The organism is Klebsiella sp. 1SOBk10mer (assembly GCF_046602535.1).
GTDB lineage: Bacteria > Pseudomonadota > Gammaproteobacteria > Enterobacterales > Enterobacteriaceae > Klebsiella > Klebsiella quasipneumoniae.
The window spans coordinates 111,836-169,506 of the sequence record NZ_JBKIUP010000004.1 but is presented as its reverse complement, the minus strand read 5'-3'; the positions used below and the strand labels follow the sequence as shown (position 1 = coordinate 169,506).

At 59.7% G+C, this 57,671-nt stretch carries 49 protein-coding genes (2 of these 49 running past the window's edge); 11 read left to right on the top strand and 38 right to left on the bottom strand.

The genetic code is table 11. From position 1 onward, the window contains the following. The 12 genes from nlpD to cysG all read right to left on the bottom strand — a co-directional run. A protein-coding gene (gene nlpD / locus ACLH1I_RS13170; RefSeq protein ID WP_151629055.1) for a murein hydrolase activator NlpD crosses the window boundary here: on the bottom strand, positions 1–273 show its 5' end (the start). It extends 858 nt beyond the left edge of the window; 273 of the gene's 1,131 nt are visible here — the first part of the coding sequence; its start codon is at positions 271–273; its stop codon lies off the left edge, out of view. A 125-nt stretch (positions 274–398) separates the two neighbouring features. After that, positions 399–1,025, bottom strand: coding sequence for a protein-L-isoaspartate(D-aspartate) O-methyltransferase (locus ACLH1I_RS13165; protein WP_004205602.1), 627 nt, complete (start codon positions 1,023–1,025; stop codon positions 399–401). Then, positions 1,019–1,780 carry a 5'/3'-nucleotidase SurE gene (gene surE, locus ACLH1I_RS13160; RefSeq protein WP_004205600.1) on the bottom strand — a complete coding sequence of 254 codons (762 nt, stop codon included), beginning with the start codon at positions 1,778–1,780 and terminating at the stop codon, positions 1,019–1,021. The genes ACLH1I_RS13165 and surE overlap by 7 nt, the downstream gene beginning before the upstream one ends. Beyond that, positions 1,761–2,810 carry a tRNA pseudouridine(13) synthase TruD gene (gene truD / locus ACLH1I_RS13155; protein WP_004205599.1) on the bottom strand — a complete coding sequence of 350 codons (1,050 nt, stop codon included), beginning with the start codon at positions 2,808–2,810 and terminating at the stop codon, positions 1,761–1,763. Before truD ends, surE begins: the two co-directional genes overlap by 20 nt. Next, entirely contained in the window at positions 2,807–3,286 is a 480-nt protein-coding gene (gene ispF, locus ACLH1I_RS13150) for a 2-C-methyl-D-erythritol 2,4-cyclodiphosphate synthase (RefSeq protein WP_004181093.1), read from the bottom strand. The genes truD and ispF overlap by 4 nt, the downstream gene beginning before the upstream one ends. Then, positions 3,286–3,996, bottom strand: coding sequence for a 2-C-methyl-D-erythritol 4-phosphate cytidylyltransferase (ispD, locus tag ACLH1I_RS13145; protein WP_017899180.1), 711 nt, complete (start codon positions 3,994–3,996; stop codon positions 3,286–3,288). The genes ispF and ispD overlap by 1 nt, the downstream gene beginning before the upstream one ends. Positions 3,997–4,015: 19 nt before the next feature. Further along, positions 4,016–4,333 (bottom strand): cell division protein FtsB, encoded by a 318-nt coding sequence (gene ftsB / locus ACLH1I_RS13140; RefSeq protein WP_002915156.1) that lies wholly within the window; start codon positions 4,331–4,333, stop codon positions 4,016–4,018. A 140-nt stretch (positions 4,334–4,473) separates the two neighbouring features. After that, positions 4,474–4,800, bottom strand: a complete 327-nt coding sequence (locus ACLH1I_RS13135; RefSeq protein ID WP_004205590.1) for a DUF3561 family protein — start codon at positions 4,798–4,800, stop codon at positions 4,474–4,476. A 50-nt stretch (positions 4,801–4,850) separates the two neighbouring features. Then, a complete protein-coding gene (gene cysC / locus ACLH1I_RS13130) occupies positions 4,851–5,456 on the bottom strand; it encodes an adenylyl-sulfate kinase (protein ID WP_002915158.1) in 606 nt (201 codons plus the stop codon). Further along, complete coding sequence (gene cysN, locus ACLH1I_RS13125) at positions 5,456–6,883, bottom strand: sulfate adenylyltransferase subunit CysN (protein WP_004205589.1); 1,428 nt, start codon at positions 6,881–6,883, stop codon at positions 5,456–5,458. The genes cysC and cysN overlap by 1 nt, the downstream gene beginning before the upstream one ends. Before the next feature lie 9 nt (positions 6,884–6,892). Next, positions 6,893–7,801 carry a sulfate adenylyltransferase subunit CysD gene (cysD, locus tag ACLH1I_RS13120; protein ID WP_002915160.1) on the bottom strand — a complete coding sequence of 303 codons (909 nt, stop codon included), beginning with the start codon at positions 7,799–7,801 and terminating at the stop codon, positions 6,893–6,895. 9 nt (positions 7,802–7,810) lie between these two features. Further along, positions 7,811–9,217, bottom strand: a complete 1,407-nt coding sequence (gene cysG / locus ACLH1I_RS13115; protein ID WP_072096587.1) for a siroheme synthase CysG — start codon at positions 9,215–9,217, stop codon at positions 7,811–7,813. 246 nt (positions 9,218–9,463) lie between these two features. On the opposite strand from cysG, the gene ACLH1I_RS13110 reads away from it, so the two are divergent. Further along, positions 9,464–10,510, top strand: a complete 1,047-nt coding sequence (locus ACLH1I_RS13110) for an aminopeptidase (protein WP_017899183.1) — start codon at positions 9,464–9,466, stop codon at positions 10,508–10,510. 67 nt (positions 10,511–10,577) lie between these two features. Here ACLH1I_RS13110 and cysH read toward each other — a convergent pair whose 3' ends face one another. The 3 genes from cysH to cysJ all read right to left on the bottom strand — a co-directional run bounded on the left by cysH (position 10,578) and on the right by cysJ (position 14,922). Continuing rightward, entirely contained in the window at positions 10,578–11,312 is a 735-nt protein-coding gene (cysH, locus tag ACLH1I_RS13105) for a phosphoadenosine phosphosulfate reductase (protein WP_004205586.1), read from the bottom strand. A 98-nt stretch (positions 11,313–11,410) separates the two neighbouring features. After that, a complete protein-coding gene (gene cysI, locus ACLH1I_RS13100) occupies positions 11,411–13,123 on the bottom strand; it encodes an assimilatory sulfite reductase (NADPH) hemoprotein subunit (protein WP_004205585.1) in 1,713 nt (570 codons plus the stop codon). Continuing rightward, positions 13,123–14,922 (bottom strand): NADPH-dependent assimilatory sulfite reductase flavoprotein subunit, encoded by a 1,800-nt coding sequence (gene cysJ, locus ACLH1I_RS13095; protein WP_151629053.1) that lies wholly within the window; start codon positions 14,920–14,922, stop codon positions 13,123–13,125. The genes cysI and cysJ overlap by 1 nt, the downstream gene beginning before the upstream one ends. Positions 14,923–15,238: 316 nt before the next feature. Here cysJ and queD point away from each other — a divergent pair, with 316 nt between their 5' ends. After that, the gene (queD, locus tag ACLH1I_RS13090; RefSeq protein ID WP_004174641.1) at positions 15,239–15,604 is read left to right on the top strand and encodes a 6-carboxytetrahydropterin synthase QueD; all 366 of its coding nucleotides are present in this window, start codon (positions 15,239–15,241) and stop codon (positions 15,602–15,604) included. 40 nt (positions 15,605–15,644) lie between these two features. Here the strand turns inward: queD and queE are convergent, their stop codons facing one another. Next, positions 15,645–16,316, bottom strand: a complete 672-nt coding sequence (gene queE, locus ACLH1I_RS13085) for a 7-carboxy-7-deazaguanine synthase QueE (protein ID WP_049004707.1) — start codon at positions 16,314–16,316, stop codon at positions 15,645–15,647. Between the two features lie 477 nt (positions 16,317–16,793). Between queE and ACLH1I_RS13080 the strand changes: the two genes are divergently transcribed. Continuing rightward, positions 16,794–17,903, top strand: coding sequence for an SDR family oxidoreductase (locus ACLH1I_RS13080; protein ID WP_004205581.1), 1,110 nt, complete (start codon positions 16,794–16,796; stop codon positions 17,901–17,903). A 63-nt stretch (positions 17,904–17,966) separates the two neighbouring features. Here the strand turns inward: ACLH1I_RS13080 and eno are convergent, their stop codons facing one another. The 5 genes from eno to rlmD all read right to left on the bottom strand — a co-directional run bounded on the left by eno (position 17,967) and on the right by rlmD (position 25,831). After that, entirely contained in the window at positions 17,967–19,265 is a 1,299-nt protein-coding gene (eno, locus tag ACLH1I_RS13075) for a phosphopyruvate hydratase (protein ID WP_002915213.1), read from the bottom strand. An 81-nt stretch (positions 19,266–19,346) separates the two neighbouring features. Continuing rightward, entirely contained in the window at positions 19,347–20,984 is a 1,638-nt protein-coding gene (gene pyrG / locus ACLH1I_RS13070; RefSeq protein WP_004205579.1) for a glutamine hydrolyzing CTP synthase, read from the bottom strand. A 280-nt stretch (positions 20,985–21,264) separates the two neighbouring features. After that, entirely contained in the window at positions 21,265–22,056 is a 792-nt protein-coding gene (mazG, locus tag ACLH1I_RS13065; RefSeq protein ID WP_004205577.1) for a nucleoside triphosphate pyrophosphohydrolase, read from the bottom strand. Positions 22,057–22,167: 111 nt separating this feature from the next. Continuing rightward, positions 22,168–24,405 (bottom strand): GTP diphosphokinase, encoded by a 2,238-nt coding sequence (gene relA / locus ACLH1I_RS13060; RefSeq protein ID WP_004205575.1) that lies wholly within the window; start codon positions 24,403–24,405, stop codon positions 22,168–22,170. Between the two features lie 121 nt (positions 24,406–24,526). Beyond that, entirely contained in the window at positions 24,527–25,831 is a 1,305-nt protein-coding gene (gene rlmD, locus ACLH1I_RS13055; RefSeq protein WP_004205574.1) for a 23S rRNA (uracil(1939)-C(5))-methyltransferase RlmD, read from the bottom strand. A gap of 112 nt (positions 25,832–25,943) precedes the next feature. On the opposite strand from rlmD, the gene barA reads away from it, so the two are divergent. Further along, positions 25,944–28,694: a two-component sensor histidine kinase BarA gene (gene barA / locus ACLH1I_RS13050; RefSeq protein ID WP_198079861.1), complete on the top strand. Its 2,751-nt coding sequence runs from the start codon at positions 25,944–25,946 to the stop codon at positions 28,692–28,694. 166 nt (positions 28,695–28,860) lie between these two features. Here barA and ACLH1I_RS13045 read toward each other — a convergent pair whose 3' ends face one another. From ACLH1I_RS13045 to syd, 8 genes are all read right to left on the bottom strand, one after another. Next, a complete protein-coding gene (locus ACLH1I_RS13045; RefSeq protein WP_004205570.1) occupies positions 28,861–30,000 on the bottom strand; it encodes a glycerate kinase in 1,140 nt (379 codons plus the stop codon). 72 nt (positions 30,001–30,072) lie between these two features. Beyond that, positions 30,073–31,413, bottom strand: a complete 1,341-nt coding sequence (gene gudD / locus ACLH1I_RS13040) for a glucarate dehydratase (RefSeq protein ID WP_004205567.1) — start codon at positions 31,411–31,413, stop codon at positions 30,073–30,075. 18 nt (positions 31,414–31,431) lie between these two features. After that, positions 31,432–32,772, bottom strand: coding sequence for an enolase C-terminal domain-like protein (locus tag ACLH1I_RS13035; protein ID WP_023319020.1), 1,341 nt, complete (start codon positions 32,770–32,772; stop codon positions 31,432–31,434). A 2-nt stretch (positions 32,773–32,774) separates the two neighbouring features. Then, positions 32,775–34,127 (bottom strand): MFS transporter, encoded by a 1,353-nt coding sequence (locus tag ACLH1I_RS13030; RefSeq protein WP_004205562.1) that lies wholly within the window; start codon positions 34,125–34,127, stop codon positions 32,775–32,777. Positions 34,128–34,597: 470 nt separating this feature from the next. Next, the gene (locus tag ACLH1I_RS13025; protein WP_004205560.1) at positions 34,598–35,041 is read right to left on the bottom strand and encodes a flavodoxin; all 444 of its coding nucleotides are present in this window, start codon (positions 35,039–35,041) and stop codon (positions 34,598–34,600) included. Positions 35,042–35,045: 4 nt separating this feature from the next. After that, positions 35,046–35,840, bottom strand: a complete 795-nt coding sequence (gene truC / locus ACLH1I_RS13020; protein ID WP_004205557.1) for a tRNA pseudouridine(65) synthase TruC — start codon at positions 35,838–35,840, stop codon at positions 35,046–35,048. Then, positions 35,840–36,169, bottom strand: a complete 330-nt coding sequence (locus ACLH1I_RS13015; RefSeq protein WP_002915249.1) for a YqcC family protein — start codon at positions 36,167–36,169, stop codon at positions 35,840–35,842. The genes truC and ACLH1I_RS13015 overlap by 1 nt, the downstream gene beginning before the upstream one ends. A 632-nt stretch (positions 36,170–36,801) precedes the next feature. After that, entirely contained in the window at positions 36,802–37,347 is a 546-nt protein-coding gene (gene syd, locus ACLH1I_RS13010) for a SecY-interacting protein (RefSeq protein WP_004205553.1), read from the bottom strand. 68 nt (positions 37,348–37,415) lie between these two features. On the opposite strand from syd, the gene queF reads away from it, so the two are divergent. The 5 genes from queF (at position 37,416) to ACLH1I_RS12985 (ending at position 44,037) form a co-directional block, all read left to right on the top strand. Continuing rightward, positions 37,416–38,261, top strand: coding sequence for an NADPH-dependent 7-cyano-7-deazaguanine reductase QueF (queF, locus tag ACLH1I_RS13005; protein ID WP_151629051.1), 846 nt, complete (start codon positions 37,416–37,418; stop codon positions 38,259–38,261). 111 nt (positions 38,262–38,372) lie between these two features. Continuing rightward, positions 38,373–39,740 carry a nucleotide 5'-monophosphate nucleosidase PpnN gene (ppnN, locus tag ACLH1I_RS13000; protein WP_004205551.1) on the top strand — a complete coding sequence of 456 codons (1,368 nt, stop codon included), beginning with the start codon at positions 38,373–38,375 and terminating at the stop codon, positions 39,738–39,740. A 500-nt stretch (positions 39,741–40,240) separates the two neighbouring features. Beyond that, on the top strand, positions 40,241–41,530 hold the full coding sequence (locus ACLH1I_RS12995; protein WP_004205549.1) for an HAAAP family serine/threonine permease: 1,290 nt from the start codon (positions 40,241–40,243) through the stop codon (positions 41,528–41,530). Positions 41,531–41,596: 66 nt separating this feature from the next. Further along, positions 41,597–42,964: an L-serine ammonia-lyase gene (locus tag ACLH1I_RS12990; RefSeq protein ID WP_017899189.1), complete on the top strand. Its 1,368-nt coding sequence runs from the start codon at positions 41,597–41,599 to the stop codon at positions 42,962–42,964. 131 nt (positions 42,965–43,095) lie between these two features. Further along, complete coding sequence (locus tag ACLH1I_RS12985; RefSeq protein WP_032456530.1) at positions 43,096–44,037, top strand: sulfonate ABC transporter substrate-binding protein; 942 nt, start codon at positions 43,096–43,098, stop codon at positions 44,035–44,037. Between the two features lie 45 nt (positions 44,038–44,082). On the opposite strand, the gene ACLH1I_RS12980 is transcribed toward ACLH1I_RS12985, so the two are convergent. The 8 genes from ACLH1I_RS12980 to ssuD all read right to left on the bottom strand — a co-directional run bounded on the left by ACLH1I_RS12980 (position 44,083) and on the right by ssuD (position 53,617). Further along, positions 44,083–45,306, bottom strand: coding sequence for an acyl-CoA dehydrogenase family protein (locus ACLH1I_RS12980; RefSeq protein WP_064178247.1), 1,224 nt, complete (start codon positions 45,304–45,306; stop codon positions 44,083–44,085). 10 nt (positions 45,307–45,316) lie between these two features. After that, a complete protein-coding gene (locus tag ACLH1I_RS12975) occupies positions 45,317–46,738 on the bottom strand; it encodes an MFS transporter (protein ID WP_017899191.1) in 1,422 nt (473 codons plus the stop codon). Between the two features lie 193 nt (positions 46,739–46,931). Continuing rightward, a complete protein-coding gene (locus ACLH1I_RS12970; RefSeq protein ID WP_004205538.1) occupies positions 46,932–47,810 on the bottom strand; it encodes a MetQ/NlpA family ABC transporter substrate-binding protein in 879 nt (292 codons plus the stop codon). Next, positions 47,807–48,505 carry a methionine ABC transporter permease gene (locus tag ACLH1I_RS12965; RefSeq protein ID WP_017899192.1) on the bottom strand — a complete coding sequence of 233 codons (699 nt, stop codon included), beginning with the start codon at positions 48,503–48,505 and terminating at the stop codon, positions 47,807–47,809. Before ACLH1I_RS12965 ends, ACLH1I_RS12970 begins: the two co-directional genes overlap by 4 nt. Then, positions 48,502–49,524, bottom strand: coding sequence for a methionine ABC transporter ATP-binding protein (locus ACLH1I_RS12960; protein ID WP_023319026.1), 1,023 nt, complete (start codon positions 49,522–49,524; stop codon positions 48,502–48,504). Before ACLH1I_RS12960 ends, ACLH1I_RS12965 begins: the two co-directional genes overlap by 4 nt. Next, entirely contained in the window at positions 49,521–50,927 is a 1,407-nt protein-coding gene (locus tag ACLH1I_RS12955; RefSeq protein WP_198079863.1) for an LLM class flavin-dependent oxidoreductase, read from the bottom strand. The genes ACLH1I_RS12960 and ACLH1I_RS12955 overlap by 4 nt, the downstream gene beginning before the upstream one ends. Before the next feature lie 73 nt (positions 50,928–51,000). Continuing rightward, positions 51,001–52,398: an FAD/NAD(P)-binding protein gene (locus ACLH1I_RS12950; protein ID WP_151629049.1), complete on the bottom strand. Its 1,398-nt coding sequence runs from the start codon at positions 52,396–52,398 to the stop codon at positions 51,001–51,003. 46 nt (positions 52,399–52,444) lie between these two features. Then, positions 52,445–53,617 (bottom strand): FMNH2-dependent alkanesulfonate monooxygenase, encoded by a 1,173-nt coding sequence (ssuD, locus tag ACLH1I_RS12945; RefSeq protein ID WP_004205532.1) that lies wholly within the window; start codon positions 53,615–53,617, stop codon positions 52,445–52,447. Positions 53,618–53,889: 272 nt separating this feature from the next. Here ssuD and ACLH1I_RS12940 point away from each other — a divergent pair, with 272 nt between their 5' ends. Continuing rightward, the gene (locus tag ACLH1I_RS12940) at positions 53,890–55,833 is read left to right on the top strand and encodes a sigma-54-dependent Fis family transcriptional regulator (RefSeq protein WP_023319030.1); all 1,944 of its coding nucleotides are present in this window, start codon (positions 53,890–53,892) and stop codon (positions 55,831–55,833) included. Between the two features lie 96 nt (positions 55,834–55,929). Then, positions 55,930–56,685, top strand: coding sequence for a flap endonuclease Xni (gene xni, locus ACLH1I_RS12935; RefSeq protein ID WP_023319031.1), 756 nt, complete (start codon positions 55,930–55,932; stop codon positions 56,683–56,685). A 58-nt stretch (positions 56,686–56,743) separates the two neighbouring features. Here the strand turns inward: xni and fucO are convergent, their stop codons facing one another. Beyond that, a protein-coding gene (gene fucO, locus ACLH1I_RS12930; protein ID WP_004205528.1) for a lactaldehyde reductase crosses the window boundary here: on the bottom strand, positions 56,744–57,671 show its 3' portion. Its footprint extends 221 nt past the window's final position; only the last 928 of its 1,149 coding nucleotides appear in the window; the start codon falls outside the window, past its right edge — the gene reads right to left on this strand; its stop codon occupies positions 56,744–56,746.

Sequence of the window (57,671 nt, the reverse complement as noted above, 5' to 3'; positions counted from 1 at the left end):
ATTCACCGTCTGCACCGGCTCCTGCGCCATTGGCTGCGGCTGAATGGTCTGGGTCTGTACCGGCTGGATCGGCTGCGCCTGAGGAGCAGACTTGACGCCGGAGGATGGCGGCGTAATCAACATGCCGGAGTTGGTGCTGGAAGAGGCGGCACCGCCGGCAGAGCTGACCGGCGCAGGCGGATTATTGGTGTTGGTACATCCGGCCAGCCAGAGTGAAACCAGTGAAAGAGCCGCAATACGGCTGACGGTAAATTTGGTGCTTCCCGCGCTCATTTATCCCCCAGGAATATGTTAACTGCCAATATCTTGCTTACCGGGCGACGCCCGGCCAGGACACTGAAAAATGTGTCCACCCTACGCCTAAAGTCAGGCAAAAAAAACCTGGAATAATCCGGGTCTCAGGCCAGCTCCCCTTTCACCAGGGGAACAAAGCGAACGGCCTCGACGGTATCAATGATAAATTCGTTGCCCCGGCGACGGATCCGTTTGAGAAACTGATGCTCCTCGCCAACCGGCAGTACCAGCACGCCGTCGTCATCCAGCTGCGCCAGCAGCGCGGTCGGTATTTCCGGCGGCGCCGCCGTCACAATAATGGCATCAAACGGCGCCCGCGCCTGCCAACCTTGCCACCCATCGCCATGACGGGTTGAAACATTATGTAAATCAAGTTGTTTCAGGCGACGACGCGCCTGCCACTGTAAACTCTTAATTCGCTCTACCGAGCAAACGTGATGCACCAGATGCGCCAGGATGGCCGTCTGGTAACCGGAACCGGTGCCGATCTCCAGCACCCGCGACTCCGGCGTCAACGTCAGCAGCTCGGTCATCCGCGCCACCATGTACGGCTGGGAGATGGTTTGCCCCTGGCCAATCGGCAGCGCGGTGTTTTCCCACGCTTTATGTTCAAAGGCTTCATCAACAAACTTTTCGCGCGGGACGCGCGCGATCGCCTCGAGGACACGTTCATCGACGATGCCCTGCGTGCGCAGTTGATTCAACAAACTTTCAACACGTTTACTTACCATTGCCTGTCAACCCCGACACGTTCCAGCCAATCGGTGACCACCTCATGCGCCTGATGGGCGGTTAAATCGACGTGCAATGGCGTAACGGAAACATAGCCTTCATCCACTGCCGCAAAATCGGTGCCCGGCCCGGCGTCGCGCTTATCGCCCGGCGGGCCTATCCAGTACAGGGTATTGCCGCGCGGATCCTTTTGCGGGATCACCTGATCGGCAGGATGGCGGTTGCCGCAGCGGGTCACGCGGATGCCTTTGATCTGGTCAAGGGGCAGGTCCGGGACATTGACGTTGAGGATCCGCCCGGTGCGCAGCGGTTCACGGCTGAGTCCGCGCAGGAGAGTACAGGTCACCGCCGCGGCGGTGTCGTAGTGTTGATAGCCATTGAGCGACACGGCCAGCGCGGGGAACCCCAGATGGCGGCCTTCCATCGCCGCCGCCACGGTGCCGGAGTAAATGACGTCATCGCCCAGGTTGGGTCCGGCGTTGATGCCGGAAACGACGATGTCCGGGCGCGGGCGCATCAGCGCGTTCACGCCAAGGTAGACGCAGTCCGTCGGCGTCCCCATCTGGACGGCGATATCGCCATTTTCATAGGTAAAGGTGCGCAATGACGATTCCAGCGTCAGCGAATTCGAAGCCCCGCTGCGGTTACGATCGGGTGCAACCACCTGGACCTCGGCAAACTCCCTTAAGGCCTTCGCCAGGGTCTGTATCCCCGGCGCATGGATCCCGTCATCGTTACTCAGCAATATTCGCATAGTCACCCGTTGTATTGATAAGCTCCCTGACCACGCTGGTGGCGAAGCTGCCCGCCGGCAGCCAGAAACGCAGTTCAACGGTTACATCATCCCACCAGTTCCAGCTCAACTGCTGCGGATAGAGGAGCATCGCCCGGCGCGCCGCCTCGACTTTCTCCCGCACCAACAGTGTCTGCAGCGAGGTTTCCTCGGCGATGGCGGCCTGCTCGGCGGCCAGGGCGTCGCGCTGGCTTCCCCAGTCGCCGCTGCCCGGTAGCGCAGCCGTGATCATCAGTTCGCGGTTGTGCACCCGCGCCTGCGAAACCTCGAGTTCTTCCGGTGTGACGACAAACCAGCTCCCACGCCCCGCTAATTGTAGCGCATCGCCATCAACAACCTGATTAAATTCCGTTTTTTTTAATCTAATACTGACTTGCTGATTAAACAACGCGCTGCGGGCCGCCGACAACCAAAAACTGCGCTTATTGCGATCGCGCACCGGCGCACCGCTCTCCGCCCAGCGCAGCGCGCCCTGCAGGTTACTGCCGCCAATGCCGAAGCGCTGAGCGCCGAAATAGTTCGGCACGCCCCGTTCAGCGATGGCCTGCAGACGCGTCTCCACTTCCTGGCGATCGCTAATCTCGCGCAGGATCAGGGTAAACTGGTTGCCCTTCAGCGCGCCTAATCGCAGCTTACGCTTATGGCGGGCATATTCCAGTACCTGGCAGCCCTCAAGCTGAAATTTGCTCAGATCCGGCATCTCTTTGCCAGGCACCCGAGCGCACAGCCACTGCTCGGTGACGGCGTGCTTATCTTTTTGCCCGGCGAAGCTCACTTCACGGGCATGGATTTTGAGGAATTTCGCCAGTGCGTCGGCGACAAAGCGCGTATTGCAGCCGTTTTTAAGGATCCGCACCAGCACGTGCTCGCCTTCGCCGTCCGGGGCAAAGCCCAGGTCTTCCACTACCAGAAAATCTTCCGGATTGGCTTTCAGCAGCCCGCTGCTCTGCGGCTTGCCGTGCAGCCAGGTCAGTTGGTCAAAGGCGATCATTTGTCGGCCTTACGCAGCAGCGCGACCGCTTCGCAGGCGATCCCTTCCCCGCGGCCGGTGAAGCCCAGCTTCTCGGTGGTGGTCGCTTTCACGTTGACGTCGTCCATATGGCAGCCGAGATCTTCAGCGATAAAGACACGCATCTGCGGGATATGCGGCAGCATTTTCGGTGCCTGGGCGATAATGGTGACGTCGACGTTGCCGAGCGTATAGCCTTTGGCCTGAATGCGGCGCCACGCTTCGCGCAGCAGTTCGCGGCTGTCGGCGCCTTTAAACGCCGGATCGGTATCCGGGAACAGCTTGCCAATATCGCCGAGCGCCGCGGCGCCCAGCAGCGCGTCGGTCAGCGCATGCAGCGCGACGTCGCCGTCGGAATGGGCCAGCAGCCCTTTTTCATAAGGAATGCGTACCCCGCCAATGATGATTGGGCCTTCACCGCCAAAAGCGTGTACGTCAAAACCATGTCCAATTCGCATTAAGCTTTCTCCTGGTGTCGGGAACGGGTGAGGTAAAATTCCGCCAGCGCCAGATCTTCCGGGCGCGTCACTTTAATATTATCAGCGCGTCCGGCGACCAGCTGCGGATGGAAGCCGCAATACTCCAGCGCCGAGGCTTCATCGGTGATGGTGGCCCCCTCGTTCAGCGCCCGGGTGAGGCAATCCACCAGCAGCTCGCGAGGGAAAAATTGCGGGGTGAGCGCGTGCCACAGGTCATTACGATCGACGGTATGGGCGACGGCGGTTTTGCCCGGCTCGGCGCGCTTCATGGTGTCGCGCACCGGGGCCGCGAGGATCCCGCCGACGCGGCTGGTTTCACAGAGTGCCAGCAGGCGGCTGAGGTCATCCTGATGCAGGCAGGGGCGCGCGGCGTCATGCACCAGCACCCACTGCGCTTCCGGTAACGCCTGCAGGCCGGCGAGTACCGAATCGGCGCGCTCGGCGCCGCCATCCACGACGGTAATTTGCGGGTGCTGGGCCAGCGGCAGCTGGCTGAAGCGCCGATCGCCGGGGCTGACGGCAATCACCACGCGCTGGACGCGCGGATCCGCCAGCAGCGCGGCGACCGCGTGTTCGAGAATCGTTTTGTTACCGATTGAGAGATATTGTTTCGGGCATTCCGTTTGCATGCGGCGGCCAAAACCGGCTGCCGGCACCACGGCGCAAATGCCCGGAAAAGTGGCTGCCATGTCGTAATCCTGGGCCTGGTTATCGATTGTTCTGCTGTTGCCCCGATGCCTGGTTGCGTTTAGACGCATCCGGTACCAGACGATAGAAGGTTTCGCCCGGGCGGGTCATGCTGAGTTCATTGCGCGCACGCTCCTCGATCGCTTCCTGACCGCCGTTGAGGTCGTCAATTTCGGCAAACAGCTGATCGTTGCGTGCTTTTAATTTGGCGTTAGTCGCCTGCTGGGCGGTGACGTCGTCGTTAACCCGCGTGTAGTCATGCAGGCCGTTTTTACCGAACCACAGCGAATACTGTAGCCAGACCAGCAAAGCTAATAATAGCAGCGTTAGTTTACCCATCCTGCCCCCTGAAAAACGGCATCATCATCCCAAAACTCGCCCGGGTACGCTACCGGGGCGCGCGGACGATGCCGCGTAACGCGGGGACTGTACCATATTTTTGCCGCTGATACCCATGCTTGATTCATACCAGAAACGGGTTATCCCAACAGCCAGAGGAAGAGTAGCGCAAACATCAGCCCGACGGTCAGGATGGTCGCGCTGGCGCTATAGAGCAGTTTGCCATTGAGCAGAGAGTGCAGCGCAATACCGACCACCACCGCCACTGGCATCAACGCAAGGAAGAATGGCCAGGTGTAGAGGAGGAAGAAAAGTGTATTACTGCCATAGAGAAGGAAGGGAATACCCAGCGCCAGCAGCCATGAAATAAAGCCCACGGCAGCGCCCGACAAAGACCAGGTGGTCTCGTCGCCGGTCGCCGGAGGCGGTTCTGAACGAATAATACTGAGGTTCTGGGTATTGCGCATATCGAATCCTGTAGACCGGGCAACCGGCACCCCTCGATGCCGCTGCCGTTTCAGGATCTGATAATATCGCTCTGTTGCAGCAGGTCTAATAGTTGGTGCACCAAATTTGTTACCAATTGTTCACCATCCAGATGAATTTCCGCCTTTTCCGGTGCCTCATAGACCGAGTCTATGCCGGTAAAATTGCGTAATTCCCCTGCCCGCGCCTTCTTATACAATCCTTTCGGATCCCGCGCCTCGCAAATGGCCAGCGGGGTATCGACGAACACTTCGATAAAGCGTCCCTCCCCCAGGCGCTCGCGCACCATCTGTCGCTCCGCGCGGTGCGGAGATATAAATGCCGTCAATACAACCAGCCCGGCATCGACCATCAGCCTGGCCACTTCACCGACGCGGCGAATGTTCTCTTTGCGATCCTCATCGCTGAATCCCAGGTCGCTGCACAGGCCATGACGCACGTTATCGCCGTCCAGCAGATAGGTGCTGACGCCGCGCTCATGCAAGGCTTCCTCCAGCGCCCCGGCGACGGTGGATTTACCCGACCCCGAAAGGCCGGTAAACCACAGCACCACGCCGCGATGGCCGTGATGCTGTTCCCGCTGCTGCTGGGTCACAGGGTGGGCATGCCAGACGACGTTTTCGTCATGCTGGGCCATTATTTGCCTCCCAGCAGGTCGCGGGCGTCCCAGTGCGGGAAGTGTTTGCGGATCAGCTGGTTCAGTTCCAGCTCGAAAGCGCTGTACTGCGATGCCGACGTCGACGCCTGCAGGTGCGGCTCGTTGACCATCCCGGCGCCGACGGTGACGTTGGTCAGACGATCGATAAAGATAAGCCCGCCGGTCACCGGGTTTTGCTGATACGGATCCAGCACTAAAGGTTCGTCAAAGGTCAGCTCCACCAGCCCGATGCCGTTCAGCGGCAGAGACTCGACTTCACGCTGGGTCAGGTTGTTAATATCCACCTGGTAACGGATAGCGTCCACGCGGGCGCGGGTCTTCTTACCGGCGATTTTGATGTCGTAGCTCTGCCCCGGGGTCAACGCCTGCTCGGCCATCCATACTACGTCGATGCTGGCGCTTTGCACCGCCGGCAGCGTGGCTTGCGCGTCAACCAGCAGGTCGCCGCGGCTGATGTCGATTTCATCTTTCAGCACAATGGTAATGGCTTCCCCGGCGGCGGCTTCCTGCAGATCGCCGTCGAAGGTGACGATCCGCGCTACGCTCGATTCGACGCCCGACGGCAGCACCTTCAGGCGCTGGCCGACCTGCACGGTGCCGGAGGCGACCGTACCGGAGAAGCCGCGGAAATCGAGGTTCGGACGGTTAACATACTGCACCGGGAAGCGCAGCGGCTGGCTCTCTACTACCCGTTGGATCTCCACGGTTTCGAGGACTTCCAGCAGGGTCGGGCCGCTGTACCACGGCATGTTCGCGCTCTGACTGGCGACGTTATCGCCCTCCAGCGCCGACAGCGGTACAAAGCGGATATCGAGGTTGCCCGGCAGCTGCTCGGCAAAGGTCAGGTAAGCTTCACGGATCTCGTTGAAGCGCGCTTCGCTAAACTCGACGAGATCCATTTTGTTGACCGCCACCACCAGGTGTTTAATGCCCAGCAGGGTTGAGATAAAGCTGTGACGGCGGGTCTGATCCAGCACGCCTTTGCGCGCGTCGATCAGCAGGATCGCCAGATCGCAGGTGGACGCGCCGGTGGCCATATTGCGGGTGTACTGCTCGTGCCCCGGGGTGTCAGCGATGATAAATTTGCGCTTCTCGGTGGAGAAATAGCGATAGGCCACGTCGATGGTGATGCCCTGCTCACGCTCGGCCTGCAGGCCATCCACCAGCAGCGCCAGGTCCAGTTTTTCGCCCTGGGTGCCGTGGCGCTTGCTGTCGTTATGCAGCGAAGAGAGCTGATCTTCATAGATCTGGCGGGTATCGTGCAGCAGACGGCCAATCAGGGTGCTTTTACCGTCATCGACGCTGCCGCAGGTCAGAAAACGCAGCAGGCTCTTGTGCTGTTGCGCGTGCAGATAAGCTTCTACGCCGCCTTCATTAGCAATTTGTTGGGCAATGGTCGTGTTCATGGCGGCTCCTTAGAAATACCCCTGACGTTTCTTCAGCTCCATCGAGCCGGCCTGGTCGCGGTCAATGACGCGCCCCTGACGTTCGCTGGTGGTGGATACCAGCATCTCTTCAATAATTTCCGGCAGCGTTTGCGCTTCAGACTCCACTGCGCCGGTCAGCGGCCAGCAGCCGAGGGTACGGAAACGCACCATCCGCTTTTCAATCACTTCGCCCGGCTGCAGATCGATACGGTCGTCATCGATCATCATCAGCATGCCGTCGCGCTCCAGCACCGGGCGCTCAGCGGCCAGATACAGCGGCACGATTTCGATGTTTTCCAGATAGATGTACTGCCAGATATCCAGCTCGGTCCAGTTGGAGAGCGGGAAGACGCGGATGCTTTCGCCTTTGTTAATCTGGCCGTTGTAGTTGTGCCACAGCTCCGGACGCTGGTTTTTCGGGTCCCAGCGGTGGAAGCGGTCGCGGAAGGAGTAGATGCGCTCTTTGGCGCGGGATTTCTCCTCATCACGGCGCGCGCCGCCGAATGCGGCGTCAAAGCCGTATTTGTTCAGCGCCTGCTTCAGCCCTTCGGTTTTCATGATATCGGTATGCTTGGCGCTGCCGTGGACGAACGGGTTAATGCCCATCGCCACCCCTTCCGGGTTTTTATGCACCAGCAGCTCGCAGCCATAGGCTTTGGCGGTACGGTCGCGGAACTCATACATCTCACGGAATTTCCAGCCGGTATCGACGTGCAGCAGCGGGAACGGCAGGGTTCCCGGATAAAACGCTTTGCGCGCCAGATGCAGCATTACGCTGGAATCTTTCCCGATGGAGTACATCATCACCGGGTTAGAAAATTCGGCGGCCACCTCACGAATAATATGGATGCTTTCCGCCTCCAGTTGCCGCAGGTGAGTGAGTCGTTTTTGGTCCATAACCGTTCCTTAAGCCAGATTGACCACCGAAGAGTTAAACCCCTCGGCGGATGATGTATGTTGAAACCAGGCGAGCTGCTGATGCAGCTGCACCACTTCGCCGACCACCAGCAGGGCGGGCATCGGGGCGTCTTTCGCCAGGTGTTCGAGTTGTTGCAATGTGCCGGTTATCGTCTGCTGATCGTCGCGGGTACCGCGGGATATCACCGCTACCGGCGTATTGCTGTCGCGACCGTGGGCAATCAGCTGGGCGCTGATTTCCGCCGCCTTCATGGTGCCCATGTAAATCGCCAGCGTCTGTTGGCTCTTCGCCAACAGCGCCCAGTCGAAGGGGGCGCTGTCCGGCTTATAGTGCCCGGTGACAAAGACGGCGCTTTGCGCATAATCGCGATGGGTCAGCGGAATACCGGCGTAGGCCGTCGCGCCGGCGGCGGCAGTGACGCCTGGCACCACCTGGAACGGGATGCCCGCAGCGGCGGCGGCCTGCAGCTCTTCAGCGCCGCGGCCAAAAATAAACGGATCGCCGCCTTTCAGGCGCACGACGGTTTTCCCCGCCTTCGCCGCCTCCACCAGCAGCTGATTGGTTTCATGCTGCGGCACCGAGTGCTCGCCGGCGCGTTTGCCGACGCAAACCAGCTCGGCATCGCGGCGCACCAGCTCGAGAACCGGCTGGGTCACCAGATGATCGTGGAAAACCACGTCCGCCTGCTGGATCGCCTGCAAGCCACGCAGGGTCAGCAGCCCGGCATCGCCCGGTCCAGCCCCTACCAGAATAATTTCACCCGTTTCGCGTTCGGGCTTATCCAGCTCATCCTGCAGCGCCTTTTCCGCCTCCGCAGCGTTGCCCGCCACCATCAGGCTGGCGAAGCGACCGGTAAAGACCCGCTCCCAAAAGCGGCGACGCGCTTCGGTGGTCGTCAGACGGGTTTTCAGATGGTTGCGCCAGTAGCTCGCCGATTCCGCCAGACGCCCGAGGTTCGTCGGCAACAGCGCTTCGATTTTTTCGCGCAGAATGCGCGACAGCACCGGCGCTTTCCCGCTGGAGGAGATCGCCACCAGCAGCGGCGAACGGTCGACGATAGAAGGGAAAACAAACGAGCACAGCGCCTGGTTATCCACTACGTTGACCAGTCGGTAGCGCGCGTTAGCCGCCGCAAACACCCGCTGGTTAAGCGCCTCGTCCTCCGTGGCGGCAATCACCAGAAAGACATCGTCCACCAGAGCGTCGCTAAATTCCGTCGCCCGCCAGCTAAGCGCCTGGCGCGCCGCCAGATCGGCCAGCGCCGGAGACAACGTCCCGGCGACCACCTGCACCTGCGCCTGGGCTCGCAGCAGGAACTTGATCTTGCGTTCGGCAATCTCACCGCCGCCGATCACCAGTACGGGCCTTTGTTTCAGTTCGGCAAAAAGGGGCAAGTAATCCACGGGGTAACAACTCTCTTACAATCAGCGATACTGCGACTATAGGGTGCCCCTTAGAGCAAATGAAATTACGAAATGGAATGAGTTGTGACGCAAAGGAATAACGCGATGGAAATCCAAATATCAAAAAGTGCTTAACACGCTATTTTTCCGCTATTTAAGAGCAATTGAAATTGTTTAACCGCGGTCACAGTTTCATACTGTACGCGTCAAATTGTCTCGTTCGTGTAAGGACCCCTTATGTTTTCCGCGTTGTGCCGCCGTCTGCTTCCGCTGGCGCTCGGCACCGGTTTTGTTTTCGCCGCCGCCCCCGCCTTCTGTGCGCTGGGCGACACCGCCAGTAGTCAGGCTCGCCATATCGCCACCGTCTTCCCGGGACGCATGACCGGAACGCCCCCGGAAATGCTCTCAGCTGACTATCTGCGCCAGCAGTTCGCCCGGATGGGCTATCAGAGCGACGTGCGGAGCTTCAATACCCGCTACATCTATACCGACAGCAACCAGCGTAAAAACTGGCATAACGCCACCGGCAGTACGGTGATCGCCGCCCATGAAGGCCAGTCTCGCCAGCAAATCATCATCATGGCCCACCTTGATACCTACGCGCCGCAGAGCGATAAAGACGTCGAAAACAACCTCGGCGGCCTGACGCTGCAGGGAATTGACGACAACGCGATGGGGCTCGGGGTGATGCTGGAGCTGGCGGAGCATTTAAAGAACGTCCCCACCCGCTATGGCATTCGCTTTATCGCCACCAGCGGCGAAGAGGAAGGTCGTCTCGGCGCGCAAAACCTGCTGCAGCGGATGAGCGAGGCGGAAAAGAAAAATACCCTGCTGGTGATCAATCTCGATAACCTGGTGGTAGGCGATAAGCTTTACTTCAACAGCGGCCGCCGCACGCCGGCCTCGGTACGCAAGCTGACCCGCGATCGCGCGTTGGCTATCGCCCGCAGCAAAGGCATTGCCGCCTACACCAATCCGGGACTCAATCCGGCTTACCCGAAAGGCACCAGCTGCTGTAATGACGCCAGCGTCTTCGACAACGCGGGGATCCCGGTGCTGTCGGTGGAAGCGACCAACTGGTCATTAGGCAAGAAAGATGGCTATCAGCAGCGGAGCAAATCGCGCAGCTTCCCGCAGGGCATCAGCTGGCATGACGTGCAGCTGGATAATCAGCAGTATATCGACCACGCGCTGCCGGGACGGATCGAGCATCGCGGGCGCGATGTCGTGAAAGTGATGCTGCCGCTGGTGAAAGAGCTGGCGAAGGTGGAGAAGAAAAGCTGACGGCTGCAAATGAACACGCGGCATCACCCGCGTGTTCTCTTGCACACCTTTCCCTCAGGAGGCGCTATTAACCCTCGTGCAATCCGCACTCGCGTTTAAGCCCGAAGAACCGGGTCTCTTCTTCTGCCATGCCCGGCTCCCATTTGCGGGTGGTGTGGGTATCGCCTACCGACAGATAGCCCTGATCCCACAGCGGATGGTATTTCAGCCCGTGCTTTTGCAGGTACTGATACACCGTCCGGTTATCCCAGTCGATAATCGGCAACACCTTGAACACCCCGCGCTGGACCGCCAGCACCGGAAGCGTAGCCCGACTGCCCGACTGCTCGCGGCGCAGACCGGCAAACCACGTCTGCGCGTTGAGCTCTTTCAGCGCCCGGTTCATCGGTTCAACCTTGTTGATCTCATTGTATTTCTCAATGCCCTCAACGCCCTGCTCCCACAGCTTGCCGTAGCGCGCCTCCTGCCAGGCCGCGCTTTCAGCCGCGCGGTAGACCTTCAGGTTCAGCTTGAGTTTGTCCGTCAGCTCATCAATAAACTGGTAGGTTTCCGGGAACAGGTAACCGGTATCGGTAAGGATCACCGGAATGTCCGGGCGGATCTGGTTCACCAGGTGCAAACTCACCGCCGCCTGAATGCCAAAGCTTGACGACAGCACATAGTCTCCCGGCAGGTTTTCCAGCGCCCAGGCCACACGCCCTTCGGCGTCGAGCTTTTCCAGCTGGGCGTTGGTTTCCGCGAGTGCCAGAATGCGTTCCACTTTCGGCAATGCATTAAGCGCGTTTAGATCGAGTACGGACATAAGAACCTCGTTTGCCTGTTTTGCCGGGCGGCACTGCGTTTGCCCGGCCTACGGGTTTTACAGGCCCGGATCGCTACGCGCCACCGGGCACCAGGATGTTACTCCCAGAAATCGCGGGCTGGATCGAGCACCGGGCGAATGATGCCCGCACGCACCGTAAAGTCGCCGAAGCCTTCACCCGCTTCGCGCTCTTTCGCCCAGCGCCCTACCAGTTGGTCTAGCGAGTCGAGAATTTCCGACTCGGTAATGTTCTCCCGGTACATCCGCGGGATGCGGGTGCCGCTGCGGTTACCGCCGATGTGCAGGTTATAGCGACCTGGCGCTTTCCCCACCAGCCCCACTTCCGCGAGCATCGCGCGACCGCAGCCGTTCGGGCAGCCGGTGACGCGGGTGACGATATGCTCATCGCTCACGCCGTGCTTGCTCATCACCCCTTCCACCTTGTCGATAAACGACGGCAGGAAACGCTCGGCTTCCGCCATCGCCAGCGGGCAGGTCGGGAAGGAGACGCAGGCCATCGAGTTTTCGCGCTGCGGGGTGACGGCATTCATCAGGCCATGATCCCGCGCCAGCTTCTCGATCCGCGCCTTCTGATCTTCCGGTACGCTGGCGACGATCAGGTTCTGGTTGGCGGTGATGCGGAATTCACCTTGATGGATCTTAGCAATCTCCAGCAGACCGGTTTTCAGCGGGCGCCCCGGATAATCCAGAATGCGGCCGTTTTCAATAAACAGCGTCAGGTGCCATTTATCATCAATCCCCTTCACCCAGCCGATGCGGTCGCCGCGGCCGGTGAATTCGTACGGGCGGATCGGCTCAAACTTAATACCTGCCCGGCGCTCCACTTCCGCCTTGAAGGTTTCGACGCCAACGCGCTCAAGGGTGTACTTGGTTTTCGCATTCTTACGGTCGGTACGGTTACCCCAGTCGCGCTGGGTGGTCACGACCGCTTCCGCCACCGCCAGAGTATGCTCCAGCGGCAGATAACCGAATTCGCTCGCCGTGCGGGCGTAGGTTTTTTTGTTACCGTGTTCGATAGACAGACCGCCGCCCACCAACAGGTTAAAGCCCACCAGCTTACCGTTTTCGGCGATCGCCACGAAGTTCATGTCATTAGCGTGCAGATCGATATCGTTCTGCGGCGGGATCACCACCGTGGTTTTAAACTTACGCGGCAGATAGGTCTGACCGAGGATCGGTTCTTCGTCAGTGGTGGCGACCTTTTTCTGATCCAGCCAGATTTCGGCATAGGCGCGGGTGCGCGGCAGTAGATGCTCGGAGATCTTTTTCGCCCACTCGTAGGCCTCGGCGTGCAGCTGCGACTCGTACGGGTTGGAGGTGCACAGCACGTTACGGTTCATATCGTTGGCGGTGGCCAGCGCGTCCAGCCCCACCGAGTGCAGCATCTGATGCACCGGCTTGACGTTCTTTTTCAGAATGCCGTGGAACTGGAAAGTCTGCCGGTTGGTCAGGCGAATACTGCCGTAAATGGTGTTCTCGGCGGCAAACTTATCGATCGCCTTCCACTGGGTGGTGGTGATCACCCCGCCCGGCAGACGGCAGCGCAGGAGCATTGCATGGCGCGGCTCCAGCTTCTGAGCGGCGCGTTCCGCGCGGATATCACGATCGTCCTGCTGGTACATACCGTGGAAACGGATCAGCAGGAAGTTATCGCCTTTAAAACCGCCGGTCAGACCGTCGTTTAAATCTTCCGCAATGGTGCCGCGCAGGTAGTTGCTCTCGAGCTTCATACGCTCGGCATCGGTCAGTTTACCTTCGACCACTAAAGGCCCCGGATGTTTTTCGCTCATTAGTAGACATCTCGCTGATAACGGCGCTCAACGCGCAGCTCACTTAAAAATTCGTCCGCCGCTTCGGCGTCCATCGCGCCGTATTCGGCAATCACTTCCAGTAAAGTCTGTTCCACGTCTTTCGCCATACGATTGGCGTCGCCGCAGACATAAATGTGGGCGCCATCATTGATCCAGCGCCACAGCTCGGCCCCCTGCTCACGCAGTTTGTCCTGCACATAGATTTTTTGTTGTTGATCGCGGGACCAGGCCAGATCGATACGGGTCAGCAGCCCCTCTTTTACATAGCTCTGCCACTCCACCTGATAGAGGAAATCTTCAGTGAAGTGCGGGTTGCCGAAGAACAGCCAGTTCTTACCTGGCGCCCCGTCCGCTGCGCGCTGCTGCATGAAGGCGCGGAACGGCGCAATACCGGTGCCCGGGCCAATCATGATCACCGGCGTCTCCGGGTTAGCCGGCAGACGGAAGTTGTCATTGTGCTCGATAAAGACGCGGACTTCGCCATCCTCTTCCACGCGGTCGGCGAGGAAGCTGGAGGCGCCGCCAGCCCGGGCGCGGCCTTCAATGTCATAGCGCACCACGCCCACGGTGACATGCACTTCGCTCTCCACTTCCGCCTGCGAGGAGGCAATGGAGTACAGACGCGGCGTCAGCGGGCGCAGCAGACCGATTAACGCCTCAGCGTCCAGCTGCGCCGGGGAGAAACGGACCATATCGACGATCGGCGTCGCGGCGGCATACTGCTGCAGCTGAGCTTTATCGCCCACCAGCGGCAGCAGCGATTCGCTGCGGGTCAGGGTGGCGTAGTTCTCAACGATAGCGGCGGTGTTGACCGTCAGCTCAAAATGCCACTGCAGGGCTTCCGCCAGCGGCAGGGTTTTGCCCTCGACGGTTACCGGCTCGTCGCCTTTCAGCCACAGCAGCTCCACCAGCTCTTTCACCAGCTGAGGATCGTTTTGATACCAGACGCCCAGCGCGTCACCCGGCTGATAGCGCAGACCGGAATCACCGAGGTCAATTTCGATATGGCGTACATCTTTTTCTGAATCGCGGCCGGTGATTTTCTGGTTGACCGACAGGGTCGCCGTTAGCGGAGCCTCTTTGGTGTATGGGCTGGTATGAATGTCGTTCACTGCGCCGCTGGCGGCCAGCTGAGCGGGCGCGGCGACCGGCACACGAGCCTTCAGCACCTCAACGACGCGCGCGCGCCATTCAGCGGCCGCAGCCTGATATTCAACGTCGGCGTCGACGCGATCGAGCAGGCGTTCCGCGCCAAGTTCGGCCAGCTTGCTGTCGAAATCTTTGCCGGACTGGCAGAAGAATTCATAAGAGGTATCGCCGAGGCCAAAGACGGCGAATGCGGTTCCGTCCAGCTTCGGCGCTTTTTTAGAGAACAGAAACTTATGCAATGCGACCGCTTCTTCCGGCGGCTCACCTTCCCCCTGGGTGGAGGTCACGACCACCAGCAGTTTTTCAGCAGCAATTTGTTTGAATTTATAATCACCTGCATTCACCAGCTTCACGTTCAGCTTCGCCGCCAGCAGATCGTCACGCAGCGCTTCGGCGACGCGGCGAGCGTTGCCGGTTTGCGAGGCGGAAATCAGCGTGATCGTCGGGACCTCGGCGGCCGGGGCGGGAGCGGCTGCCGCTGCGCCAGAGTGCTGATTCAGCACGCCCCAGAAATAGCCAGACACCCAGGCGAGCTGAGTGGGCGTGAAGTCAGTGGTGGCCGCCTGAAGGCGCGCCAGTTGCTCCGGGTTGAGCGGCAGCAAGTTGGAAGGTGGGGCCTGTGTCGTCATGCGTCGTTTGTTCCAGTAAGCAAAGCTGTTATTCGCACCCTGTCAGCGCGACAAAAACAGAAGAGAATAGAAGGTTAACGGCGGGCATAGTAACAATTAAAGAAGGGATGGAAATAATAAATAACCAAATGGACTAACCGGTTTTAGTTGTAGTTATTAACAACAAAATCGATTAAATAACCATCTGAAATATCGAAACTTTATGGACTTAACCCAGATAAATGTGTCGATTTTCTGTTCAGGGCCGTTTTAGTTAATGCGAAAAAATGTACTTTCCGGTACCCTACGGCGGTTTTTTTCGTCCTGTTGAGAGTCAATGATGTCCACCACGCTGTTTAAAGATTTCACCTTCGAAGCCGCCCACCACCTGCCGCACGTCCCGGAAGGACACAAATGCGGTCGCCTGCATGGCCACTCCTTTATGGTGCGTCTGGAGATAACCGGTGAAGTCGATCCCCATACCGGGTGGATCATGGATTTCGCCGAGCTGAAGGCCGCCTTCAAGCCGACCTACGATCGCCTGGACCACTATTATCTGAACGATATCCCCGGTCTGGAAAACCCTACCAGCGAAGTGCTGGCCAAATGGATCTGGGATGAGATGAAACCGCGGGTGCCGCTGCTGAGCGCCGTGATGGTGAAAGAGACCTGCACCGCCGGCTGCGTCTATCGCGGCGAGTAAGCGAAAAAAAGCCCGGTCAGTATGCTACCGGGCTTTTTTATCAGGCGATATTCAGATATTTATGCGTCTGCATGGACAGGCGCCAGTTACGGGCGATGCAGGTGTCGATACACAAGCGCGTCGCGTCTTCTTTCTGACTGATCGGCTGCAGGGCGATGATCCGCGGTTTGTCATCGCTCAGCGTTTCCAGCAGTTCGTCCAGCGCTTCGATGTCGCGGACGCGCCCTACCGGATGCTTGATCTCATCCGCCCGCTGCAGGGCCTGAGACAGCACGTCATACCCGCCGCGCATGTTGACCTTCGGGGAAACCGTCACCCAGGTGTTGTGGCTGCAAAGCACTTCATGGGTGCCGCTGGTTTCAATCTGACAGCTAAAGCCGTTTTGTTCCAGAAGCGAGGTTAACGGCGTTAAGTCGTGAATGCAGGGCTCACCGCCGGTAATGACCACGTGGCGGGCAGTCCACCCCTGACGACCGATAATCGCCAGCAGATCTTCACTGCTTGCCGGCCCCCACTTATCGCTCTCTTTGGTTTTCGCCAGGATGCTGAACAACGACACTTCCCGATCGGTCAGTTTGTCCCAGGTATGCTTGGTGTCACACCACGCGCATCCTACCGGGCATCCCTGCAGACGAATAAAAATGGCAGGCACGCCGGTGAAGTAACCCTCGCCTTGCAGGGTCTGGAACATCTCGTTAATCGGGTACTGCATAGTCATCTCTGTTTAGGGTGATAAACGCTTATTATCGCAGATTTCACTGTCCAGGTCTTGTCCTGCGCTGCGATCGTTTTTCCCTCACGGGGTCGCTTTCTCACCCCGGACGTTATTCATTGTTAATTAAAAGTATGCATCTGTTTTCGTTTATTTCATTAGTGTGGTAAGGATTTAAATAAACAGCGGAGCGTACTGCAGCGAAGAAAGATGTAACAGAAGATGTTTTTCGTGTTATATACCAGAGCATAAAAAACGTCAGTGGAAAAATAAAAACATGTTTAAATACATGCATGTACAAATTGATACATGAAAGAGTGAATTATTTACCTGGTCTGAGAGTCGAATCCAATCCGCCGCCGAAAATAAGCTTAAGCCCCTCTTAATAAAGTCCTGCTGCCCGCCATTTTTTATTTAATCGTCGTTTACTTTGGCCCTCCTAGAATCCCGCAGACCAACCATAATGAGATAGCGTTTATGACCACATTATTCATTACCGGCGTCACCGGTTTTCTGGGCGGCGCGGCGTTAGAGAAAATACTCCATCAGGATAGCCAATTAGATCTGCTGCTACTGGTGCGTGCCAACAGCCCCGAGGCAGGCCTGGAACGGGTCAAGGAAAACATGCGTAAGTTCAACATCGCCGAGGAGAAACTGGCGATGCTGCGACCGCAGCAGATCCTGCTGGGCGATCTCGCCTCTCCGGAGCATTTTCTTAACGATCCGCGGCTTGAGCAAGTCACCCATGTTCTCAACTGCGCCGCTGTCGCCTCGTTTGGCAGCAACCCGCTCATCTGGAAGGTTAACGTTACGGGTACGCTGCGTCTGGCGCAACGGATGGCGCAGGTGGCGGGTCTGCAGCGTTTTCTCCACGTCGGCACCGCAATGTCCTGCTCACCGGAGCCGGATTCGCTGGTCGCCGAGAGCGCGGAGTTTCGGCAGCGCGCCGAGCATCTGGTGGAATATACCCACTCGAAATCGGCCATCGAGCAACTGATGCAGCAGCACTGCCCTACGCTACCGCTGGTCATTGCCCGCCCTTCTATTGTGGTGGGCCATACTCATCACGGCTGCCGGCCTTCCAGCAGTATTTTCTGGGTATTCAGCATGGGACTGATGCTGCAGAAATTTATGTGCGCGATGGAGGACCGAATCGATGTTATCCCGGTGGACTACTGCGCCGACGCCCTGCTGATGCTGCTTAACCAGCCGCTGGCCCACGGCGAGGTAGTGCATATCTCTGCCGGTGAGGAGAACAGCGTGAAGTTTGCCGACATCGACCGGGCGATGGCCCTGGCGCTGGAGCAGGCGCCGGTGGGAGATAAGTACGCCCAGGTGAGTTATGAAACGCTGGTCAAAATGCGTCGCGAACTGAAAGGAATTTTTGGGCCGTGCAATGAGCGACTGATGCTGAAAGCGATGCGCTTATATGGCGCGTTCGCCACGCTGAACGTGCGCTTTAGCAACGACAAGCTGCTGAGCATGGGGATGCCAAAACCGCCGCGCTTTACCGATTACATCGACCGCTGCGTGGAAACCACCCGCGGGCTGTCGATTCCTCAGCAAATGGCCGTCGACTTTAAATAATGGCCGCAGGTATAAAAAAAATGCCAGCCCGAAGGCTGGCATGGTTATTTCATCAGGACAGGATTAAGCCTGGCCTTTGATCTCTTTACGACCATTGAACGGCGCTTGCTCACCCAGCGCTTCTTCGATACGAATCAGCTGGTTGTATTTAGCAACGCGGTCAGAACGGCTCATAGAACCGGTTTTGATCTGGCCTGCAGCGGTACCCACAGCCAGGTCGGCGATGGTCGCGTCTTCAGTTTCGCCAGAACGGTGAGAGATGACAGCGGTGTAGCCAGCGTCTTTCGCCATCTTGATAGCAGCCAGAGTTTCGGTCAGAGAACCGATCTGGTTGAATTTGATCAGGATGGAGTTAGCGATGCCTTTTTCGATGCCTTCTTTCAGGATCTTGGTGTTGGTTACGAACAGGTCGTCACCAACCAGCTGGATTTTGTCGCCCAGTACTTTGGTCTGGTAAGCGAAACCTTCCCAGTCAGATTCGTCCAGGCCATCTTCGATGGAGACGATCGGGTACTGTTTGGTCAGCTCTTCCAGGAAGTGAGTGAACTCTTCAGAGGTGAACGCTTTGTTGCCTTCGCCGGCCAGAACGTATTTACCGTCTTTGTAGAATTCAGACGCTGCGCAGTCCATCGCCAGGGTGATGTCTTTGCCCAGCTCGTAGCCTGCTGCTTTAACCGCTTCAGCGATAACAGCCAGCGCTTCGGCGTTGGAACCCAGGTTCGGCGCGTAGCCGCCTTCGTCACCAACGGCAGTGTTCATGCCTTTGGACTTCAGCACTTTCGCCAGGTGATGGAATACTTCAGAACCCATGCGTACTGCTTCTTTCAGGGTCGGCGCGCCAACCGGCTGAATCATGAATTCCTGGATGTCGACGTTGTTGTCAGCGTGCTCACCGCCGTTGATGATGTTCATCATCGGAACCGGCATGGAGTATTTGCCCGGAGTGCCGTTCAGTTCAGCGATGTGCGCGTACAGCGGCAGGCCTTTGGAGGCAGCAGCTGCTTTGGCGTTCGCCAGAGAAACGGCCAGGATTGCGTTCGCACCGAAGTTAGATTTGTTTTCAGTACCGTCCAGGTCGATCATGATCTTGTCGATGCCAGCCTGATCTTTGGCATCTTTGCCCAGGATTGCCTGAGCGATCGGGCCGTTTACCGCAGCAACAGCTTTGGTTACGCCTTTACCCAGGAAACGGGATTTGTCGCCATCGCGCAGTTCCAGCGCTTCGCGGGAACCAGTAGAAGCACCTGACGGAGCAGCTGCCATACCGACGAAACCACCTTCCAGGTGTACTTCGGCTTCAACAGTCGGGTTACCACGGGAGTCGATGATTTCACGACCGATGACTTTAACGATTTTGGACATTAGGTTTTCCTCAGTACAAGTTAAACTAAAACTCCAGACAAACAATGCACCCGGATGGGTGCATTGCCGTTCTAACTCTTTTTACTTCGCCTGGCGTTTCTGGTACTCGCTGGCGGCTTTCACAAAGCCGGCAAACAGCGGGTGTCCATCACGCGGCGTCGAAGTAAACTCCGGGTGGAACTGGCAGGCCACAAACCACGGATGGTTCGGCACTTCGATGATCTCGACCAACTGATCATCCCCGGAACGGCCCGCAACGCGCAGACCGGCAGCTTCAATCGGTTTCAACAACATGTTGTTGACTTCGTAGCGGTGACGATGGCGCTCGGTGATGGTCGGCTCGCCGTACAGCTGGCGTACCAGAGAATCCTCATCCAGCTGGCACTGCTGCGCGCCCAGGCGCATGGTGCCGCCCAGATCGCTCTTCTCAGAGCGGACTTCAACGTTGCCATCTTCGTCACGCCATTCGGTAATCAGGGCCACAACCGGGTATTTACAGTCTGGCACAAATTCCGTCGAGTTGGCGTTTTCCATACCCGCTACGTTGCGCGCGAATTCAATCAGCGCAACCTGCATACCCAGGCAAATGCCCAGATAAGGAATATTGTTCTCACGCGCATAGCGCGCGGTGGCGATCTTACCTTCCACACCGCGGTAGCCGAAGCCGCCCGGGATAAGGATAGCATCTAAATCCTTGAGGATTTCGACGCCGCGCGTTTCCACATCCTGCGAATCGATCAGCTTGATGTTGACGGTAACGCGGTTTTTCAGACCACCGTGTTTCAGCGCTTCAATCACCGACTTGTAGGCGTCCGGCAGTTCAATGTACTTACCGACCATGCCGATGGTGACTTCGCCTGCCGGATTGGCTTCTTCATAGATTACCTGTTCCCATTCGGCCAGGTTTGCTTCCGGACAAGTTAAGCTGAATCGTTTACAAATATAATCGTCCAGCCCCTGAGATTTCAACAGGCCTGGAATTTTATAAATGGAATCGACGTCTTTCAGAGAAATAACAGCCTTTTCCGGAACGTTACAGAACAAAGCAATTTTCGCCCGTTCGTTGGCCGGAACCGCGCGATCGGAGCGGCAAATCAGGATGTCAGGCTGAATACCGATGGAGAGCAGCTCTTTCACGGAGTGCTGAGTCGGTTTGGTTTTGACTTCACCGGCGGCGGCCATGTACGGCACTAAAGTCAGGTGCATAAACAGGGTATGCTCGCGGCCGATCTCTACCGCCATCTGACGAATAGCTTCGAGGAACGGCAGGGATTCGATATCGCCTACGGTACCGCCGATTTCCACCAGCACCACGTCATGGCCTTCGCCGCCAGCCAGTACGCGCTCTTTAATGGCGTTGGTGATGTGCGGAATAACCTGTACGGTTGCGCCCAGATAGTCGCCACGGCGCTCTTTACGCAGCACGTCGGAGTAGATTCGACCGGTGGTGAAGTTGTTGCGACGAGTCATCTTGGTGCGGATGAAACGCTCGTAGTGGCCCAGGTCCAGATCGGTTTCTGCGCCGTCTTCAGTAACGAACACTTCCCCATGCTGGATTGGGCTCATGGTGCCCGGATCGACGTTGATATACGGATCCAGTTTCATGATGGTCACGTTGAGACCACGGGCTTCAAGAATGGCTGCCAGGGAGGCTGCGGCAATGCCTTTACCCAGAGAGGATACGACCCCGCCGGTCACAAAAATATAGTTCGTTGTCATGCTGAACCTGAGAAGTTAGGGTAAAACGATGGAATAACCAGGACGGGAAAGTAGTATACCCGAACATGCGTGACGCCACAAACTTTCATTCTTCCCCTCCCCTTCGTTCTTCAAGTTGCACCTGTGTTGCGACCCGAACAACTCGAAGAGGCAGGCTACATGGTGTTTCAACGACATAACGGAAAGAGAAAATAGACGCTTTTGGCGAAATGTTTTTGACGTAAATCAAGCGCTTGTTATTTATAAAATCACACAAATCGCGCTTGATCACGAAAACTCGTTAGAGATCAGTTTCCTGGCGTTTTACCTGTTGCCATACTTCTTCCATGGTATCGAGGTCGACGCCGGTCATTTCCAGGCCGCGGGCGGCGACAATGCGCTCGACTTCGCGAAAGCGCCGCTCGAATTTGCGGTTCGCTTTTTGCAGCGCCACCTCGGCTTTGACCCCTAAATGGCGGGATAAATTCACCGTGGCGAACAGCAGATCGCCCACTTCCTCTTCCAGTTTCGCTTCATCCACCACCGCCTGCTGCGCTTCATGCATCACTTCATCAATTTCTTCATGCACTTTGTCGAGCACCGGGCCCAGCGAGGTCCAGTCAAAACCGACCGCCGAGCAGCGACGCTGGATTTTATGCGCGCGCATCAGCGCCGGCAGGCTATGCGGAATGTCGTCCAGCGCCGAGTGCTGGGCTTTTTCCGCCCGCTCCGCGCTTTTGATCTGCTCCCAGCGTGCCAGGACTTCGCTGCTGTTTCCCGCGGTGGCATCAGCGAAAATATGGGGATGGCGGCGCTCCAGCTTGTCGCTGATGGCGGCGCAGATATCGTCAAAGTTAAAACGTCCCTCTTCCTGCGCCATCTGCGCATAGAACACCACCTGGAACAGCAGATCGCCCAGCTCACCGCGCAGGTCGTCAAAATCCTCTCGCGAAATAGCGTCCAGCACTTCATAGGTTTCTTCGAGGGTATAGGGGGCGATGGTGGCAAAGGTCTGCTCTTTATCCCACGGGCAGCCGTTTTCCGGGTCGCGCAGGCGGCGCATAATGCCGAGCAAGCGGTCAATCTGAGTCATGTGACAATCCTGGAAATTCAAAAAAAAGTCGGCCGGATAAGGCCTTTCGACCTTATCCGACGTTGCGAAATTGCCGGATGGCGGCTTCGCCTTATCCGGCCTGGAGACGAATTAACCGCCGTGCAGACGACGCGCGTCGATCACATCGGGCACCTGGTTCAGCTTACCGAGCACCCGGCCCAGCACCTGCAGGTTGTAAATCTCGATGGTCATATCGATGGTGGCCAGCTGCTGACGGGTATCGCTGCGGCTGGCAACGCCCAGCACGTTCACCTTCTCATTGGCGAGGATGGTGGTGATATCGCGCAATAACCCGCTGCGATCGTTCGCCTCCACCCTGACCACCAGCGAATATCCCGCCGAGTAGCTTTCGCCCCATACCGCATCGACAATGCGCTCCGGGGCATGCGACTGCAGTTCAGCGAGCTGATCGCAGTCGGCGCGATGCACGGAAATCCCGCGCCCTTGAGTGATAAAGCCGACGATCTCATCGCCCGGGATCGGCTGGCAGCAGCGGGCAATATGGTGCATCAGATTGCCAACCCCTTCCACCACCACCCGGCCATTATCCTTGGTGCGGTTCTGCGGAGCATAGGTTTTCTGCTGCAGCTGCTTCAGCGCTGCCGCATCCTGCTCGGCGGCGCTCGGTTTATTGAACTGCGCCTGCAGGAAGTTGACCATCTGGTTGAGACGGATATCGCCGCCGCCGATGGCCGCCAGCAGTTCATCGAGCTCGTTGAAATTGTAGCGCGGCAGCAGGTGCTTTTCCGCATCCTTCAGGCTGATGCCCAGATGCTCCAGCTCGTCGTCAAGGATCTGCCGGCCGGCAAGAATGTTTTTGTCGCGATCCTGCTTACGGAACCAGGCGTGAATTTTGGAGCGTCCGCGGCTGGTGGTAACGTAGCCGAGGTTAGGGTTGAGCCAGTCGCGGCTCGGGTTCGGCTGCTTCTGGGTAATAATTTCGATCTGATCGCCCATCTGCAGCTGATAGGTAAACGGCACGATGCGGCCGCCAATTTTAGCGCCGATGCAGCGATGACCGACGTCGCTGTGGATATGGTAGGCAAAATCGAGCGGCGTCGACCCCGCCGGCAGGTCCACCACGTCGCCTTTCGGCGTAAAGACATACACCCGGTCGTCAAAGACCTGGCTGCGCACTTCGTCGAGCATTTCGCCGGAGTCGGCCATCTCTTCCTGCCAGGCAATCAGCTTGCGCAGCCAGGCGATACGGTCCTCATAGCCGCGACCACCGCTGGTACCCGCTCCCGCGCCCTCTTTGTACTTCCAGTGCGCGGCCACGCCCAGCTCGGCGTCTTCATGCATCTGCCGGGTGCGGATTTGAATCTCCACCGTCTTGCCGCTCGGCCCCAGCACCACGGTGTGGATAGACTGGTAGCCGTTGGGTTTCGGGTTGGCCACGTAATCATCGAACTCATCCGGCAGATGACGGTAGTGAGTATGAACGATCCCCAGCGCGGCATAACAATCCTGCAACCGCTCGGCCACGATGCGCACCGCGCGAACGTCAAACAGCTCGTCAAAGGCGAGGTGTTTTTTCTGCATTTTGCGCCAGATGCTGTAGATATGCTTCGGCCGACCATAGACCTCGGCCTTGACCCCTTCGGCTTTCATTTCTGCCCGCAGGTGGCCGACGAACTCGTCGATATAATGCTCACGGTCGATACGGCGTTCGTGGAGCAGTTTGGCAATACGCTTGTACTCTGCCGGGTGCAGGTAGCGGAAGCAGTAATCTTCCAGCTCCCACTTCAGCTGGCCGATACCTAAGCGGTTCGCCAGGGGAGCATAGATATTGGTGCACTCTTTCGCCGCCAGCACGCGCTCATCTTCCGGCGCGTCCTTGACCTCGCGCAGATGCGCGATACGTTCGGCAAGCTTGATCACCACGCAGCGGAAATCGTCCACCATCGCCAGCAGCATGCGGCGAATGTTATCCACCTGCTCGGAAGATACTGAGTCGGTATGAGTAGCTTTCAGCTGACGGATGGCGGCCATGTCCCGTACCCCGTGAATCAGGGTCACGACCGATTTACCCACGCTCTCCTGCATAACCGCTTCGCTGACGACTTCGCTGTCGGCCAGCGGGAACAGCAGCGCCGCGCGCAGGGTATCGATATCCATACTTAGGGTGGAGAGGATCTCCACCATTTCGACGCCCCGCCACAGCAGCAGGTCCGCCAGCGGGTGTCCTTGCGTTTTTTCGCGACAATAATCCCAGGTTTCGGCTAAGCGCTCACACGACTGCTGGCTGGAAATCCCCAGACTCGCGATCCATTTCTTCGGGTCAAATTCACCAGCTTTATTAAGATGTGCACTTCTTACCGCAACCATTGTCCTCTCCTTAAGGGACCGGCCTGCCGAAGTCGGCAAGCCTCAACTTTCTACATGTCATCCTGCAGGTCGCGTCAGCATTGATGGCCGGGGCGGCTCTTCTGCGACGTTGTGAATGACCTTATGTAAGCCTGCGCTCAAACAACACCATTGATTCCAGATGACCGGTATGCGGGAACATATCCAGCATCGCCAGGCGTTGAATCTGATATCCAGCCTGCAACAGGGTTTCGCTGTCTCGCGCCAGCGTCGCCGGGTTGCAGGAAACATACACCACCCGCCGCGGCGCCAGTTTTATAATATGCGGCATCACGCCCGGCGCGCCGGCGCGGGCCGGGTCCAGCAGCACTTTATCAAAGCCGTGCTTCGCCCAGGCCTGGCGGGTGACATCCTCTTCCAGATTTTCATGGAAGAAGGTGACATTGGATAAACCATTGAGGGCGGCATTTTCCCGCCCCTTCTCCACCAGCGCCGGCACCCCTTCCACCCCGACCACGTGGGCGGCGCGAGTCGCCAGCGGCAGGGTAAAATTGCCCATCCCGCAGAACAGATCCAGCACCCGGTCTTCGGGCTGCAGATCCAGCCACGCCAGCGCGGTACGCACCATCTGCTGATTCACGCCGTCGTTGACCTGGATAAAATCCCGCGGACTGAACACTAAGCGTAGTCCGTCTGAGGTATACCATGGCGCTTCGCCGTGAATATGTTCCAGTATCTCGCTTTGCGGCGCGAGGTACAGGGAAAGACCGTGAGTTTGCGAAAAACGTTCCAGTTTTTCCCTGTCAGCGGCCGGCAGCGCAGCGGTATGGCGCAGCACCATTAGTGGGCCGTTGTCCGCCAGCACCAGCTCGACGTGGCCAAGGCAGCGTAATGCGCTCAGCGCGCTTAAGCACTCGCGCACGGCGGGCAGCAGCGCCTCAAGTTGGGGCACCAAAACAGGGCACTGCACCACATCGACGATCGCTTTGTCGCTGGCCTGACGAAAACCCATCTGCAATTGTTGGGTCTTTGGCTGATAATTCAAGCTTAAGCGCGCGCGACGGCGATACCCCCACGGCTCGCCGGCGATGATCTCATCCACCTCGCGCTTCATCAGGCGCGCCAGCGCGGCGCGTTTACTTTGCTGCTGAAGCGTGATGCTGGCATGCTGCTGTTGGCAGCCGCCGCAAACGCCAAAATGGGGGCAGCGCGGCGCCTGGCGCTGCGGGCTGTCGGTCAGACGGCGTTTCACCTGGGCGCGGGCGTACTGCTTTTTGTCTTCCACCAGCACCACCTCAGCCTGCTCCTGCGGCAGCACGCCGCCGACGAACAGCGCTTTCCCCTGGTGGCGGGCCACGCCCTGGCCAAAGGGATCGAGGTCGTTGACTGTAACGGTTATGATCTGGCGCGTCGTCACACGCCGTTTTGCAGAGTAGAATTGCGCCATCGTAGAGAGTTGTCTCAATCAAATAAAACGAGCTCGTTCAGAGCGGCAGCGCCGCGAAGCGCACCGACGCGCACCGAACGATGATGTCTATATTCTCCCATAATGGAACCGCATGACCAACTACAGCCTGCGTGCTCGCATGATGATTCTGATTCTGGCGCCAACCGTCCTGATAGGGCTGTTGCTCAGTGTTTTCTTTGTCGCTCACCGTTATAACGACCTGCAACGTCAGCTGGAGGACGCCGGCACCAGCATTATTGAGCCGCTGGCGGTCTCCAGCGAATATGGCATGAATCTGCAAAACCGCGAATCCATCGGCCAGTTGATCAGCGTTCTGCATCGTCGCCACTCGGAGATCGTGCGGGCCATCTCGGTGTACGATTCGCATAACCGCCTGTTTGTCACCTCCAATTACCAGCTCAACCCCAGCGACCTGCAGATCCCAAAAGGCGAGGCGTTTCCCCGTCGTCTCAGCGTCATCCGCGACGGCGACATGATGATCCTGCGCACGCCGATCGTCTCGGAAAGTTATTCGCCGGATGAATCCCCCGAATCCGATGCCAAAATGCCGGGCAATATGCTGGGCTACGTCGCGCTGGAGCTGGATCTGAAATCGGTCCGCCTGCAGCAGTACAAAGAGATTTTCATCTCCAGCGTGATGATGCTGTTCTGCATCGGCATTGCGCTGATCTTCGGCTGGCGCCTGATGCGCGACGTCACCGGCCCTATCCGCAATATGGTCAATACCGTCGACCGCATCCGCCGTGGGCAGCTGGACAGTCGGGTCGAGGGCTTTATGCTCGGCGAGCTGGATATGCTGAAAAACGGCATCAACTCGATGGCCATGTCGCTGGCGGCGTACCATGAGGAGATGCAGCACAACGTCGACCAGGCCACCTCCGATCTGCGGGAAACCCTTGAGCAGATGGAGATTCAGAACGTCGAACTGGACCTGGCGAAAAAGCGCGCCCAGGAGGCGGCGCGCATTAAGTCTGAATTCCTGGCCAATATGTCCCACGAACTGCGCACCCCGCTCAATGGGGTGATCGGCTTTACCCGCCTGACGCTGAAAACCGATCTCAACGCCACGCAGCGCGACCACCTGACCACCATCGAACGCTCGGCCAATAATCTGCTGGCGATCATCAACGACGTGCTCGACTTTTCCAAGCTGGAGGCGGGGAAACTCATCCTGGAGAGTATTCCGTTCCTGCTGCGCACCTCGCTTGATGAGGTGGTCACCCTGCTGGCGCATTCCGCGCATGATAAGGGGCTGGAGCTGACGCTGAACATTAAGAACAACGTGCCGGATAACGTCATCGGCGACCCGCTGCGTCTGCAGCAGATTGTGACCAACCTCGTGGGCAACGCCATCAAATTTACCGAGCACGGTAATATCGACGTGCTGGTGGAGCAGCGGGCCATCAGTAATTCGCGGGTGCAGATCGAAATTCAGATCCACGATACCGGCATTGGCATCCCCGAGCGCGATCAGTCCCGGCTGTTCCAGGCCTTCCGTCAGGCCGATGCCAGTATTTCACGCCGCCACGGCGGCACCGGGCTCGGGCTGGTGATCACCCAGCGTCTGGTCAAGGAGATGGGCGGCGATATCTCGTTTCACAGTCAGCCGAACCGCGGCTCCACCTTCTGGTTCCATATCAACCTCGATCTCAACCCGAACGCCATCCCGGATATGCTGAATACCGACGGGCTGGCGGGCAAGCGTCTGGCCTATGTGGAAGCCAACGCGACGGCGGCGCAGTGCACGCTGGAGATGCTGGCCGCCACGCCGCTGGAGGTGATCTACAGCCCCACCTTCTCCTCGCTGGCGGAAGCCCAGTACGACATTCTGCTGGTCGGTATCCCGGTCTCAATGCGCGATTTGTCACCACACCGGGAAAAATTAGCCAAAGCCTGCGCGATGTCAGACAACGTACTGCTGGCTCTGCCGTGTCATGCCCAGGTTAGCGCCGAAGCCCTGAAACGCGATGGCGTCGCCGCCTGCCTGTTGAAACCGCTCACCACCACCCGTTTACTGCCAGCGCTGGTGGCCACCAATCATGCGACAGCCTCCGCGCCGTTGACGCAGGCCGACAGCCATAAGCTGCCGATGACCGTGATGGCCGTCGACGACAACCCGGCAAACCTGAAGCTCATTGGCGCCCTGCTGGATGACCTTGTGCAGCAGGTGATCCTCTGCGACAGCGGCCAGCAGGCGGTGGACAAGGCCAAGCAACTGCAGATGAATCTGATCCTGATGGATATTCAGATGCCGGATATGGACGGCATCCGCGCTTGTGAGCTTATCCATCATCTGCCGCATCACCAGCTAACGCCGGTTATCGCCGTCACCGCACACGCCCTGGAGGGCCAGCGCGAGAAGCTCCTGAGCGCCGGCATGAACGACTATCTGGCGAAGCCGATCGAAGAAGAGAAACTGCACGCCCTGCTGCTGCGCTATCAGCCCGGAGTACACAGCATCGCCCCGGCGGCGATACCGCCCACAGAGCCGGTAATCGACCATAACCAGACGCTCGACTGGCAGCTGGCGCTGCGCCAGGCGGCGATGAAGCCAGATCTGGCGAGGGAGATGCTGCAGATGCTGATCGCTTTTATGCCGGAGGTACGTAACAAAGTGGAAGAGCAACTGGTTGGCGAGCAGCCGGAAGGGCTGGTGGATCTGATCCACAAACTGCATGGCAGCTGCAGCTACAGCGGCGTGCCGCGGCTGAAAAAGCTGTGCCACACCCTGGAGAGCCAGCTGCGCGCAGGCACCGCCGCCGAGGATCTGGAGCCGGAGCTGCTTGAGCTGTTAGATGAGATGGACAATGTGGCGCGCGAAGCGTGCCGGATGGGGGTGTAAACCCCGGATAGCGGCGCTATGCGCCTCATCCGGGCTACGCCCTACGGTCCGGTATTCGGTTGGTAGCCCCGGTAAGCGTAAGCGCCACCGGGGATGGTTCCCGGATCGCGGTGCTACGCACCTTATCCGGGCTACAAATACCACTGCGCCAGCCGGGATCCCTCAATTACAGCTTACCGCCCATCTGCAAAACCGCGGCGACGTTTCGCGCCGTCATCCGCAGATTGGCGGCGGCATTGGCCAGCGCTTCATCCAGAGTGCAGATGGTGTACAACACGCTGAATACCGCATCCAGCCCGTGCTGATGCACGACGCCGACATCGGCGGTCAGGCTGCCGGCAATCCCGATCACCGGTACGTTAAATCGCTTCGCCACCCGGGCCACCCCCACCGGCACCTTACCGTGGATAGTCTGACTGTCGATACGCCCTTCGCCGGTGATCACTAAATCAGCATCCGCCACCCGCTCCGCCAGCTGCAGCGCATCGGTGACAATCTCAATGCCCGGGCGCAGCTGAGCGCCGCAAAACGCATACAGCGCCGCGCCCATCCCGCCCGCCGCGCCGCCGCCTTCCAGGCTCAGCACGTCGCAATCTAAATCACGGGCGATGATCCGGGCATAGTGCCGCAGGCCGCCGTCAAGCCGGTCAATCATTTGCGCCGTCGCCCCTTTTTGCGGGCCGAATACCGCGCTGGCGCCCTGCGGGCCGGTCAACGGGTTGGTAACGTCGCAGGCCACTTCAATCCGACAATCTGCCAGCCGTGGATCCAGCTCGCTAAGATCGATGCGCGCCAGCGTCTCCAGCGCACCGCCCCCTGGCGCGATCTGCTGACCGTCGGCGGTCAGCAGTTTCGCCCCCAGCGCCTGCGCCATGCCGGCGCCGCCGTCATTGGTCGCGCTGCCGCCAATGCCAATAATGATCTGCCGCACACCAGCGTCCAGCGCATGGCGGATGAGCTCCCCGGTGCCCCAGGAGGTGGTCAGCAGCGGGTTACGCTGCGCCGGGGGAACGCTTTCCAGCCCGCTGGCCGCCGCCATTTCGATAAAGGCGCACTGGCGATCGCCGGACAGCCCATAAAATGCCTCTACCGGCTCCCCCAGCGGCCCGGTCACCGTCAGCGGAACCTGATGCCCGCCGGTCGCCGCCACCATGGCTTCCACCGTCCCTTCCCCGCCGTCGGCAACCGGCAGCCTGACATATTCCGCGTCAGGATAAATCTCGCGAAAGCCTTGCTCTATCGCACTGGCTACTTCCAGCGCGCTCAGGCTCTCCTTCCAGGAATCCGGTGCGATCACTATTTTCATCTGCAGTCCTTACTCTGAGCTAACCCTTGTGGCTATCGCGCAATGCCGGCCCCCGCAGAGGCCGGCGGCCTTTTAGCGCACCATGCATGGACGCTTGTTGTCAAAGGTCCAGCCCGGGATCAGGTACTGCATCGCCATCGCATCGTCGCGGGCGCCAAGGCCATGTTTCTTATATAGCTCATTTGCCTGCATTACGCGGTCCATATCCAGCTCAACCCCCAGACCCGGCGTGCTCGGCACCTGCACCATTCCGCCTTTAATTTCAAATGGTTGTTTGGTCAGACGCTGATTGCCCTCCTGCCAGATCCAGTGGGTATCGATAGCGGTGATCTTGCCCGGCGCCGCAGCCGCAACGTGGGTGAACATCGCCAGCGACACGTCGAAGTGGTTATTAGAGTGCGAACCCCATGTCAGGCCAAACTCATGGCACATCTGCGCCACGCGAACCGATCCCTGCATGGTCCAGAAGTGCGGGTCCGCCAGCGGGATATCCACCGACTGCAGGGAGAGCGTATGGCCCATCTGCCGCCAGTCGGTAGCGATCATATTGGTGGCGGTCGGCAGGCCCGTCGCGCGACGGAACTCCGCCATCACTTCGCGGCCGGAGAAGCCCTGCTCAGCGCCGCACGGATCCTCCGCATAGGCCAGTACTCCCTTCAGCTGCTTGCCAATCTGAATCGCTTCTTCAAGCAGCCAGGCGCCGTTCGGATCGAGGGTCACGCGGGCATTCGGGAAGCGCTTCGCCAGGGCGCTGATCGCTTCGGCCTCTTCAAAACCGGCCAGCACGCCGCCCTTCAGCTTAAAGTCGTTGAAGCCATATTTTTCATACGCCGCTTCCGCGAGGCGGACCACCGCATCCGGCGTCATCGCCTCTTCATGGCGCAGGCGATACCACTCGCATTGTTCATCCGGCTGGCTCTGATAGGCCAGCGGCGTGGCGTGGCGGTTACCGATAAAGAACAGGTAGCCCAGCATTTCAACTTCGCTGCGCTGTTGTCCATCGCCGAGCAGCGAGGCGACGTTGACCCCAAGGTGCTGACCCAGCAGGTCCAGCAGCGCCGCTTCGATTCCGGTCACCACGTGAATGGTGGTGCGCAGGTCAAAGGTCTGCAGGCCGCGGCCGCCGGCGTCACGGTCGGCGAACTGATTGCGCACCGCACCGAGCACGTTTTTATACTCGCCCAGCGTTTTGCCCACCACCAGCGGAATGGCATCCTCCAGAGTCTGGCGAATTTTTTCGCCCCCCGGAATTTCACCGACGCCTGTATGGCCGGCGTTATCTTTGATAATCACGATATTGCGGGTGAAGTACGGAGCGTGGGCCCCGCTCAGATTCATCAGCATACTGTCATGGCCGGCAACCGGGATCACCTGCATGGTGGTGACAACGGGCGTGGAAGAGAAAGTCGTCATAGCATCATCCTTTTGTAATTAGTGGCGGCCGAAAACGGGACGTTTGCGGTCGAATGTCCAGCCGGGGATCAGGTACTGCATCGGGCCCGCGTCGTTGCGTGCGCCGCCCGGCAGCGCTTTATAGGCCTCATGGGCTTTGCGCACCTGCTCCCAGTCAAGTTCCACGCCGAGTCCCGGCGCGTCTGGCACGGCAATCTTGCCGTTAATAATCTGCAACGGATTTTTGGTCAGGCGCGCCTCGCCTTCCTGCCAGATCCAGTGGGTGTCGATGGCGGTGGGCTGACCCGGCGCCGCGGCGCCGACGTGGGTAAACATCGCCAGGGAAATATCAAAATGGTTGTTGGAATGGCAGCCCCAGGTCAGCCCCCATTCGTCGCACAGCTGCGCCACTCGTACCGCGCCGGAGAGCGTCCAGAAGTGCGGGTCCGCCAGCGGAATATCGACGGCGTTGAGCATCACCGCATGACCCATCTCGCGCCAGTTAGTGGCGATCATATTGGTGGCGACCGGTAGCCCAGTGGCGCGGCGGAACTCGGCCATCACCTCCCGGCCGGAAAAACCCTGCTCGGCGCCGCACGGATCTTCGGCGTAGGTCAGAACATCCTGCAGCCCTTTGCACAGGGCGATCGCCTCATCCAGCAGCCAGGCGCCGTTAGGATCGACGGTGATGCGCGCGTCCGGAAAGCGCTTTTTCAGCGCCCGGGCGGTGTCAATTTCCTGCTCGCCGGGCAGCACGCCGCCCTTCAGCTTAAAGTCTTTGAAACCGTAGCGATCCTGAGCGGCTTCCGCCAGGCGCACCACCGCTTCGCTGCTCAACGCCTGCTGGTGGCGCAGGCGATACCATTCGTGATCGCCCGGCGTATGGTCCAGATAACCAAGGTCGGTTTTCTGCCGATCGCCGATATAGAACAGGTAGCCCAGCACGGTGACGGCATCACGCTGCTTGCCCGGCCCCAGCAGCTCGCAGACCGGCACATTGAGCACTTTGCCGAGCAGATCGAGCAGCGCGGCCTCCAGCGCCGCTACCGCGTTGACTTTCAGTTCAAAGGTCCACGCCCCTTTGCCAAAGGTGTCGAAATCCGCCGCCTGATTGCCTTTGTGTACCTGCTGCACCACGCGATTCAGCCTGGCGACCTCCTGACCTACCACCTGCGGGATCGCCGCCAGCAGCGTCTGGTAGATAACCTCACCGCCAGGGGCTTCGCCCACGCCGGTGTTGCCGGCGTTATCGGTCAACACCACGATATTGCGGGTAAACCAGGCGTTATGCGCCCCACCGATGTTCAGCAGCATGCTGTCGTGTCCGGCCACCGGAATGACCTTCATCTCTGTAATAATCGGGCTGGATTGGGTAGTCATGATTAACGTCCCGCTACAGGTTTCAGTTCAATACGTTTGATGTCGCCCACCAGCACCAGGTAGCTCAGCACTGCCACCAGGGCATGGATGCCGACGTAAACCAGCGCCCCGTTGAACGAGCCGGTGGTGCCGACGATATAGCCGATAGCGATCGGGGTGACGATACCGGAGATATTGCCGAACATGTTGAACAGGCCGCCGGAAAGACCGCTAATCTCTTTCGGCGCGGTATCCGCCATCACCGCCCAGCCAAGCGCGCCGATCCCTTTGCCGAAGAAGGCCATCGCCATAAAGCCAATCACCATCCACTCCACGTTGACATAGTTACACATCAGCATGGTCATGGAGAGCAGCATCCCCAGTACTATCGGCGTTTTGCGGGCAATGTTCAGCGAGCCGGTGCGACGCATTAACCAGTCAGAGATCACCCCGCCCAGCACCCCGCCGACGAACCCGCACACCGCCGGAACGGAGGCGACAAACCCCGCTTTGAGGATCGACATGCCGCGCGCCTGCACCAGGTAAACCGGGAACCAGGTAATAAAGAAATAGGTCAGGGCGTTAATGCAGTACTGACCGATATAGATGCCGATCATCATCCGCGATCCGATCAGCTGCTTGATTTGGCCCATTTTGACGCTGAACGGCACCTTCTGCGCGCTGCTCTTTTGATCCATGTTGATCAGGGCGCCGCCTTCGGCGATATATTCCAGTTCCTTCTTGTTTACTCCCGGATGGTTGTTCGGATCGTGGATCACTTTCAGCCAGACAAAGCTAATCACAATCCCCAGGCCGCCCATAAAGAAGAAGACGTGCGACCAGCCCACCTCATGCGTCAGCCAGCCCATGATCGGCGCGAAGATAACGGTGGCAAAGTACTGAGCGGAGTTGAAGATCGCCACCGCCGTGCCGCGCTCCTGCGCCGGGAACCAGGCGGCCACGATACGGCTGTTACCCGGGAACGACGGCGATTCGGCCAGGCCAACGAGGAAACGCAGGGTAAACAGCGCGACGATAATGCCAAAGCCGCTGAAGATGTCGACGAAGCCCTGCAGCAGGGTAAACATCGACCAGATGAAGATCGACCAGAAATAGACGCGCTTCGAACCGAAGCGGTCGAGCAGCCAGCCGCCCGGGATCTGGCCGATGACATAAGCCCATGAGAACGCGGAGAAGACATACCCCATCCCCACCGGATCCAGGCCGATATCTTTGGCCATTTCCGAACCGGCGATCGACAGCGTCGCCCGGTCGCCATAGTTAAAAGAGGTGACGATAAACAGCATCACCACTATCCAGTAGCGGGCATTGGTGCGCTTTTCAGCCGCCGTCGCCGCCTGACTTAATGAACTCATTGTTGTACTCCTGAATCATAGCGTTTAGCTACGTTCATTCTGAACAGCACAACCTGTAGGGTAATCAGAATGACGTGGTCGTGTTTTGATAGTTGTCGTTATATCTGGCACTGCATTTGTCACTGGCTGGAGCAGTATATGAAGAGGCACACCGCGGCTCACCGTGCATCTACACAGCTTTTACGCCGCTATTGCAGGTGGTTTATGGCGTATGCCTGAAAGAATGGGGGGAAGTTCACGGAAATGAAAAACCAGCGCCGCGGGTGGTCAAAAGGGCAGCAAAAAGAGCCGGAGTGTGAAATACCTCTCTTGACGCGGTGAAACTGGCTAGCTTAACCCATGATATTGCTAAGGATATTGTGCATTTGCCTGAAGGCGTGCGGCCCGAAAAGGGCTACACTTTTGCTGTCCGCGTATCTGGCCGCGACAGCTTGAAAGGGCGCCCTCTGCGTAGGGAGAGGGCAGCGCTTTTATTCTAGCAGGGTAGCCCACTGCTCAACCCATGGATTAGAGACGCTCTCCGGCTCCGGATCTTCGCTGGCGTCAATCTTCAGCATCTCGCCGATGCGCTTCGCGCCCTGCTCCTGCAGTAGCTGATCGAACTTCAGGCCGCCGCCGCAAAAGTTGGCGTAGGTGCTGTCGCCCAGCGCGATAATGCCGTAACGCAGGTGAGGTTGATACATATCTTTGATGCCCTCATACAGCGGGACGATGCTGTCCGGCAGATCGCCCTGCCCGGTGGTGGAGGTGACCACCAGCACATACTTCCCCGTATAGGATTCCCAGTCGTTGACCTGCGGATCCTCATACACGGTAGCCTTGTGTCCCAGTCCGCTGAGGATCGCTTCTGCTTCTTCCGCAACCAGCAGCGAGTTGCCGTACATGGTGCCGACAAAAATTCCGACTTCCGCCATGCTATTATCTCCCAGGATTGTCCTTATTCTCTTCATCCTGACCGCAGTCGTCGGCAAACTCAACCCTTTCATTTAGCGGGAGAAGCCCGCGCCAGCCAAACTGCGACAGCGCACGCATCCAGACGTCGTCAAAACCGGCGCGCAGGGTCAGCGGCTCACCGGTAAAGGGATGAGTTAACGACAGTTCGCTGGCGTGCAGCATCAGGCGGTGGCAGCCGAAATGCTCCGCGGCGCTGCGGTTTTGCCGCAGATCGCCGTGCTTGCTGTCGCCGAGGATCGGATGACGCAGGTGGGCCAGATGGCGGCGCAGCTGGTGCTTGCGGCCGGTTTTCGGCTCCAGTTCCACCAGCCCGTAGCGCGTGGTGGGATAACGCCCGGTAGCGACCGGCATCTCTACCGTCGCCAGACCACGATAATGGGTCACCGCCGGCTGCGGGCCTTTATCTTCGCGGGCGAACTTATCGGCGATTTTATCCAGCTCTTCCACCAGCGGATAATCGAGCAGCGCCTCTTCCATCAGCCAGCCGCGGACGATCGCATGGTAGCGCTTCTGGATCTGATGCTGCTCGAACTGCTGCGCCAGCAGCCGACCCGCCTCGCTTGACAGCCCCATGAGCAGGACGCCGGAGGTGGGCCGGTCGAGGCGATGGGCGGTAAAAACGTGCTGACCGATCTGGTCGCGCACGGTCTGCATCACCACCACTTTCTCATCGCGATCGAGCCAGCTGCGGTGCACCAGCCAGCCCGACGGTTTGTTGACCGCCACCAGCCAGTCGTCCTGGTAGATTATCTCCAGCATCAGGCCTGCTCACCGGCAAACAGCGCGTCCAGCAGCAGCAGCTCCGCCAGCATGGATTCGCGAACCGGGTGGGCTTGATCCAGCGCCATTTCGTAATACGGCGCAACGGCGAAATTTTGCGGCAGCGGCTGGCCGCTCTCCAGCAGCTGATGCATACGCGGGATCAGGACCCACTGCAGCCACTCCAGCGGCTCCAGGGTATCCAGGCAAAACGGCTTATCGCTGGCGAAGGCGCTGCTGTCCGGCGCCGTCTCCTGCCAGTGTTCTGTTTCGCGCAGCAGGGCTTCAATGGCGCGCAGGCGATCGCGCACGCTATCGTGAAGAGTCATGGGGGAAACCTCGATGAGTTAAAAACCGGGCGCAGGATAGCAAATCCGCAGGAGAAATAAAAAAAGGGAGCACTGTATAAACAGTGCTCCCGGTTCGTTTTGCAGCATTCCCGCTACATTGGTGCTCCCTGCTCGTCCTTGAAAACTTTTCCTGAGGTCTCCTGACCATGTTCATCCATAAACTCGTGCATCCTGCTTTCACACCACCCCGATGTGAAATGACTTATCCTTAAGTTTGTCCCGATCTTCCTGATCCACCGTTCATCCTGAGCGGCTCTCATTCTCCATCCTGGAGGTGTCCATTACGCGATCCTGCGTTATCCTTGCTTCATCCTGAAGCCTGTCCTTGCAACGCCATCCTGGCGGGTCCTGCAGAAGCGCCATCATCCTGATGTTCGCTTCATTTCGCGACTTCCTGTCGACAGACATAGGATCACTGATTCTGCCTCTTCTTACAACCCTTCTTGAGACAATCTCTTAAGATTAGTCCCCACTCAAAAGGACGAAAAAATTAAGATCTAATTTAATACCAATAACTTAACAAAAAAAGATTGGATTAAATTTGCCTTAAATGATGATGATCTCTTACAGGTTTTGTAAGAGATCTCTCACAAATGACCAGGCAGACTGGATTACAGCACCGGCTCAAGCTGGTTGAGGAAACCCGCAAGCGAGGGGGAAAGGGTGAGGCGTTTGGCGGTGCCGAGGGTCTCTTTGACGACTTCACCGCTGAGATTACAGACGGAAATGACATCCAGTTCACTCTCGAGGGTAGCGATGAACAGCGTCGGCGCCAGCTTCAGCCGCTTCTGCACCACCAGGTGCCCGATGAGGTTTTCCTGCACCCGCTGGAAATCCTCTTCACTCCAGGTCTGCAGCAGCGTTAGCGTTTCGCCGGCGAACCGGCCGGTCATATCGCCGGCAAACTGAGTGGTATAATAAGAATGAAGCGGCTGTTGTACCACAATATCCAGGGCGCGTTCAACCGCACTGATATTTTGCGCCAGCGAAAACGGCTGCGGCTGCCAGAAAACGGCCTCGTCCTGGGTGTCGACGACGCAAGGCGACGGAACGCCGTAAAGCTCTTCACTGCGCGGCAGGCTGTGGCGCTGCTGCTGCCAGGCGGCGCAATAACGTTGGGTAAAAGCATGCAGCGCTTCTGCGGTCTGATGGTCCACCGGTTTCTCTCTTCACGTTAGACAGGATACACTGGGGTAATAGTGTACCCGCTTTACTATGGTGAAACATGTCTTCTTACGATAATCATCAGGCGCTGGCCGGCCTGACGCTCGGTAAATCAACCGATTACCGCGATACCTATGACGCCTCGCTGCTGCAGGGCGTTCCGCGCAGCCTTAACCGCGACCCGCTTGGCCTGCATGCCGACAACCTGCCGTTTCACGGCGCCGATATCTGGACGCTCTACGAACTCTCCTGGCTGAACGGCAAAGGCCTGCCGCAGGTGGCCGTCGGCAACGTCGAACTGCCCGACACCACCGTCAATCTGGTGGAATCAAAAAGCTTTAAGCTCTATCTCAACAGCTTCAACCAGACGCGTTTCGCCAGCTGGCAGGAGGTTGAAGAGACGCTGACCCGCGATCTGAGCGCCTGCGCGCAGGGCGAGGTCAAGGTGTCGCTGTACCGTCTGGATGAACTGGAAGGCCAGCCGATTGCCCACCTGCACGGCGCCTGCATCGACGATCAGGATATCGAGATCGATAACTATCAGTTCAGCGCCGACTACCTGCAGGGCGCCGCCAGCGGCAAAATCGTGGAAGAGACGCTGGTCAGCCATCTGCTGAAGTCCAACTGCCTGATCACCCACCAGCCGGACTGGGGCTCGGTGCAGATCCAGTATCGTGGGGCGAAAATCGACCGCGAGCAGCTCCTGCGCTATCTGGTTTCTTTTCGCCACCATAACGAATTCCATGAGCAGTGCGTCGAGCGCATCTTTAACGATATTCTCCGTTTCTGCCAGCCGGAATCGCTTTCCGTTTACGCCCGCTATACTCGACGCGGTGGTCTGGATATCAACCCCTGGCGCAGCAACGGCGACTTTTCCCCTGCCACCGGCCGCCTCGCCCGACAATAATAAACATTTTCACAATTTGCGTGCGTTTAGGCGCGCGCAAGGTTGTGAAAACGCCGCTCGCAGGGCTATTGTAATCACAGGAAGACCATAAGCGTCCTGTAAGGAGTTCACTTGATTACACATGTTAGCCCGCTTGGTTCAATGGATATGCTGTCGCAGCTGGAAGTGGATATGCTTAAGCGCACCGCCAGCAGCGACCTGTATCAACTGTTTCGCAACTGCTCGCTTGCTGTGCTCAACTCGGGGAGCCTGACCGATAACAGCAAGGAGCTCCTGTCCCGTTTTGAAAATTTCGATATTAACGTGCTACGTCGCGAACGCGGCGTGAAGCTGGAACTGATCAACCCGCCGGAAGACGCCTTCGTTGACGGGCGCATTATTCGTTCCCTGCAGGCCAACCTGTTCGCCGTACTGCGCGACATCCTCTTCGTGTACGGCCAGATCCACAATACCGTTCGCTTCCCGAACCTCGATCTCGAAAGTTCGGTCCATATCACCAACCTGGTGTTCTCGATCCTGCGCAACGCCCGCGCGCTACACGTCGGCGAAGCGCCGAACATGATCGTCTGCTGGGGCGGCCACTCGATCAACGAAAACGAATATCTCTACGCCCGCCGCGTCGGTACGCAGCTGGGACTGCGGGAACTGAATATCTGCACCGGCTGCGGGCCTGGCGCGATGGAAGCGCCGATGAAAGGCGCCGCCGTCGGCCACGCGCAGCAGCGCTACAAAGACAGCCGCTTTATCGGCATGACCGAACCGTCCATTATCGCCGCAGAACCGCCAAACCCGCTGGTCAATGAACTGATCATCATGCCGGACATCGAAAAGCGTCTGGAGGCCTTCGTGCGCATCGCCCACGGGATCATCATCTTCCCGGGCGGCGTCGGCACCGCCGAAGAACTGCTCTACCTGCTGGGTATTCTGATGCATCCGGATAACAAAGCGCAGGTGCTGCCGCTGATCCTCACCGGACCGAAAGAGAGCGCTGACTACTTCCGCGTGCTGGACGAATTTATCACCCATACCCTGGGCGAATCCGCCCGTCGCCACTACCGGATCATCATCGACGACCCGGCGGAAGTGGCGCGGCAGATGAAAAAAGCGATGCCGCTGGTGAAAGAGAGCCGTCGCGAGACCGACGACGCCTACAGCTTCAACTGGTCGATTCGTATCTCGCCGGACCTGCAGATGCCGTTTGATCCGACCCATGAAAACATGGCCAACCTCAAACTCTCCCCGGACCAGCCGGTGGAAGTGCTGGCCGCCGACCTGCGCCGCGCCTTCTCCGGCATTGTCGCAGGTAACGTCAAAGAGGTGGGCATCCAGGCCATCGAGCAGTACGGTCCATACAAGCTGCACGGCGACCCGGAGATGATGCGCCGCATGGACGATCTGCTGCAGGGCTTCGTCGCCCAGCACCGCATGAAGCTTCCTGGCGGTACCGCCTATATTCCCTGCTACGAAATCATCGCCTGATTTCCGTCCCGCCGGGGCAGCGCCTGTTGCCCCGGCGGGCACGCTTTCTCTGACTTCCAAAACGCGCCAAAAACCTTTCTGTGACTAATCAAACACCTGAATTGTTTTTACATAGCCAATCGTTTGCGTTAGTAAAAACTGCGACAATTATCACTGCAAAAAATGGTTTTAAGCGCAAAAACGTCGACCACTTCTCTTTTTTACAGTAAATCCCTCGTTATTACGCCGCCCCGCTTTTATCTCATATGCTGCAAATGGTAGCCTGCGCGCCACAAATCGCTGGCTGATCACCAGAAACAGGCTGTTGGACTAAAAATACGCACATTGAAAGTGGATTATTGCATTTGAGATCGCGATCACTGATGCATAAACCATATAAATGTATCTTTCCGGCCCAATTATTACGGAGAAAATTTCTAAAAAAACCGTAATTAAACGAATTTCGTGTTACGCAATTGTATTTGTTCATTAGATTTTGTTGATTCCTCCAGGAGATACAGATGGAAACCACTCAAACCAGCACCATCGTTTCGGGCGAAACCCGCAGCGGATGGCGTAAAACCGACACCATGTGGATGCTGGGCCTGTACGGTACAGCGATCGGCGCGGGCGTCTTGTTCCTGCCGATCAACGCCGGCGTCGGCGGCATGATCCCCCTGATTATCATGGCGATTCTGGCCTTCCCGATGACCTTCTTCGCCCACCGCGGTATGACCCGCTTCGTGCTCTCCGGCAAAAACCCGGGCGAAGACATTACTGAAGTGGTTGAAGAACACTTCGGCGTAGGCGCAGGTAAGCTGATTACCCTGCTCTACTTCTTCGCTATCTATCCAATCCTGTTGGTCTACAGCGTGGCGATCACCAATACCGTCGAAAGCTTCATGGCGCACCAGCTGCACATGACGCCGCCGCCGCGCGCTATTCTGTCGCTGATCCTGATCGTCGGCATGATGACTATCGTGCGTTTCGGTGAGCAGATGATTGTAAAAGCGATGAGCGTGCTGGTGTTCCCGTTCGTTATCGCCCTGATGGTGTTGGCGCTGTACCTGATCCCGCAGTGGAACGGCGCGGCGCTGGAGACCCTCTCCCTGAGCGGCGCCTCCGTCACCGGCAACGGCCTGCTGATGACCCTGTGGCTGGCGATCCCGGTAATGGTCTTCTCTTTCAACCACTCGCCGATCATCTCCTCCTTCGCGGTTGCCAAGCGTGAAGAGTACGGCGAAGGCGCCGAGAAAAAATGCTCCAGCATCCTGGCTCGCGCCCACATCATGATGGTGCTGACCGTGATGTTCTTCGTCTTCAGCTGCGTCCTGAGCCTCTCTCCGGCAGACCTGGCGGCGGCGAAAGAGCAGAACATCTCGATTCTGTCTTACCTGGCGAACCACTTTAACGCGCCAATCATTGCCTGGATGGCGCCGATCATCGCGATGATCGCCATCACCAAATCCTTCCTCGGCCACTACCTTGGCGCCCGCGAAGGCTTTAACGGCATGGTGATTAAGTCCCTGCGCGGTAAAGGCAAATCGATCGAAATCAACAAACTGAACAAGCTGACCGCGCTGTTCATGCTGGTTACCACCTGGATTGTAGCGACGCTGAACCCGAGCATCCTCGGCATGATCGAGACCCTGGGCGGCCCGATTATCGCGATGATCCTGTTCCTGATGCCGATGTACGCGATTCAGAAAGTGCCGGCGATGCGTAAATACAGCGGCCACGTTAGCAACGTCTTCGTGGTGATTATGGGTCTGATTGCCATCTCCGCGATCTTCTACTCGCTGTTCAGCTAATTCAGTCAACACCTCCCCCCCGCGCCGCTGAACGGCGGCGCGCTTTCCGACAGCACGGGAATACATATGATCAGCGTATTCGATATCTTTAAAATCGGCATTGGCCCTTCCAGCTCCCATACCGTTGGACCGATGAAAGCGGGCAAACAATTTACTGACGACCTGATCGCGCGCGGCCTGCTGGCCGAGGTGAGCAAAGTCGTCGTCGACGTCTACGGCTCCCTCTCCCTGACCGGTAAAGGCCACCATACCGATATCGCGATTATCATGGGGCTCGCCGGCAACCTGCCGGACACCGTCGACATTGACGCCATTCCGGGATTTATTCAGGACGTTAACACCCACGGTCGCCTGATGCTGGCCAACGGCCAGCACGAAGTGGACTTCCCGGTCGATCAGTGCATGAATTTCCATGCCGACAACCTGTCGCTGCATGAGAACGGCATGCGCATCACCGCCCTGGCCGGCGACCAGGTGCTCTACAGCCAGACGTACTACTCCATCGGCGGCGGCTTTATCGTCGATGAAGCGCACTTCGGCCAGACCACTGACGCGCCGGTGGCCGTCCCTTACCCCTATAAAAACGCCGCCGACCTGCAGCGTCACTGCCGCGAAACCGGGCTGTCGCTCTCCGGCCTGATGATGCAGAACGAACTGGCGCTACACAGTAAAGAGGCACTGGAGCAACACTTCGCCGCGGTGTGGGAAGTGATGAGCGCCGGGATTGAGCGCGGCATTACCACCGAAGGCGTCCTGCCGGGCAAACTGCGCGTTCCGCGCCGGGCCGCCGCGCTGCGCCGCATGCTGGTGAGCCAGGACACCACCAACAGCGACCCGATGGCGGTGGTCGACTGGATCAATATGTTCGCCCTCGCGGTGAACGAAGAGAACGCCGCCGGCGGCCGGGTGGTAACCGCGCCGACCAACGGCGCCTGCGGTATCGTGCCGGCAGTGCTGGCCTATTACGACAAGTTTATCCGCAAGGTGAACAGCAACTCCCTGGCCCGCTATATGCTGGTGGCCAGCGCGATTGGTTCGCTGTATAAGATGAACGCCTCGATCTCCGGCGCCGAAGTGGGTTGCCAGGGTGAAGTGGGCGTCGCCTGCTCAATGGCGGCGGCCGGTCTGGCGGAACTGCTGGGCGGCAGCCCGGGCCAGGTGTGCATCGCGGCAGAGATCGCCATGGAGCATAACCTCGGTCTGACCTGCGACCCGGTCGCCGGCCAGGTGCAGGTGCCTTGCATCGAACGCAACGCTATCGCCGCCGTGAAAGCGGTCAACGCCGCGCGAATGGCGCTGCGCCGGACCAGCGAGCCGCGCGTCTGCCTCGATAAAGTCATTGAGACCATGTACGAAACCGGCAAAGACATGAACGCCAAGTACCGGGAAACCTCCCGCGGTGGTCTGGCGATGAAGATTGTCGCCTGCGATTAACCTGCTGGCCCGCCACGCGTCGCCGCGGCGGGCCCTCTCACCCACCTTTTGTTATATCAATTAAAATTTAGTTATTTAATGGTTATAAGCGCTGTTTGTTACCTTACGCAAAACGCTAAGGAGAACAGACAATGTCCAACCGATTCCGCCCCGCCTGGCTGCTGGTCCTCGCCGCCCTTTCCGCCTCCGCGCTGGCCAAAGCGCCGGAGACCGTCAACATCGGCTATCAAAAGGCGAACATCTTCGCGCTGCTGAAATATCGCGGCACCCTGGATGAGAGCCTGAAAAAACAGGGCATTGCCGTCCGCTGGGTCGAATTCCCCGCCGGTCCGCAAATGCTGGAGGGGCTCAACGTCGGCAGTATCGATCTGGCCGCCACCGGCGATGCGCCGCCGGCCTTTGCCCAGGCGGCGCAAGCCGATCTGGTCTACCTTGCCCACTCCCCCGCTAACCCAAAAACGGAAGCGATTGTGGTCCCTGAGCAGTCGACGATCCGCAGCGTAGCCGATCTGAAGGGCAAGCGCGTGGGGCTGAACAAGGGGTCCGACGTCAACTACCTGCTGGTCGCCGCGCTGGAAAAAGCGGGCCTCAGCTATAAAGACATCACCCCGGTCTATCTGCCGCCGGCGGACGCCCGCGCCGCTTTCCAGCGCGGGGCGATTGATGCGTGGGTGATCTGGGATCCGTTCCTCGCGGAAGTGGAAACCAACGCGAAAGCCCGACAAATACGCAACGCCGAGGGGCTGGTGCCGCACTACACCTTCTATCTCGCCAGCCGTAAGTTTGCGGATACCTACCCGGAGACGGCAAAACAGGTGGTGGATGAGCTGGGTAAACTCAGTGTGTGGGCGAACAGCCATCAGGACGAGGCCGCCGGCCTCCTGTCGACCTCAACCGGGCTGGATAAAGCCATCTGGCTGAAGACCCTGGCCCGCCTGCCCTACGGCGCTGAACGCATGACGCCGGCGGTGTATAACGAACAGCAGGCGCTGGCGGATACCTTTACGCGCATCGGCCTGCTGCCGGTGAAAGTCGACGTACGCAGCGCCACCTGGTCGCTGGATAAACCTTAGTTTTCCCGGCGGCGGGAGGCATTGCGCCCCCCGTCGCCAACGGACTTATCCCGCCGTTTTCTCACCATTGCCAATCTGCCAGATGAAGGTCGGCGCCTCACCGTTCACCAGCCAGTTTCCGATATTGCGCGCCTTGTAAATCACCGGATTATGCGAGGCGACCGTCCGCGCATTGCGCCAGTGACGGTCCAGCGCCAGACGGGTACGCGTATCCGACGCCCCGAGGGCATTGAACAGCTCCGTCGCCGCCCGCGGGATCCAGTCGCTGGCGATCACCTGCGCCTGCGCCGCTTCCACTTCCGCCAGCTGGTTGCGCCGGGCGATCAGCGCTTCGTCGTCGCTGACGTGCGCCACATAGGCCTGCTGCAGCGATTCCGCGGCCTGCAGTACCGCGGCCCGGGTCGCCCATGCCCAGCTGCTAATCTGCCCAACGACCTGCAGAACCTGGGCATCATCGCGCGGTACGGCGGCGTTGCCGTGGCTGTACATCCGGGACCGGTGCTTGACGCCCTGCGCGGCATCCCGCTCAACCGCCAGGCCGATGCCCGCGAGGGTCGCCAGCAGCACATGCTGATAGAAGGCGGTCTGATAGCGAAAGCGCTGGGCAAAGTCGTAGACGTGGTCGGTTTCCACCCGGGCGTCGGTGAAGCGGGTGGTCCCGCTGCCGGTCAGCCGCTGGCCAAAGCCATCCCAGTCATCTTCCCGCGCCACGCCGGGCTGTTGGGTGCTGACCAGGGCAATCGCATCGCCACCGGTATCGCTGCGCCGGGCAAACACATCGATCCAGTCGGCGTACAGCGCGCCGGTGCTGTAGAACTTCTCGCCGTCGAGTCGCCAGCCGCCCTCTGCCGGCGTCACCCGAGTGTTCACCTCCCCCAGCTTAACCGCGCCGATCTCCGTCCAGCCGCTGCCCACCAGCTCGCCGTCAAGGAAGCGACGAAACCAGCGGTCGCGCCCGGCGGAATCCGGCTGATTCAGCTGATCTTCCACAAAAGCAAAGTGTGCGCGCAGGGCCTGCGGCAGGTTAGAATCCGCTTGCGCCAGCTCAATCAGCAGCGCGCTGAGCTGCGGCAGCGAAGCGCCCCAGCCGCCCTTCTCGCGCGGGATACGCAGCGTGCCGAAGCCCGCTTCTTTCAGCCAGCGGATCGGCTCCTCGGGCAGAACGCGCTGCTGTTCGCGCTCCGCGGCGCCCTGGGCGATGCGGGTGAATATCGGGCGGAAGGCGGCCGCCAGCGCGTCATAATCGGTGCCAGTGGAGAGCAAGGTCATAGTCGGTTCCTTATTCATGAATTGCGTCAATATCTTCTCGTGTCGGTTCATGACGGACCGCCAGCAGGAAGAAAATGGGAATAATGGCGGCAAGCGAGACCACCCAGAACATCTGCGTGCCGAGCGAGGCCTGCAGCAGCGGCAGAATAAACAGCGCCAGCGCGCTGCCGATCCCGGAGAGCGCCCGGCTGAAACCGACCCCGGTGGCGCGAATGGCGGTGGGATAGGAGAGCGCCGGGTAGATCATCAGCTGCGCCCCCGGGCCAAATCCTTCGGCGAACAGCCACAGTCCCAGCATCGCGATGGCCAGTACGATGCCTGCCGTCGCGTGCGGTTGCCCCACCAGCGCCAGCACAATCAGCGCCACAAACTGCAGGGCAAAGCCGGCTATCGCCACATGACGCGAAGGATATTTCCACGCCAGATGCATACCAAGCAGCCCGCCGGTAAAGGCAAACAGGGCGTTCAGCCCCAGTGATGCCGAAATAGTTTCGAAGACGCCAGCCCCGAGAAACTGGGCAAGAATTGACGGCAGGAAAAAGGCAATCGCCGTGTACTCGAAGGAGATACAGATATTCATCACCCCGGCGACGATAGTCCGCTCACGGTAGGGTTTTTCGAACAGCACGCGAAAGCTCACTTTCGGCGCCGGCGCCGGCTTCGCCGTCGGGACCTCATGGGCATGGATCCCCCAGGAGTCGCGTAAGATGCGCACCGCAGAGGTCAGATCGCCCTGGTTTGCCGCCCACAGCGGGGATTCGTTCATGAACCGGCTGCGGACGGCGATAATCAGCAGCGCCGGCACGGCGCCGAACAGCAGGGAGGCGCGCCACAGCCAGTCAAGATGCTCCTGCGGCAACAGGAAATAGAGACCGAAGATAATAAGAAAGCAGACGGTTGAGGCGGCGTACCACATCGGGCACCACGCCGCGAGGCGAGCCGCTTTGTTGCCTTTGCCGGCAAAGCGGGAAAACTCGGCCAGATAGGACATCGCCACCGGCAGGTCGATGCCGACGCCGATGCCCATCAGGAAGCGAGCGCCAATCAACACCCAGACGTTTGGCGCCAGCCCGGCGGCGATAGCCGAAATAACGAAAAAGAACATATCGGCCATAAACACCGAATAGCGACCATATTTATCGGTCAGCCAGCCGCCAATAATATTGCCGACAATGGTCCCGACCATAATGGAGGAGGTCACAAGGCCGGTCAGCAGCGGCGAGAGCTGAAATTCACGCACGACGTCATCAATACCGTAAGAGAGCGTGGTTAAGTCATACGCGTCGAGAAAAACGCCCCCCAGCGCGAGGAAGACAATCATCCGCGCATATTTCGCCTGTTCCCTGCCGGAATTAATTAGCCGCGCCACATCCCCGACGCTACTGACCGGTACCGAAGCGATACCGGGATTATCCACTGGTAATGTACTCATTTTTTCACCTTATTATTTTGTGCAGGTCATCAGCGGTTATAAACCTCGAGCGGCGAGAATCAAAACAACAATTCATACTATAAAAATCAATATAATCAATAAGTTAATTAAAATCACCAGCACAAAAAGGACGCGCTTTCGCGCATCCTAAAAGGAAGTAAATAACAACGAAAAGAGACGTCGTGCAGGACGCTTATTCCGCCGATACCGGAACTAATACGTCTTTTACCAGCGGATCGTTGGTGGTTTTTAACCACGTCTGGATCCGTGGGTCAGAAAAGGCCTGTTTTAATTTGACGATATTTTCCTGCGATAAATACGGCGTACCAATAACTAATTGCGAAGCAAAGGTGCGCGGCGCCGGCGGGAATAAAATGCCTTTCTCACGCGGCACTTTCCCGGCGTCAAATTGCGAGACATAGCCGATGGCGGCATCCACCGAATTTAACGCCCGCGGCATGGTCAGCAGATCCAGCTCTTTAAAGACAAACTGATGCGGGTTGTCGACAATATTTTTCAGCTTCGCCGTGCGCGGCTCTACCGCCGGGTCGAGCGAGATCAAACCAATGCGCTGCAGCAGCCACAGAGCCTGTCCCTGATTGGCGCCGTCGTCAGGCACCACGATGGTCGCGCCGTTGGGCAACGCCTGTACCGACGAGTAGCGGTCGGAATAGATGCCAAACGCCCACTGGAACACCGGCACCGTAGTCGACAGCGCAAAGCCATTGGCGTCCACCACCTGTTTAAGCCACCACTGATGCTGATAGATCGTCCCGGCATACTGTCCTTCCGCTACCGCGCGGTCAGCCTGAACCGGATCCTGCACCCCCACCGCCTCCAGCTTCAGGCCGTAATCGGGCGCAATATGCTGATTAATATACTCAATAATCCGCTGCTCGCCGGCCATCGCCGGCTCGTAGTGAATTTTTAACGTGCTGCCGAAGACCACCTGCTGGCTTTGGGTATGTCCCCGCCACCACCAGAAAGCGATGGCGAGCAGGATAATCACCGCCAGCGCCGCCAGCCAGGGCCAGCGCCGCGCTTTACGTAACTCAAATTGCTCTGTTGTCATACAAGGTTCCCCTGCGTGTGGCGTAAACGGTTGACCAGGCGGTCACCCAAAAATTGAATCACCTGGATCGTGGCGATCAGGGCCACGATCGTCGCGATCATGATGTGGTTGTCGAAGCGCTGATAGCCGTACACCACGGCCAGGTAGCCGATGCCCCCGGCGCCGATGGTCCCGGCGATAGCCGAATACTCGATCATCGAGACCAGGTTTAGCGTCACCGCCGCCACCAGCGCCGGCAATGCTTCACTGAGCTGCGCGCTGGCAATGATTTGCCAGCGCGATCCACCGCAGACGACGCCCACCGCGGTGACCTCCGCCGGCAGCTCGCGCAGCGCGTTCTCCACCAGACGGCCAAAGAACGGGACGCCGGCGGCGATCATGGGCACCACCGCGGCGGGGATGCCAATCGTGGTGCCGGTCAGCCAGTAAGTGAACGGGATAATAGCGGCCATCAGCACCAGAAACGGCAGCGAACGTCCCATGTTGACCACCCAGTTCAGCAGCCGGTACAGCAGTGCGTGCGGAAATAATCCCCGCGGCGAGGCGTTAAATAGCACCACCCCCACCAGCCCTCCCAGCGTGACGACAAACAGCATCACAATGGCCACCATTAGCCAGGTTTCGCCATAGGCGGGAAGCAGCAGCGAAGGGATTTCGCTCCAGGGGGTGTCCTGGCTGATGACTGTCGGTTTCATACCGCCTCCCTGAGCAACGGCGCGCTGTCGAGGATCTCCGCCGTCATGCCGAGCTGCGCCAGCAGGCCCTGCAGCCGCGCGGGCGACAGGCGTTCGCCCTGAAAGCGCACTCCAACCTGCAGACGACCGGCCAGTCGACCGTTAATCACCTCGACGTGGCCGCCAAGAAGATCGATCTGCAGCGCCCACTGCTGGCTCAGGCGGCTGATCCAGTCGGTGGCCACCGGCACATCCCAGCGGTAGCTCAGACGCAGCAGCAAATCGCTGTGGGCCGCTGCCGCCGGCGTCAGCGGCAACAGCTGCTGGCCGAGCAGGGAATCGGGACGCGCCAGCAGATCTTCGAGCCGCCCGTACTGGACGATCGTCCCGTCGCGGATCTCCGCCACCGCATCCGCCGCCGAGCGCACGGCGTCCATTTCATGGGTGATCAGGACGATCGCCAACTGGTACTCATCACGCAGCCGCTTGAGCAGAGTCAGCACCGAGGCCGTGGCCTGAGGATCGAGGCCGGAGGTGGCTTCATCCGCCAGCAGAACGGACGGGCGCAGCGCCAGCGCGCGGGCAATGGCGATCCGCTGGCGCTGGCCGCCGGAGAGCTGGGCCGGCCAGGCATCCGCTTTGTGGCTCAGGCCGACGCTCTCCAGCAGCTCACCGACCCGCGCCTTGATATCGCGCTCCACCACGCCAAGCCACGCCAGCGGCAGGGCGACATTCTCCCAGGCGGTCCTGCGGCTCAGCAGCGCCGAAGACTGGAAAACGGTGCCAATCGCCCGCCTCTCCCGGCGCAGCGCCTCGCCGGACAGCACCGACAGATCCAGGCCATTGATACGAATGCTGCCGCTGTCCGGGCGCTCCAGCAGGCTGATGCAGCGCGCGAGAGTTGATTTACCGGCGCCGCTCGGCCCCACCACCGCGGTGATGGAGCGCTCAGGCACCTGCAGCGATAGCCCTTTCAGCACCGCGCTGAGCCGGCCATCCGCCGTGCGGTAGCTTTTATGCAGATCATCGATAGCGATCATGTCACCTTCTCCTCTACCGATGCCGCCGTGCGCGCATCGCGTCGGTAGCTGGCGCCCGGGTGAGGCGCGGCCAGACGCGGACCGGCGCCGAACAGTTTTTCGCGCAGGGTCCCCTCACGGTACTCTTGCTTAAAGACGCCGCGCTTTTGCAGCTCTGGCACCAGCAGCTCGACGACGTCGCGGAAGGTTTCGTGGGTGACGGCATAGGCAAGGTTAAAGCCATCGACATCCGTCTCTTCGACCCAGGACTGCAGTTCGTCCGCCACGGTTTGCGCGCTGCCGACCACCAGCGGGCCGAAGCCGCCGATACCGGCCCAGTCGGCCAGGGCCTGCACCGTCCACTGCCGGTTCGGGTCCGCAGTGGAGAAGGCCTCCACCGCCGACTGAATGGCGTTGGTGTGCAGATACTTCAGCACCTGATCCGGCTGATACTGGCCGAAATCAATCCCCGTCCAGCCGGAGAGCAGCGCCAGCGCGCCTTCATAACTGACGTACTGCTTATATTCCTGCCATTTCGCCTGCGCCTCGCGGTCGGTGTCGCCAACAATTACCGTCTGCAGATTGAAGATCAGAATGCTGTGCGGATCGCGCCCGGCCTCAGCCGCCCGGCGGCGAATATCCGCCACCGTCTTCTTCAGCAGCACTTTCGACGGCGCAGCGACGAAGACGCATTCGGCATGGTCGGCGGCGAACTGTTTGCCGCGGCTGGACGCTCCCGCCTGATACAGTACCGGTGTGCGCTGCGGGGATGGCTCGCAGAGGTGGATCCCCGGCACGGAAAAGAACTGTCCCTGATGGTTAATGGGATGGATTTTCCGCGGATCGCTGAAGATCCTGCGCTCTCTGTCACGCAGCACCGCCCCGTCCTCCCAGCTTCCCTCCAGTAGTTTGTAGATCACCTGCAAATACTCATCGGCATAGTCATAGCGGGTGTCGTGGTCGGTCTGAGTTTGCTGGCCGATATTGCGCGCCCCGCTCTCCAGATAGGAGGTGACGATGTTCCAGCCCACCCGCCCTTTGGTCAGATGGTCGAGCGTCGACAGACGACGGGCGAAGGGGTAAGGATGCTCAAACGACAGCGAGGCGGTCAGACCGAAGCCCAGATGCTCCGTCACCAGCGCCATCGGAGTGATCAGGGCCAGCGGATCGTTGACCGGCACCTGCGTCGCCTGGCGGATCGCCGCGTCGCCGCTGCCGTTCAGCACGTCGTAGACGCCAAGCACGTCGGCGATAAACAGCCCGTCGAACTTGCCGCGCTCCAGCAGTCGCGCCAGATCCACCCAGTACTCCAGATCTTTATACTGCCAGGAGCGATCCCGGGGATGCGCCCACAGGCCCGGCGACTGATGGCCGACGCAGTTCATATCGAAAGCGTTAAGACGAATTTCACGTTGTGATGACATAGCAATCTCCATAGCGCGGCCCGTCGCCGGGGCGCACGCGTCAAAATGAATCAGGGAAGGTAAAGGGAGGTATTCAGTACGCTGGACATCGGGAGTCCTGCGGGATCCCGAGCGTGAGTAACGCTTGCGCCGCCACCTCAGCGGCATGGTCGGCTACCTGCGGCAGGCCCATCAGTTCGCCAAAACGCCCGCGGGCGGCCGGACCGGCCACCAGCACCGGCGGCGCCTCAACCTGCGGATCAGCTACTGCCCGGGAACGGCTGTCCACCTCCAGGCCCATGCCGAGAGCATCAGCGCGAATAAGGCCGCGGCGGGCAAGGTCCTGTAAAAATGGCTGGCTGTCGGTTAGGGCACGGTGCGCGGGTCCGGTCGTCAGGATCAGGTGATCGACGCTCAGGGTCTGCACGCCGCCGCCGCGCCGCGCCAGCGTCAGACGTAGCGTCTCGCCTTCAGCGCTCATCGACTGTAGCCTGGCCGCCTGCACCTGCAGACTGCCCGTGCGCTGGCGCGCCTCCAGCACCTCGGCGACCTGCGGCGCCACGCGGTAGCGGTGGACATCCCAGTAATGGCGCAGATGGCGCAGAAAACGCTGGCGATCGGCGACGCTGAGCGCCTGCCAGATCCGCTGCCCCTGCTGGCGGACCGCATCCAGCACCACCTGCCAGCTCAGGCCCTGCTGCGCCGCATACGCCACATCGAGGCGGATCTGGCGCAGGCGCTGGCGCAAGTTGCCCTGCTGATAGTCGCCGGGCCATGCTGCCCCCGCGCCGCTGAGGTTACCGCGCGACAGCAGGCCGTGGCGCGAAAAGGCGATGATACTGCCGCGGTGGCCCAACCGGTCCAGCGTCGCGACCGTATCGGCCATGGTTAATCCGGTGCCCATCACCGCCACCCGGGCGTGCGGGGCGATAGCGTCGAGCGCGCCAGGCTGCCACGGGTTGGCAATCAGCGCCGGATGGTGACGCCAGGCTTCGGCCTGCGCCGGCAGCGAAGGCGGTGGATGGCTGATCGCCAGCACCAGCAGGTCGGCCTTAAGCTGCAGTCCGCCCTCGGTGCTAACCGTCCCCTGATGAAAAGCGAACGCCCGATCGCGCAGGTGGCGCAGCCGTCCGCCGCTGGCGGCCGCGGCGTCGGAAAAACGCTGTGCCACATAGCAACCAAACTGGCCGCGCTGAGGGTAGACGGAACCGTCCGGGCGCAGCGCCTGCGCATCGGCGGCAAAGGCAGGCTGACGGCGGTACCAGCGATCGAAGGCGCCCTCTTCATCACCGGTCAGTTGCATACGGGCGGCCGGGACGTTAATCCGGTGCGTCGGCTCCGCGGTGGAGTAGGCCACCCCGGCGCCGGGAGTCTGACGCGGCTCCAGCAGCGTCACGCGCACCCCGTTCGGCGCCAGGCGCAGCAGCTCAATCGCCACCGCAGCGCCGCTAAAGCCGCCGCCGATAATCACGATATGCGGTTCTGCACTCATCGCCGCCCTCCTCCGGTATGCTGTCTCATGGTCGCGCTCCTGGCCATCAGCTGGCGCTGGCCTGGCGCACCGGGCGCTTATCGCCGCCGATGGTTTCGCCAAAGGGACCGGTGTTCACGCTGCGCGCCTTCGACGAGGCCGCGTTTTCCAGCGGCAGCAGAGGCATCACCAGCTCAGCGAAGCGGTGTGCCTCTTCCAGATGCGGGTAGCCGGAAAAGATAAAATTGCTGATGCCGAGCGCCTGATATTCGCGGATGCGCTCCGCCACCTGCTGAGGATTACCCACCAGCGCGGTACCCGCGCCGCCGCGCACCAGTCCGACGCCGGCCCACAGATTAGGGGCAATACGCAGATTGTCGCGCGATCCCTGATGCAGGGCGCTCATCCGCGCCTGGCCAGCCGAGTCCATACGGGCGAAGATCTTTTGCGCCTGAGCGATGGTGTCGTCGTCAAGATGGGCGATCAGCCGGTCGGCGGCGGCCCACGCCTCCTCTTCCGTTTCGCGCACGATAACGTGCAGACGGATGCCATATTGCAGGGTGCGTCCGCGGGCCGCGGCGCGCTCGCGCACCACCGCCAGCTTCTCCGCCACCAGTTCCGGCGGTTCGCCCCACGTTAGATAACTGTCGATCTGTTCGGCCGCCACATCGATAGCCGCCTCAGAAGAGCCGCCGAAGTACAGCGGCGGGCCATTCTCCTGAACCGGCGGAAACAGCACTTCCGCCCCCTCGACATGAATATGCTCCCCGTGATAGTCCACTTTCTCCCCGCGCAGCAGGCGGGAGTAAACGTCGAGAAATTCGCGAGTCACCTGGTAGCGTTCGCTGTGACTGAGAAAGATGCCATCGCCTTTGTTTTCCACCGGGTCGCCACCGGTGACGACATTGATCAGCAGCCGTCCTTCCGATAAACGGTCGAGGGTGGCCGCCATCCGCGCCGCCAGAGTGGGCGGCTGCAGACCCGGTCTGACCGCCACCAGATAGCGCAGACGGCGGGTCAACGGCGCCAGCGCCGAGGCCACCAGCCACGAATCTTCACAGCTTTTACCGGTGGGGATCAGCACGCCGTAATAACCCAGGCTGTCGGCCGCCAGCGCCACCTGCTGCAGATAAGGTAAATCGACCGGACGTCCACCCTCGGTGGTGCCCAGATAGCGGCCATCGCCATGGGTAGGTAAGAACCAGAAGACATTGATCTTGTCGGGAACTTGCTGCGTCATTATCTATTTCCTATATAACCATATCCGATATTTATCGAAGAGAAGTTTTAATTTGGTTATATGAGTGTTAGCGATAATCATGCCAATGGTGAATAAAAAATTACATTTTTAAAATCAAGGGATTGAAAACATCCCACGCGCGTCGTGCTGTTGCAAATCCCGCAGCCGCCGCGCATCCGCTGGCGCATTTGCAACAGCCGTCGGCCTTTCCCCCTCTGGTTTCCGCCGCCGCCGCAGGATAAGTTCAGGAGGTCAACGACCGGAGGCCCGCTATGCTGAACCCAGAATCCCCTTCCACCGCGCCCGCGCTGATCGACCCGGCATCGAAGGCTTTCCAGAGCCTGCTGGACAAGCTCGCGCCGACGGAGGCTACCGTGCTGATCGTGGGCGAAACCGGCACCGGCAAGGAGGTGGTGGCGCGCTATCTCCATCACCACAGTCCCCGCCGCCAGCAGCCGTTTCTGGCCGTTAACTGCGGCGCGCTAACCGAGAGCCTTGCCGAAGCCGAACTGTTCGGCCATGAGAAAGGCGCCTTCACCGGCGCGCAGCAGGGACAGCCCGGCTGGTTTGAAGCCGCGGAAGGGGGGACGCTGCTGCTGGACGAGATCGGCGAATTAAGCCTGCCCCTGCAGGTCAAGCTGTTACGGGTGCTGCAGGAGCGCGAAATTACCCGCGTCGGCTCGCGCAAAGCGATTAAAGTGAATGTCCGGGTGATTGCCGCCACTCACGTCGACCTGGCCCAGGCAATCCGCGAGCGCCGCTTTCGCGAAGATCTCTACTATCGGCTGAATATCGCGGTGGTGCCGCTGCCGCCGCTGCGCCAGCGTCGGCAGGATATCCCGCAGCTGGCTCACCACTTTTTATCGCTCTATGCCCGCCGCCTCGGCCGGCCAACCCTGCGTCTGGCGCCGGAGTCGCTGGCCCGGCTGATGGACTATGCGTGGCCGGGTAATATTCGTGAGCTGGAAAACACCCTGCACAACGCGGTGCTGCTCAGTAAAGAAGAGGAGATTAGCCCCGCCCAGCTGCGCCTGGCGACGCTCAACGACGCCCCGTCGCCGGCGAGCGATCATGAACTGGACGACTTTATTCGCCACCAGCTGGCGCTTCCCGGCGAGCCGCTGTGGCAGCGGGTGACCAGCGCGCTGATCCGCCACGCCATGGCGCATTGCGACGATAATCAGAGCCAGGCGGCCGCGCTGTTAGGGATCAGTCGGCATACCTTACGCACCCAGCTCGCTAACCTCGGACTGATCAAAAGCCGCCGCCGTCCGCCTGCGCCGCCGCGGGCGTTCGCCAGCGCGACCGGGGCCGATCGCGAGCTGCGCATTGGCTACCAGCGCTTCGGCAGCCTCGGGATCCTGAAAGCCCGCCAGAGTCTGGAGACCGCCTTCGCCAGCCTCGGCGTCAACGTGCTGTGGAGCGAGTTTCCCGCCGGACCGCAGCTCCTTCACGCCCTCGCCTGCAACGAGATCGACTTTGGCACCACCGGAGAAGCGCCGCCGGTGTTCGCCCAGGCCAGCAACAGCGAACTGATGTACGTGGCATGGGAGCCGCCGGCGCCGCGCAGCGTGGCGATGGTCGTCCCGCAGGAGAGCGACATTCGCCAGCTCAGCGATCTGCGCGGAAAACGCATCGCCCTCAATAAAGGGTCGAATGTCCACTGGCTGCTGCTGCAGATCCTCGAGGACGCCGGGCTGGGGCTGAACGACGTGCGGGTGGTCTATACCCCGCCGAAATACCCGCTGACCGCCAGCGACTATCTGGCGGTGGACGCCTGGATGATGTGGGATCCGCTGCTCAGCGACGCCGAACACACCGGCGAGCTGCGGGTGGTCGCCAGCGGCGAAGGACGGGTCAACAACCATCAGTTTTATCTCTCGCGACGGGACTATCTCGCTCAGCACGGCGATATCATGCGCCGCCTGCTGACGGAGCTGACCCACACCGGGCAGTTTATCGACTCGCATCGTGGCGAAGCGGCCCGCTTACTGTCAGCAGAGCTGGGGATTGACGCCCGGTCGCTGCGCATCGCCCTCGCCCGCCGTAGCCATCGCCCAAGGCCGATGGATCTGTCGGTGATCCGCGCCCAGCAGACCATCGCCGATCGCTTTTACGCCCTCGGGCTTATCACCAAACCGGTCCCGGTGCGGGAAGCGGTGTGGTACGGCGAGCCCGCGCCCGGCGTCGCCAGCTCGCTGATGGCGGTCAGTTAGCGAAAATTGCGCGTTATCTTCCTGATTGTTCAGGCGCAGATAGCCTCGATCCGATGGCGATGTTACCCTAAAGACGCTGAGAATAAGGGGGTATCTGTGGCTGTTCATCTGTTAATCGTCGACGCGTTAAATCTGATCCGCCGCATCCACGCGGTGCAGGGTTCGCCCTGCGTCGATACCTGCCTGCATGCGCTGGAGCAGCTGATTGTCCACAGTCAGCCCACCCACGCGGTGGCGGTGTTTGATGATGAGGATCGCGCCCACGGCTGGCGCCACCAGCGCCTGCCGGAGTACAAAGCCGGCCGCGCGCCGATGCCGGATACGCTGGTCGCCGAGATGCCGGCGCTGCGGGCCGCCTTCGAACAGCGGGGGATCCGCTGCTGGGCCTCGCCGGGCAGCGAAGCGGACGATCTCGCCGCCACCCTGGCGGTGAAGGTGGCCCAGGCGGGCCATCAGGCCACCATTGTCTCCACCGACAAAGGCTACTGCCAGCTGCTGTCGCCCACCATCCGCATCCGCGACTACTTTCAGAAGCGCTGGCTGGACGCCCCCTTCATCGCCAGTGAGTTCGGCGTCACCCCGGAGCAGCTGGCGGATTACTGGGGGCTGGCGGGGATCAGCAGCTCGAAGGTGCCGGGCGTGGCGGGCATTGGCCCGAAAAGCGCCGCCCAGCTGCTGAACGAGTTTCAGGACCTGGAGGGGCTGTATGCCCGCCTGGCAGAGGTCCCGGAAAAGTGGCGCAAAAAGCTGGCAGCGCATCAGGAGATGGCCTTCACCTGTCGGGAAGTGGCCCGCCTGCAGACCGACCTACAGCTGGATGGCAATCTGCAGCAGCTGCGGCTGACGCGCTGACCCTACCCGAGCGTGGTGCCGGCGCGGCGGCACCGCCTGCTTCCCCCGGGCCGGCCCCTCACCAGGCCGCCTGATATAACTCGACGATATCGGCCAGGCTCGCCTCGCGCGGGTTGCCGCCGGTACACACATCCGCCAGCGCCGCCTGGGCCAGCGCCGGAATATCCTCTTTCCTGACGTCCACCTCGCGCAGATGGCCGGGAATACCGACATCGCGGTTTAGCTGGCACACCGCCTCCACCGCCGCCAGACGCGCGGCGCTCAGGCTTAACGCTTCCCCTTTGACGCCCATCGCCCTGGCGATATCGCGATATTTTTCCCCGGTCGCCTCAGCATTAAAGCGCATCACGTGCGGCAGCAGGATGGCATTCGCCACGCCGTGCGGCGTGTTGTAAAAAGCGCCGAGCGGATGCGCCATGCCGTGCACCAGGCCAAGCCCGACGTTGGAAAATCCCATTCCCGCCACATACTGGCCGAGCGCCATAGCTTCCCCCGCTCCGGCGTCGCCGGCAACCGAGCCGCGTAGCGCGCCGGCGATGATCTCGATGGCCTTGAGGTGCAGCGCATCGGTCAACGCCCAGGCGCCGCGAGTGAGGTACCCTTCGATAGCGTGCGTCAGGGCGTCCACGCCGGTGGCCGCCTTCAGCGCCGGCGGCATGGCGTCCATCATATCGGCATCGATAAAGGCCACCTGCGGAATATCGTGCGGGTCGACGCAGACGAATTTGCGCCGCTGTTCTTCATCGGTGATGACATAGTTAATCGTCACCTCCGCCGCGGTCCCCGCGGTGGTCGGCACCGCGAAGATCGGCACGCTGGGCTGACGGGTGGGCGACAGCCCCTCCAGGCTGCGGACATCGGCGAACGCCGGGTTACGCTGAATAATACCGATCGCCTTACAGGTATCCTGCGGCGAACCGCCGCCGATGGCGATCAGGTAATCCGCCCCGCTGCGCTGAAAGGCCTGCAACCCCTGCTGAACCACG

Bases quoted from the DNA above. Each gene is read 5' to 3' on its own strand.
- ACLH1I_RS13165 (WP_004205602.1), bottom strand. From the start codon at position 1,025: ATGGTAAGTAAACGTGTTGAAAGTTTGTTGAATCAACTGCGCACGCAG.
- surE (WP_004205600.1), bottom strand. From the start codon at position 1,780: ATGCGAATATTGCTGAGTAACGATGACGGGATCCATGCGCCGGGGATA.
- truD (WP_004205599.1), bottom strand. From the start codon at position 2,810: ATGATCGCCTTTGACCAACTGACCTGGCTGCACGGCAAGCCGCAGAGC.
- ispF (WP_004181093.1), bottom strand. From the start codon at position 3,286: ATGCGAATTGGACATGGTTTTGACGTACACGCTTTTGGCGGTGAAGGC.
- ispD (WP_017899180.1), bottom strand. From the start codon at position 3,996: ATGGCAGCCACTTTTCCGGGCATTTGCGCCGTGGTGCCGGCAGCCGGT.
- ftsB (WP_002915156.1), bottom strand. From the start codon at position 4,333: ATGGGTAAACTAACGCTGCTATTATTAGCTTTGCTGGTCTGGCTACAG.
- ACLH1I_RS13135 (WP_004205590.1), bottom strand. From the start codon at position 4,800: ATGCGCAATACCCAGAACCTCAGTATTATTCGTTCAGAACCGCCTCCG.
- cysC (WP_002915158.1), bottom strand. From the start codon at position 5,456: ATGGCCCAGCATGACGAAAACGTCGTCTGGCATGCCCACCCTGTGACC.
- cysN (WP_004205589.1), bottom strand. From the start codon at position 6,883: ATGAACACGACCATTGCCCAACAAATTGCTAATGAAGGCGGCGTAGAA.
- cysD (WP_002915160.1), bottom strand. From the start codon at position 7,801: ATGGACCAAAAACGACTCACTCACCTGCGGCAACTGGAGGCGGAAAGC.
- ACLH1I_RS13110 (WP_017899183.1), top strand. From the start codon at position 9,464: ATGTTTTCCGCGTTGTGCCGCCGTCTGCTTCCGCTGGCGCTCGGCACC.
- cysH (WP_004205586.1), bottom strand. From the start codon at position 11,312: ATGTCCGTACTCGATCTAAACGCGCTTAATGCATTGCCGAAAGTGGAA.
- cysI (WP_004205585.1), bottom strand. From the start codon at position 13,123: ATGAGCGAAAAACATCCGGGGCCTTTAGTGGTCGAAGGTAAACTGACC.
- cysJ (WP_151629053.1), bottom strand. From the start codon at position 14,922: ATGACGACACAGGCCCCACCTTCCAACTTGCTGCCGCTCAACCCGGAG.
- queD (WP_004174641.1), top strand. From the start codon at position 15,239: ATGATGTCCACCACGCTGTTTAAAGATTTCACCTTCGAAGCCGCCCAC.
- queE (WP_049004707.1), bottom strand. From the start codon at position 16,316: ATGCAGTACCCGATTAACGAGATGTTCCAGACCCTGCAAGGCGAGGGT.
- ACLH1I_RS13080 (WP_004205581.1), top strand. From the start codon at position 16,794: ATGACCACATTATTCATTACCGGCGTCACCGGTTTTCTGGGCGGCGCG.
- eno (WP_002915213.1), bottom strand. From the start codon at position 19,265: ATGTCCAAAATCGTTAAAGTCATCGGTCGTGAAATCATCGACTCCCGT.
- pyrG (WP_004205579.1), bottom strand. From the start codon at position 20,984: ATGACAACGAACTATATTTTTGTGACCGGCGGGGTCGTATCCTCTCTG.
- mazG (WP_004205577.1), bottom strand. From the start codon at position 22,056: ATGACTCAGATTGACCGCTTGCTCGGCATTATGCGCCGCCTGCGCGAC.
- relA (WP_004205575.1), bottom strand. From the start codon at position 24,405: ATGGTTGCGGTAAGAAGTGCACATCTTAATAAAGCTGGTGAATTTGAC.
- rlmD (WP_004205574.1), bottom strand. From the start codon at position 25,831: ATGGCGCAATTCTACTCTGCAAAACGGCGTGTGACGACGCGCCAGATC.
- barA (WP_198079861.1), top strand. From the start codon at position 25,944: ATGACCAACTACAGCCTGCGTGCTCGCATGATGATTCTGATTCTGGCG.
- ACLH1I_RS13045 (WP_004205570.1), bottom strand. From the start codon at position 30,000: ATGAAAATAGTGATCGCACCGGATTCCTGGAAGGAGAGCCTGAGCGCG.
- gudD (WP_004205567.1), bottom strand. From the start codon at position 31,413: ATGACGACTTTCTCTTCCACGCCCGTTGTCACCACCATGCAGGTGATC.
- ACLH1I_RS13035 (WP_023319020.1), bottom strand. From the start codon at position 32,772: ATGACTACCCAATCCAGCCCGATTATTACAGAGATGAAGGTCATTCCG.
- ACLH1I_RS13030 (WP_004205562.1), bottom strand. From the start codon at position 34,127: ATGAGTTCATTAAGTCAGGCGGCGACGGCGGCTGAAAAGCGCACCAAT.
- ACLH1I_RS13025 (WP_004205560.1), bottom strand. From the start codon at position 35,041: ATGGCGGAAGTCGGAATTTTTGTCGGCACCATGTACGGCAACTCGCTG.
- truC (WP_004205557.1), bottom strand. From the start codon at position 35,840: ATGCTGGAGATAATCTACCAGGACGACTGGCTGGTGGCGGTCAACAAA.
- ACLH1I_RS13015 (WP_002915249.1), bottom strand. From the start codon at position 36,169: ATGACTCTTCACGATAGCGTGCGCGATCGCCTGCGCGCCATTGAAGCC.
- queF (WP_151629051.1), top strand. From the start codon at position 37,416: ATGTCTTCTTACGATAATCATCAGGCGCTGGCCGGCCTGACGCTCGGT.
- ACLH1I_RS12995 (WP_004205549.1), top strand. From the start codon at position 40,241: ATGGAAACCACTCAAACCAGCACCATCGTTTCGGGCGAAACCCGCAGC.
- ACLH1I_RS12990 (WP_017899189.1), top strand. From the start codon at position 41,597: ATGATCAGCGTATTCGATATCTTTAAAATCGGCATTGGCCCTTCCAGC.
- ACLH1I_RS12985 (WP_032456530.1), top strand. From the start codon at position 43,096: ATGTCCAACCGATTCCGCCCCGCCTGGCTGCTGGTCCTCGCCGCCCTT.
- ACLH1I_RS12980 (WP_064178247.1), bottom strand. From the start codon at position 45,306: ATGACCTTGCTCTCCACTGGCACCGATTATGACGCGCTGGCGGCCGCC.
- ACLH1I_RS12975 (WP_017899191.1), bottom strand. From the start codon at position 46,738: ATGAGTACATTACCAGTGGATAATCCCGGTATCGCTTCGGTACCGGTC.
- ACLH1I_RS12970 (WP_004205538.1), bottom strand. From the start codon at position 47,810: ATGACAACAGAGCAATTTGAGTTACGTAAAGCGCGGCGCTGGCCCTGG.
- ACLH1I_RS12965 (WP_017899192.1), bottom strand. From the start codon at position 48,505: ATGAAACCGACAGTCATCAGCCAGGACACCCCCTGGAGCGAAATCCCT.
- ACLH1I_RS12960 (WP_023319026.1), bottom strand. From the start codon at position 49,524: ATGATCGCTATCGATGATCTGCATAAAAGCTACCGCACGGCGGATGGC.
- ACLH1I_RS12955 (WP_198079863.1), bottom strand. From the start codon at position 50,927: ATGTCATCACAACGTGAAATTCGTCTTAACGCTTTCGATATGAACTGC.
- ACLH1I_RS12950 (WP_151629049.1), bottom strand. From the start codon at position 52,398: ATGAGTGCAGAACCGCATATCGTGATTATCGGCGGCGGCTTTAGCGGC.
- ssuD (WP_004205532.1), bottom strand. From the start codon at position 53,617: ATGACGCAGCAAGTTCCCGACAAGATCAATGTCTTCTGGTTCTTACCT.
- ACLH1I_RS12940 (WP_023319030.1), top strand. From the start codon at position 53,890: ATGCTGAACCCAGAATCCCCTTCCACCGCGCCCGCGCTGATCGACCCG.